Annotated in this window: 44 protein-coding genes (1 of these 44 running past the window's edge); 14 read left to right on the plus strand and 30 right to left on the minus strand. The window is 57.0% G+C overall.

Going from position 1 to position 57,671, the window contains the following annotated elements; translation table 11 throughout:
* The 7 genes from ACE1BR_RS13620 to ACE1BR_RS13650 form a co-directional block, all read right to left on the minus strand.
* The coding region (locus ACE1BR_RS13620) for a BatD family protein (protein ID WP_374871120.1) at positions 1-480 on the minus strand (480 nt) is incomplete at its 3' end.
* Positions 461-2,191, minus strand: a complete 1,731-nt coding sequence (locus ACE1BR_RS13625) for a VWA domain-containing protein (RefSeq protein WP_374871122.1) — start codon at positions 2,189-2,191, stop codon at positions 461-463. The genes ACE1BR_RS13625 and ACE1BR_RS13620, both read right to left, overlap by 20 nt.
* Entirely contained in the window at positions 2,184-3,224 is a 1,041-nt protein-coding gene (locus ACE1BR_RS13630; RefSeq protein ID WP_374871124.1) for a VWA domain-containing protein, read from the minus strand. The genes ACE1BR_RS13625 and ACE1BR_RS13630 overlap by 8 nt, the downstream gene beginning before the upstream one ends.
* A complete protein-coding gene (locus ACE1BR_RS13635; RefSeq protein WP_374871126.1) occupies positions 3,217-3,738 on the minus strand; it encodes a DUF4381 domain-containing protein in 522 nt (173 codons plus the stop codon). The genes ACE1BR_RS13630 and ACE1BR_RS13635 overlap by 8 nt, the downstream gene beginning before the upstream one ends.
* Entirely contained in the window at positions 3,735-4,724 is a 990-nt protein-coding gene (locus tag ACE1BR_RS13640) for a DUF58 domain-containing protein (RefSeq protein ID WP_374871128.1), read from the minus strand. The genes ACE1BR_RS13635 and ACE1BR_RS13640 overlap by 4 nt, the downstream gene beginning before the upstream one ends.
* Before the next feature lie 8 nt (positions 4,725-4,732).
* Positions 4,733-5,710, minus strand: coding sequence for an AAA family ATPase (locus tag ACE1BR_RS13645; RefSeq protein WP_374871130.1), 978 nt, complete (start codon positions 5,708-5,710; stop codon positions 4,733-4,735).
* A gap of 140 nt (positions 5,711-5,850) precedes the next feature.
* Positions 5,851-7,389, minus strand: coding sequence for an arylsulfatase (locus ACE1BR_RS13650; RefSeq protein WP_374871132.1), 1,539 nt, complete (start codon positions 7,387-7,389; stop codon positions 5,851-5,853).
* Positions 7,390-8,290: 901 nt separating this feature from the next.
* Between ACE1BR_RS13650 and ACE1BR_RS13655 the strand changes: the two genes are divergently transcribed.
* A complete protein-coding gene (locus ACE1BR_RS13655) occupies positions 8,291-8,770 on the plus strand; it encodes a nucleoside deaminase (RefSeq protein WP_374871134.1) in 480 nt (159 codons plus the stop codon).
* 141 nt (positions 8,771-8,911) lie between these two features.
* Positions 8,912-10,270, plus strand: a complete 1,359-nt coding sequence (locus ACE1BR_RS13660; protein WP_374871136.1) for a uracil-xanthine permease family protein — start codon at positions 8,912-8,914, stop codon at positions 10,268-10,270.
* A 354-nt stretch (positions 10,271-10,624) separates the two neighbouring features.
* On the opposite strand, the gene ACE1BR_RS13665 is transcribed toward ACE1BR_RS13660, so the two are convergent.
* Complete coding sequence (locus ACE1BR_RS13665) at positions 10,625-11,152, minus strand: hypothetical protein (protein ID WP_374871138.1); 528 nt, start codon at positions 11,150-11,152, stop codon at positions 10,625-10,627.
* 527 nt (positions 11,153-11,679) lie between these two features.
* Between ACE1BR_RS13665 and ACE1BR_RS13670 the strand changes: the two genes are divergently transcribed.
* The 5 genes from ACE1BR_RS13670 (at position 11,680) to rplY (ending at position 18,919) form a co-directional block, all read left to right on the plus strand.
* Complete coding sequence (locus ACE1BR_RS13670) at positions 11,680-12,957, plus strand: HD domain-containing phosphohydrolase (protein WP_374871140.1); 1,278 nt, start codon at positions 11,680-11,682, stop codon at positions 12,955-12,957.
* A 95-nt stretch (positions 12,958-13,052) separates the two neighbouring features.
* The gene (locus ACE1BR_RS13675) at positions 13,053-13,472 is read left to right on the plus strand and encodes a CBS domain-containing protein (RefSeq protein ID WP_374871727.1); all 420 of its coding nucleotides are present in this window, start codon (positions 13,053-13,055) and stop codon (positions 13,470-13,472) included.
* Positions 13,473-13,689: 217 nt separating this feature from the next.
* Positions 13,690-17,589 carry an ATP-dependent RNA helicase HrpA gene (hrpA, locus tag ACE1BR_RS13680; protein WP_374871142.1) on the plus strand — a complete coding sequence of 1,300 codons (3,900 nt, stop codon included), beginning with the start codon at positions 13,690-13,692 and terminating at the stop codon, positions 17,587-17,589.
* Between the two features lie 93 nt (positions 17,590-17,682).
* Positions 17,683-18,516: a hypothetical protein gene (locus tag ACE1BR_RS13685; RefSeq protein WP_374871144.1), complete on the plus strand. Its 834-nt coding sequence runs from the start codon at positions 17,683-17,685 to the stop codon at positions 18,514-18,516.
* Between the two features lie 115 nt (positions 18,517-18,631).
* Positions 18,632-18,919 carry a 50S ribosomal protein L25 gene (rplY, locus tag ACE1BR_RS13690; RefSeq protein WP_033136429.1) on the plus strand — a complete coding sequence of 96 codons (288 nt, stop codon included), beginning with the start codon at positions 18,632-18,634 and terminating at the stop codon, positions 18,917-18,919.
* A 107-nt stretch (positions 18,920-19,026) separates the two neighbouring features.
* On the opposite strand, the gene ACE1BR_RS13695 is transcribed toward rplY, so the two are convergent.
* Complete coding sequence (locus ACE1BR_RS13695) at positions 19,027-19,422, minus strand: MerR family DNA-binding transcriptional regulator (protein ID WP_374871146.1); 396 nt, start codon at positions 19,420-19,422, stop codon at positions 19,027-19,029.
* 122 nt (positions 19,423-19,544) lie between these two features.
* Here ACE1BR_RS13695 and ACE1BR_RS13700 point away from each other — a divergent pair, with 122 nt between their 5' ends.
* The gene (locus ACE1BR_RS13700) at positions 19,545-20,708 is read left to right on the plus strand and encodes a thiolase family protein (protein WP_374871148.1); all 1,164 of its coding nucleotides are present in this window, start codon (positions 19,545-19,547) and stop codon (positions 20,706-20,708) included.
* Here ACE1BR_RS13700 and ACE1BR_RS13705 read toward each other — a convergent pair.
* The 11 genes from ACE1BR_RS13705 to ACE1BR_RS13755 form a co-directional block, all read right to left on the minus strand.
* Positions 20,705-21,928 carry an EAL and HDOD domain-containing protein gene (locus ACE1BR_RS13705; protein WP_374871150.1) on the minus strand — a complete coding sequence of 408 codons (1,224 nt, stop codon included), beginning with the start codon at positions 21,926-21,928 and terminating at the stop codon, positions 20,705-20,707. The two genes, ACE1BR_RS13700 and ACE1BR_RS13705, sit on opposite strands and share 4 nt — an antisense overlap.
* A gap of 115 nt (positions 21,929-22,043) precedes the next feature.
* Positions 22,044-23,288 (minus strand): OmpP1/FadL family transporter, encoded by a 1,245-nt coding sequence (locus ACE1BR_RS13710; RefSeq protein ID WP_374871152.1) that lies wholly within the window; start codon positions 23,286-23,288, stop codon positions 22,044-22,046.
* 252 nt (positions 23,289-23,540) lie between these two features.
* The gene (locus tag ACE1BR_RS13715) at positions 23,541-24,812 is read right to left on the minus strand and encodes an outer membrane protein transport protein (RefSeq protein ID WP_374871154.1); all 1,272 of its coding nucleotides are present in this window, start codon (positions 24,810-24,812) and stop codon (positions 23,541-23,543) included.
* Positions 24,813-25,201: 389 nt separating this feature from the next.
* Positions 25,202-25,960, minus strand: a complete 759-nt coding sequence (locus tag ACE1BR_RS13720) for a DUF3379 domain-containing protein (protein WP_374871156.1) — start codon at positions 25,958-25,960, stop codon at positions 25,202-25,204.
* Positions 25,953-26,546, minus strand: coding sequence for a sigma-70 family RNA polymerase sigma factor (locus ACE1BR_RS13725; protein ID WP_374871158.1), 594 nt, complete (start codon positions 26,544-26,546; stop codon positions 25,953-25,955). Before ACE1BR_RS13725 ends, ACE1BR_RS13720 begins: the two co-directional genes overlap by 8 nt.
* A 29-nt stretch (positions 26,547-26,575) precedes the next feature.
* Positions 26,576-28,039, minus strand: coding sequence for a hypothetical protein (locus ACE1BR_RS13730; RefSeq protein ID WP_374871729.1), 1,464 nt, complete (start codon positions 28,037-28,039; stop codon positions 26,576-26,578).
* 26 nt (positions 28,040-28,065) lie between these two features.
* Positions 28,066-29,529, minus strand: a complete 1,464-nt coding sequence (locus ACE1BR_RS13735) for a VWA domain-containing protein (RefSeq protein WP_374871160.1) — start codon at positions 29,527-29,529, stop codon at positions 28,066-28,068.
* Positions 29,520-30,509, minus strand: a complete 990-nt coding sequence (locus ACE1BR_RS13740; protein ID WP_374871162.1) for a VWA domain-containing protein — start codon at positions 30,507-30,509, stop codon at positions 29,520-29,522. Before ACE1BR_RS13740 ends, ACE1BR_RS13735 begins: the two co-directional genes overlap by 10 nt.
* Positions 30,506-31,048, minus strand: coding sequence for a DUF4381 domain-containing protein (locus ACE1BR_RS13745; RefSeq protein ID WP_374871164.1), 543 nt, complete (start codon positions 31,046-31,048; stop codon positions 30,506-30,508). The genes ACE1BR_RS13740 and ACE1BR_RS13745 overlap by 4 nt, the downstream gene beginning before the upstream one ends.
* Entirely contained in the window at positions 31,033-31,935 is a 903-nt protein-coding gene (locus ACE1BR_RS13750) for a DUF58 domain-containing protein (protein WP_374871166.1), read from the minus strand. The genes ACE1BR_RS13745 and ACE1BR_RS13750 overlap by 16 nt, the downstream gene beginning before the upstream one ends.
* Complete coding sequence (locus ACE1BR_RS13755; protein ID WP_374871168.1) at positions 31,926-32,876, minus strand: AAA family ATPase; 951 nt, start codon at positions 32,874-32,876, stop codon at positions 31,926-31,928. The genes ACE1BR_RS13750 and ACE1BR_RS13755 overlap by 10 nt, the downstream gene beginning before the upstream one ends.
* Positions 32,877-33,070: 194 nt before the next feature.
* Here ACE1BR_RS13755 and fadI point away from each other — a divergent pair, with 194 nt between their 5' ends.
* Positions 33,071-34,381: an acetyl-CoA C-acyltransferase FadI gene (gene fadI / locus ACE1BR_RS13760; RefSeq protein ID WP_374871170.1), complete on the plus strand. Its 1,311-nt coding sequence runs from the start codon at positions 33,071-33,073 to the stop codon at positions 34,379-34,381.
* Positions 34,381-36,504: a fatty acid oxidation complex subunit alpha FadJ gene (gene fadJ, locus ACE1BR_RS13765; RefSeq protein ID WP_374871172.1), complete on the plus strand. Its 2,124-nt coding sequence runs from the start codon at positions 34,381-34,383 to the stop codon at positions 36,502-36,504. The genes fadI and fadJ overlap by 1 nt, the downstream gene beginning before the upstream one ends.
* Before the next feature lie 169 nt (positions 36,505-36,673).
* On the opposite strand, the gene ACE1BR_RS13770 is transcribed toward fadJ, so the two are convergent.
* The 4 genes from ACE1BR_RS13770 to ACE1BR_RS13785 all read right to left on the minus strand — a co-directional run bounded on the left by ACE1BR_RS13770 (position 36,674) and on the right by ACE1BR_RS13785 (position 43,929).
* On the minus strand, positions 36,674-38,194 hold the full coding sequence (locus tag ACE1BR_RS13770; RefSeq protein WP_374871174.1) for a SpoVR family protein: 1,521 nt from the start codon (positions 38,192-38,194) through the stop codon (positions 36,674-36,676).
* Between the two features lie 9 nt (positions 38,195-38,203).
* Positions 38,204-39,475, minus strand: coding sequence for a YeaH/YhbH family protein (locus ACE1BR_RS13775; RefSeq protein WP_374871176.1), 1,272 nt, complete (start codon positions 39,473-39,475; stop codon positions 38,204-38,206).
* A 23-nt stretch (positions 39,476-39,498) separates the two neighbouring features.
* The gene (locus ACE1BR_RS13780) at positions 39,499-41,421 is read right to left on the minus strand and encodes a PrkA family serine protein kinase (protein WP_374871178.1); all 1,923 of its coding nucleotides are present in this window, start codon (positions 41,419-41,421) and stop codon (positions 39,499-39,501) included.
* Positions 41,422-42,015: 594 nt separating this feature from the next.
* Complete coding sequence (locus ACE1BR_RS13785; RefSeq protein WP_374871180.1) at positions 42,016-43,929, minus strand: ATP-dependent DNA helicase RecQ; 1,914 nt, start codon at positions 43,927-43,929, stop codon at positions 42,016-42,018.
* A gap of 347 nt (positions 43,930-44,276) precedes the next feature.
* Here ACE1BR_RS13785 and sstT point away from each other — a divergent pair, with 347 nt between their 5' ends.
* Positions 44,277-45,527, plus strand: coding sequence for a serine/threonine transporter SstT (gene sstT / locus ACE1BR_RS13790; protein WP_374871182.1), 1,251 nt, complete (start codon positions 44,277-44,279; stop codon positions 45,525-45,527).
* A 423-nt stretch (positions 45,528-45,950) separates the two neighbouring features.
* Here the strand turns inward: sstT and ACE1BR_RS13795 are convergent, their stop codons facing one another.
* The 3 genes from ACE1BR_RS13795 to pabB all read right to left on the minus strand — a co-directional run bounded on the left by ACE1BR_RS13795 (position 45,951) and on the right by pabB (position 49,357).
* Positions 45,951-47,249 carry a serine/threonine transporter gene (locus tag ACE1BR_RS13795; RefSeq protein ID WP_374871184.1) on the minus strand — a complete coding sequence of 433 codons (1,299 nt, stop codon included), beginning with the start codon at positions 47,247-47,249 and terminating at the stop codon, positions 45,951-45,953.
* 215 nt (positions 47,250-47,464) lie between these two features.
* The gene (locus ACE1BR_RS13800; RefSeq protein WP_374871186.1) at positions 47,465-48,031 is read right to left on the minus strand and encodes a CoA pyrophosphatase; all 567 of its coding nucleotides are present in this window, start codon (positions 48,029-48,031) and stop codon (positions 47,465-47,467) included.
* A gap of 42 nt (positions 48,032-48,073) precedes the next feature.
* Positions 48,074-49,357, minus strand: a complete 1,284-nt coding sequence (gene pabB, locus ACE1BR_RS13805; RefSeq protein WP_374871731.1) for an aminodeoxychorismate synthase component I — start codon at positions 49,355-49,357, stop codon at positions 48,074-48,076.
* 294 nt (positions 49,358-49,651) lie between these two features.
* Between pabB and ACE1BR_RS13810 the strand changes: the two genes are divergently transcribed.
* Positions 49,652-51,178, plus strand: coding sequence for a fumarate hydratase (locus ACE1BR_RS13810; RefSeq protein WP_374871188.1), 1,527 nt, complete (start codon positions 49,652-49,654; stop codon positions 51,176-51,178).
* A 202-nt stretch (positions 51,179-51,380) separates the two neighbouring features.
* Here the strand turns inward: ACE1BR_RS13810 and ACE1BR_RS13815 are convergent, their stop codons facing one another.
* Positions 51,381-51,959 carry a PhnA domain-containing protein gene (locus tag ACE1BR_RS13815; protein ID WP_076495620.1) on the minus strand — a complete coding sequence of 193 codons (579 nt, stop codon included), beginning with the start codon at positions 51,957-51,959 and terminating at the stop codon, positions 51,381-51,383.
* A gap of 184 nt (positions 51,960-52,143) precedes the next feature.
* Here ACE1BR_RS13815 and ACE1BR_RS13820 point away from each other — a divergent pair, with 184 nt between their 5' ends.
* Together ACE1BR_RS13820 and ACE1BR_RS13825 are read left to right on the plus strand one after the other, a co-directional pair.
* Positions 52,144-53,364: a methyltransferase gene (locus ACE1BR_RS13820; protein ID WP_374871190.1), complete on the plus strand. Its 1,221-nt coding sequence runs from the start codon at positions 52,144-52,146 to the stop codon at positions 53,362-53,364.
* A 137-nt stretch (positions 53,365-53,501) separates the two neighbouring features.
* On the plus strand, positions 53,502-53,888 hold the full coding sequence (locus tag ACE1BR_RS13825) for a GFA family protein (RefSeq protein WP_374871192.1): 387 nt from the start codon (positions 53,502-53,504) through the stop codon (positions 53,886-53,888).
* Between the two features lie 231 nt (positions 53,889-54,119).
* Here ACE1BR_RS13825 and ACE1BR_RS13830 read toward each other — a convergent pair whose 3' ends face one another.
* Positions 54,120-54,578 carry a (2Fe-2S)-binding protein gene (locus ACE1BR_RS13830; protein WP_374871194.1) on the minus strand — a complete coding sequence of 153 codons (459 nt, stop codon included), beginning with the start codon at positions 54,576-54,578 and terminating at the stop codon, positions 54,120-54,122.
* 32 nt (positions 54,579-54,610) lie between these two features.
* Positions 54,611-57,671, minus strand: the 3' portion of a protein-coding gene (locus ACE1BR_RS13835) for a molybdopterin cofactor-binding domain-containing protein (RefSeq protein ID WP_374871196.1). 119 nt of this gene lie beyond the right edge of the window; the window shows 3,061 of its 3,180 coding nt (coding positions 120-3,180); the start codon falls outside the window, past its right edge; the stop codon is at positions 54,611-54,613.

A 57,671-nucleotide genomic window follows, 5' to 3' on the forward strand; every position in this document is an offset into this window, starting at 1 on the left:
GCGGCAAAACGCGTGGGGGCGGGTGGTGAGGGTGACTGGGCGGGAGCCACCTTCGGGGCGCGCCACCGTGGCCCTTACCGCGATGGCGGGGATCTCGAACTGGCCGGATTGCTGGGGATAGAGGGTCAGCTCCCAGCGCTGGTGCGACCAGGTCTCCCCGTTTTGCCGCTGGGTGAAGTTGGTGGCCAGCTCGCTGCGTTGTTTGACCATCACTCCCGGCAGTTCAAACTGGCCGATGCGGGTCCCTGCGGTAAACCAGCGGTTGGTGGCCAGCTCCAGATAGAGGGTGATCTGCTGGTTGACGGCATAGGGGCGGTTCTCCTCCCCTTGGTCTTTGAGCCAGCTTTTGAGGGTCACCTGAGTGGCTTCAGTGGCTTCGGCAGCCTGGGTCATCACGGGCGGCACTCCGACCCAGAGCAGGATGGCGGTTGCCACACATCTGCGCAGCCAGTGGCGGCGTTTAGGGGGCCGATTGCACATGGACGGGCTCCTGGTTGGTTGCATGATGAGGATGCACGGCTGTGCCAGCTTGCTGTGCTTGGAGCTGGAGGCGGAATTTGGCTTGCAGGAAGTCACCGGGGTCGGCTTCGACCCGGCGCAGCCACTTCTCGGCTTGCGCCGGATTGGCCAGGATCTGGTCGGCAGTCAGGGTCTCCCGCGCCATCAGTGCCGAGACCACGGTCTCTTCGGCCCCTTCGGCACTGCGTGGTTGGTCTTCCGGCAGCTCCCGCGAGTGATCCGGCCCGTCCGGCGTGCCGGTATGGCTCTGGCTGGTGCGATTGATCTCGTCGACGATGCCGCACATTACCCGATAGTTGTGGGCGGCTGATTGACGCACATTCAGATCATGCGCATCGGCAGCCAGCTGCCGGAACAGCCGACGGGCCGCCAGATACTCTCGCTGTCTGGCAAGGGCATTGCCTGCATAGAGCAGCCCCAGCTCGGAATCGGCTTGCAAGAAGGCAGACTGGGCCAGCGCAAACTCGGCGCCATAGTAGTAGGCGACCCCCTGGTAGAAGGGGTCTTCATAGCGTTTGGCCGCCTCCAGATAGTCACCCCGCTGGAAGTACCACTGCCCCTGCTGATCCGGGGTGAGCCAGAGATCGAGCCACTGCTGTTGCAGCGCTTTGACCCAGTGATGGGGGGGCGGCATGTCGGGCTCAGCGGAGGGCAGCGAAAGGGGGGTGGCCTGCACGGCTGCGCTTTGCAGCAGGCAGAGGCCGACGGCCATGATCATGCTCCACTGCACCAGCCACCCCTTGCGAAACCAGAGCAGCAGCAGGGCGACCACCGGAAAGAGCAGGTAGTAGCCCATGTCCTGCCAGGGCATCAGGGAGTCGCTGTGGATCTGAAAGTGGCGTGCAATCGCCCGGTTGATGCTCGCAACATCGTCATTATCCACCGTCATGGTGAGCAGGGTGGCATCGCTTTCGCTGGCCAGCCGCCGCAGTGAGGCGAGCGCCAGCGGGCGTTTGCCACTCAGTGCGGGATCGCCAGCGGCCAGGATCAGCAACTGATGGGATTGGCTGCGAAAGTAGTCGGCCAGTGGTGCAATGGCGGATGGCGTGATGCCATCGCTGATCAGCAAGACGGTGCTGCCTTGCTCATCGGCCAGCAGCTCGGTGAGCAGCGGGATCACCTGTTCGGTGTGTTTGCCCGCTTTGGGCATGATGTCGGGGGTGATGGCCGCGAGAAAAGGGGCGAACACGGCGCTGTCGCGAGTCAGCGGCATGGCGGTATGGGCTGAGCCCGCAAATACCACCAGTCCGCTACGCCCGCCGTCGCGGGTGGCCAGCAGGTCGCTGACCTTCTGTTTGGCCCGCGCCAGCCGGTTGGGGGCAATATCCTCTTCCAGCATGGAGTCGCTGTTATCCAGCAGGATCAGCAAAGCGCCCTGATCTTCACCAAAGGGGGAGGGCTCGCGGTTCCAGGTCGGGCCTGCGCAGATCAGAATAGCGAGTCCCATCAGCAGGGCCAGCACCTTGAGGGGCAGGTTCTTTTTCCATCCGGTTTCTCCCAGCGTCAAGGCCTTGCGCAGATGGGGTGGCAGTCGTTGCTGCCAGTTGCTGGCCTCATCCATGCGCCAGCGCAGCACCATGATGGCGGCAAGAGGCAGCAAGGCCAGCAGCCACCAGGGGCGCAGGAAGTGGGCATTCAGCCAGAGCTGTTGCCAGAACAGGGTATCAATCATGGGTTGTCTCGTGGCGTGCAGGGCGCAGGCGATAGCGCTTGAGGGTCAACAGGGAAAAGAGCGCGAGATAGAGGCCGACGCTGGCGGCGATCAGGTAGTGGTGCAGGCTCTCGCGGGTCTGAAAACGGGTACTTTCGTAGCGTTGTGGCTCCAGCTCCGCGATCAGCTGATAGGCCTGTGCCAGTGCTGCCTGATCGAGGGCTTGAAACAGCTGACCGCCGGTCAGGGTTGCCAGTTGTTGCAAGGTATCGAGATCGAGCGCCTGTTCGCCGACGGTCGCCGGATCGCCCATGGCAATGGTGTGCAGCCGCACCCCGTTGACCGCGGCCACCCGGGCCGCATCCCGTGGGCTGACAAAACTGCCGGTGTCGTTGCCGTCGGTGAGAATGATGGCGACTTTTTCCCGGGTACTCCTGCCGTGCTCTTCGGCGCGATCACTTTGGTTGAACACCTTGATGGCCAGGCCAATGGCATCCCCCAGATGGGTGCTCTGGCCTGCCATGGCAACGTCTGTCTCTTGCAGCAGGGTTTGCCAGGTGTCGAGATCGGCGGTAAAGGGGGCCTGGATAAATGCGGCATCCCCAAACAGGATGAGCCCGAGCCGATCGCCATGGCGTTGGGCGGCAAACCGGGTCAATACGGCTTTGGCCGCGTCGAGTCGACTGATCGGCTTGCCGGGGTCGGGGGAGAAGTCGGTTTCAGCCATCGAGCCGGAGAGATCCAGCACGATCATCACATCTCGCCCGAACCGCTCACGCACCTGGGGTGGGCCATAGATAGTCGGTTTGGCCAGCGCCAGCACTGCCAGCAACCAGACGATGATCAGCGCAATGCGCTGCCACCAGCTGGCGGTCAGCTGGGTCGCCCCCTCTCGCGGCGACTCGTCCAGCAGGCTGATCAGCAGGTCGAAAAATGGCACCTTGATGGCACTTTGCCGGGTGCGATAAGCCGGAATAAGGCGAAAAACCAGCAAAGGCAGAGGCAACAGCCACAAACAGTGAGGGTGAGCAAACTCGAAACCGGCATCAAGCATGACGAGCCTCCACCGCCAGCGTCGTGCTTGGACACGGGGCCTGATGATGTTGCAACCAGTCGCTGCACAGGGAGACAAGGCAGAGCTGATCACTAACACTCAGCACCACCTGATCACACACCAGCGACACCAGCCAGCGCTCTCCCAGTTCGGTGGCAAAGCGGGGCTGACGATCCGCCATGGCACTGTCGAGAGTCTGCAGCAACGCCAGGCCAAACAGGTTGGCACAGGGAGGTGAAAGGTGCTGCAACACCTCCTTGATGATACGAAACAGCGTCAGATTGGCTCCGGCGTCAGACCAGTTGATGGCCCGCAATGCCGCCAGTGCCTCGCGCCGGTAGCGCTGCTGCCACCAGATCTGCACCCTGTGATAGATCCAGAGCAGCACCAGCGATCCCAGAAGCAGCGCCAGCAGCAGCCAGCCTGCTGTCTGGGGTTGCCAACTGATGGCTTCAGGTACGGCCACATCGTGCAGGTCACGCAACATATAGGTGCCGGGCGGGGTGTGGTTCATCGGCGGTGTCCTCCCAATGCGGTGGTGAGATGAGCAAGGTGATGGCCACTGGTGTCGAGGGTGATAAGGGGCAACCCCTTGAGGGCCATCAAGCGCAGTAGTTGATCTTTTTTTAGCTGTTGCTGGTGGGCCAACCCCTGATCCAGCAAGGAGAGCTGATGGGGGGCGATATGGAGCTGATACTGACCATCTCCGACGACCCAGGGGGAAGTGGCCGCAGTCGAGAGTGTCGATTCGAGAGGGTCGGCGATGTGCAGGGCCAGCACATCGTTGTGCTGCTGCAAGTAACCGAGTCGGGTCAGTTCAGCCTCGGTCACCCCTGCCCAGTCGCTGAGCACGATCAGGGTGGCATTTTTCAGCTTGAGGCGTCCCAGCATGGCCAACAGTGGCGCCAGTCCGGTGGCATCGCTGTCGCGACTGGTGACCGAGAGGGCGTGATTGGCTGCGCAGAGCTGGCGCAGGTTGGCGAGCCAGTGGGTGCGGGAGCGTTGGCCTCGCAGCCACGCCACGCCGTTGCAGTGCATGATGGCAAGCCCGACCCGATCACTCTCCTTGAGCACTTGCCAGCCGAGCAGGGCGGCGGCCTCGGCAGCGACCACCGATTTCATCACCTCTACCGAAGAGAAGAACATGCTGCTGCGCTGATCAACGCAGAGGATCACGTGGCGATCTTTCTCTTCGCTGTAGCTGCGCACATGGGGACGACCGGTGCGCAGTGTCACTTTCCAGTCCAGGGTGCGAATGTCATCTCCCTGTTGGTAATGACGAAGCTCTTCGAAGTTGAGCCCCCGGCCACGAAAACGGGATTGATGGCGGCCAGACAGCACGCTGCCACTGTTGCGGTGCGGCAGCAGTGAGCATTGTCCAGCCCGTTGCTGCAGCCTGATCAGTTGCTGGTAATCGCAGTGGATACGGGGATCGGCGCTGGGACCATGGTGGTTAAGGTGCAAGGTGCGATGGTCCAACAGATGGTGGTTCAAGTTCATCTGCCGATTTACCCGATGGCGACATGGTCGAGCAGGGCCATCACCACCTGCTGATGATCCACCCCGTCTGCCAAAGCGTCATAGCTCAGGGTAACGCGGTGGCCCAACACGCTGGGCACCATGGCTCGCACATCATCGGGCCGCACGTGGTTGCGCCCTTGCAGCCAGGCGTAGGCGCGGGCGCACTTGTCCAGCGCGATGGAGGCGCGGGGGCTGGCACCAAGGGCGATCCAGCGTGGCAACTGGGTGGTCGCATAACGCTCGGGATGGCGGGTCGCCATCACCAGCGCCACTATGTAGTGCTCGACCAGGGGCGAGACGGTCATGGTCGAGAGCGCTGCGCGAGCTTGCAGGATCACATCGGGGGAGAGGGGGATAACCCTTTGGTCTTGCTGGCGCTGGCAGCACTCCTCCCCACGAACCAGACGGATGATGGCCAGTTCGGCTTCATCATCGGGGTAACAGACGGTGACCTTGAGGGTGAAGCGGTCCATCTGGGCCTCTGGCAGGGGGTAGGTGCCCTCCTGTTCGATCGGGTTCTGAGTGGCCAGCACCATAAAGAGCTCGGGCAGGCGATGACTGGTGTCACCGACAGTGACGGTCCCCTCCGCCATCGCTTCCAGCAGGGCAGCCTGCACCTTGGCGGGGGCGCGGTTTACTTCATCAGCCAGCACGATGCTGTTGAAGATGGGGCCGGGCTGGAAGCGAAGCTGGTGGGAGCCCTCATGTTCCTGATACAGCTCGGTGCCGGTCACATCGGACGGGAGCAGATCGGGGGTGAACTGAATGCGGCCGAAACTGGCATTGAGGGTTTCGGCCAGCGCCTTGACCGAACGGGTCTTGGCTGTTCCGGGTACCCCCTCAAGCAGTACATGACCATTGGTCAGCAGACCGATGACCAGGGCACGGATCACATGGGACTGGCCGATCACCTGTTGACCAACCTGTTCAATGAGTTGAGAGAGCTGTTGTTGCAAGGGGTTCATAGCAGTTTCCGCAGGTGACATGTTCGGGGCGATATGGCGGGCGATGAGGCCCGTGGTTTTCACTTTCCGCACGACTCGGTGGAGCTGTGCGGAAAGTGAAAACGCCCACCAATAAATTGATGGGCGTAGGTGTGCACACCTTATTTGCTGGTGGCGACTTTTTGTTTGAGCGCATCCAGCTCAGCCAGCTTGCCCTGCAGCATCAGGGTTTGGGCGCTGATGTTGGCCGGGTTCATCTGGAAGCTCTGCTGCATCGGGTACTGGGGCAGGGTATCGAAGAACTCCTTCAGGATCCCCTGTACCGGTACGAACAGCCACATGTTGTCCGCCATCCAGCGCAGGTACATGCCTGACTCGTGCGGTGCCTTCTCGAACGGATCGGCGCGCAGGTTGATGATTTGCGGCCAGTTCGGCGTGACGCGGACGGCATCGGAGATGTTGCCCTGCATGGTGGCGAAGTTCAGCTTGAAGTCATTCCAGCGCACGGCATTCAGCTCGCCGTTGGCAGTGAAATAGAGCATGGATTCGCGCGGTGCTTTATCACTCTTGCCCGAGAGATAAGGCATGAAGTTATAGCCGTCCAGATGCACTCGCCACTCTTTGCCGTTGGCCTTGTAGCCCTTGGCCAGCTTCTCTTTGACATCCGGTACACCAGCGGCCGCCAGCAGGGTTGGCATCCAGTCCTGGTGCGCCATCATGGCGTTGACCTTGCTGCCCGGCTTGATGACTCCCGGCCAGCGAACCAGCTGAGGTACGCGCATGCCACCTTCCCACGTGGTGCCTTTCTCGCCATGGAACGGGGTGGTGCCGCCATCGGGCCAGGTGGCTGTTTCTGCACCGTTATCGGTGGTGTAGATCACGATGGTGTTGTTGGCAACGCCCAGTTCATCCAGCTTGTTGAGCAGGATACCTACGTGGTCATCATGCTCCAGCATACCGTCGGCATAGATGCTGATGCCGGATTTGCCCTGATACTTCTCTTGCAGGCGGGTCCAGACGTGCATGCGGGTGGCATTGTGCCAGATGAAGAAGGGCTTTTTGGCCTTGACCGCTTTCTCCATAAACGCCAGCGAAGAGTCGAGGAACTCCTCGTCAGCATGCTCCATACGCTTGCGTGTCATGGGGCCGGTATCTTCGATCTTGCCGTCGGCAGAGGCTTTGATCACGCCGCGTGGGCCGAACTTCTTCTTGAACTCCGGATCTTTCGGGTAGTAGTAAGTTTCCGGCTCTTCTTCGGCATTCAAGTGGTAGAGGTTGCCAAAGAACTCATCGAAACCGTGCTTGGTCGGCAAGTGCTGGTCACGGTCACCCAGGTGGTTTTTACCGAACTGGGCAGTCATGTAACCCTGCTCCTTGAGCAGATCTCCCAGGGTCGGGGCCCAGTCAGGGATCCCTTGCGGGGAACCAGGCATGCCGATGGTGAGCAGACCGGTACGGAACGGCTCTTCGCCAGTAATAAAGGCGGCACGACCGGCGGTGCAGGATTGCTGGCCGTAGTGATCGGTAAAGATCGCACCTTCGCTGGCGATCCTGTCCAGGTTAGGGGTCTGGTAGCCCATCATGCCCTGGTTGTAGGCACTGATGTTCCAGTAGCCGACATCGTCACCCATAATCGCAAGAATGTTGGGTTTGGCGGCTGCGGTGGCACTACCAGCCGTGGCCATTAATGCAAGGCTCATTGCTATTTTGTTTAAATGAATGGCCATTATTGGCTTCACTCCTAATCTGATTTGAATCAAGTACAAAAAACGAGGATTAAACGTTGCTGAGGAGCGAGGAGCATTGCGCGGCAATTCTTTGATCACCTTGACCCGCAAATAACGGGATGATGTCAGTTCTGTGACATAACTCCCCGTTTCCATCAAACAGCTTGCAACAGCGTCACTTTATTGAGCCGTGCTAACCTTGTCGCCTTATAGCCAATATAACCTGAGGTTATCCGGTGCATTTTTATCCCGGCCCGTTCGGGGTGATTGAAAGCAGAGCACTGCAGAGGCGGGGCGCCAGAATCAACACAGTGCCGTGCGCATTGGCTCAGCCGCTGGTGTGTGATGTTGATAGGGTGATTGGGTTCACATATTCGAAAAAATTGGGTGTATTGGAAAAATGTCGCTATGGGGAGAGATGGGTGTGACTATTTTGTTGTCATCGCTAACGGCAGTTTATGTTGTGATGACCATCACCCGATGGTGAATTGCTTAATGTTCAGGATAGTGTTTCTCAGGTGATACCCAGGACTTTCAAATGGTGCCACCCTTTTTAATTAGATTGTAAATAGACCTAACAAGGTATTTCACTCCAATATTCACCAATCATATTTAGTTGGTAAATTATTTACACCTCAATCACTGAGTTATAACAATTATCATGTTTTTCTCAAATTGAGTCACCCTGCGGGTTGGGTAAACCACTATATGTTGATAGCAAAATCTGTGACAGGAGCACATTTATTATCGTCAGGCTATGGTAACAATAACGAATGATGTACATAGGCAGATTAGCTACGACGATATTAATGAAGCGTGTTTTAGTTGCCTTGAAAGTATATTTTACGATAACTAACAAAACGGAAAAGCCACCATGTATCAGAGTCATGAACATTATCTGAAGCGCGCAATTGTTATTTCCAGAGAGGCCCGCGCGGCAGGCAATACGCCATTCGGTGCTATCTTGGTCGATCAGTATGGAAATATTGTCTTGGAGCAAGGCAATATCGAAATTACGGCCAAACGCTGTACCGGTCATGCGGAGTGCACACTTGCTGATCGTGCCTCTCACGAATTTACCAAAGAATTTTTATGGAACTGCACGCTGTATACCACCGCAGAACCGTGCTCAATGTGCTCAGGGGCCATCTACTGGGCCAATATTGGCCGAGTGGTGTTTGCCATGACAGAGCGCCGCTTGCTGGCGTTAACCGGCAGCAATGAACAAAATCCAACTTTTGACTTGCCTTGTCGCGAAATTTTCGCCAAAGGACAAAAGGAGATTGAAGTGATCGGCCCGTTCCCCGATTTAGAAGCCGAGGCAGCAGAAGTGCACCGTGGTTATTGGAATTAAAGCGTAGCACCAGTTCCTGTTATTAATATCGTGCGGCGTTTCCATCCGTTATAGCAACTTGGTAACAGCGTTTTACCTCATGTAGTGGCGCAGATTGTGCCACTGCAATTTAGCTCGTGCAAACGAGGACGGAGAATTACCATGAGTAGCCACAGTGTCGCTCTGAACAATACCGATGAATTTGCCCCTTTCAATGAAAAAGTATCGAAGGGGCGTATGCTGATCTTGGGTTTTCAACACGTACTAACCATGATGCCAGTGTCGGTTTCTGTGCCGCTGATCTTGGGGAGTGCACTGGAGCTGGATACCCGTACTACCAGTTATCTGGTATCGGCCACCCTCTTTACTACGGGAATTACGGTGTTATTGCAGACCTTTGGTTTAGGTCGGCTGTTCGGATCGCGTTTGCCCTTGATGTTCGGCGCGTCATTTGCACCCTTGGGTATCATGATACTGTTGGGTAAACAGTACGGTTTACCAATGGTATTTGGTGCAGTGATCGGCTCGGCTGTTCTGATGGCTGTCATCTCCTGTTTCTTGCACAAGCTGCTGCGTTTTATGCCACCAGTTGTTAGCGGGTCATTCGTTACCTTTATTGGTATCAGCCTTGCTCCTGCTGCCTTTACTGATCTGGCTGGGGGGGCGGGGCATGCCGATTTTGGATCCCCCCGCAATTTCGCGCTTGGCTTGGTGGTGATGGCAATCATCCTGCTAATCAGTCGCTATGGGCGTGGGATTGTGAAATCCATTTCGTTGTTGATTGGTCTGCTTATCGGCTCTCTGATCAGTTGGCCGATGGGCTTGATTGATTTCACCCCACTGCAACAGGTACCGGTTATCGAAATAATCACTCCGTTTCATTTCGGCGCACCGCAGTTTGCTTTAGCCCCTATTTTGATGATGACAGTCTTCTGTTTCGTCAACTTGCTGCAATGCTTGGGAGGGGTATCTGTACTGGATGACATCAACGGTCTGGAGACCAGTCATCGTCTGCAAATTCGCATGATCCGAGCGCAGGTTCTGGGTCAAGCGATTGCTGGTTGCTTTAACTCCGGCGCCTCAACGGTATTTAAAGAGAATATCGGCCTGTTCAAGCTGTCTGGCTTACAAAGCCGTTCGTTGCTGCTTATGGCGGCGGTAATGATGATGCTGCTCAGTATTTTTCCGCAGATTTCGACCGCATTCACGTTAATCCCGAAACCCGTGCTTGGGGGGGCCATGGTAATACTGTTTGGGATTATCTTGGCCGCCGGGATCTCCATCCTTTCCAAGGTGGTCCATAAAGCGTCCAATTTCACCATAATCGGGACCAGCTTGTCGGCGGGAATTGGTGCAGAGTTTGCCAAAGGGGCATTCCAGCAGTTTCCGGAGTTGCTGTCGATGTTGCTCAGTAATGGACTATTCGTAGTCAGTTTCACTGCCATTGTACTCAACATTGTGCTTAATCGTGAAAGCACGCTGTTGGTAAAAAAGTCGATAACGCAAGAGCAACCGGCGTGATGAGAGAGCTTGAGCAAGGTGATGAGTGGACTGGTTGATAACACTGGTAACAGGGCGCTACATGTGGTTGCGTTCTGTTGCGGTAATCCATCACGCTTCATGAAACGTGCACGTAATCTTGGCCCGCGTGGGCACCGTATAAAGTGGGGCATGCTTGAGATAAAGCAGACATGAATGCGAAGAAGCCCAGTCAAAGACTGGGCTTGAGGCAGAGACGACAGCTTAATTTCGGTACAAAATCAGACGTTGTCTCACTTATACATGAGAGGAGTGCCAGCGCCTATAACAGCATTATCATGGCAACTCCTGTTCCTGAATACATCACCTCGTTATCGTCGTTTTGGAACGAGCCTGTTATTTCGTTGGTTTAACCGCAAGATCTTCAACCAATACGGCAAATTCAATAGTGGTGATCTTGCTGTTGCCTTTGTTTATAAATTCAATAATCCCCTTGCTTGCGGATTTGTTGTTGTTTGGTGGCAGCAAACCTTTAAAGGTAGATTGGGGATCACTTTGTCCGGTCATCCATATACTCACATTGCACCCTTTGCCCCATAGCATGAGGCTCTGGATACTCTCACCCCCCAGCACAAAGCTTGGTGGTGTGAAGGGATCAACTTGGGGAGGCAGCGCTGAGGAATAGAGGGCACGGCATGGTGCAGGAATGATGCTGCTTGCAGCGCGCGCATCAACAACAAACTTGCTGCCACTTACCCCGAGTGAAAAAGTGGTAGAGGGGGACACCCAATTCCCCGATGTATGAAAGGCAAAGGGGCTGGCTTGATTGAAGGCAAAATATTCGCTATCCAGTCTTGTTGTGGCCCCTTGTGCCATTGTCGCAACAAAAACACCCAATACACCAGTCAGTAATTTAAAACGCATAATCTCCTCCGATTTTATGTCTACACGGGTAGCTGTGAAAAATGGTGGTCGCACTTTAGGGTATTGCCGCGCTATCCGTCACGCCTTAGCTAACTATTTTTTCGTGAAAAATTGTAAGAATTAAATGCTTAACAATCTATTAGCGTTTAGATGTGCCAGTAAGCGACTTTTTTACTGTAAAGCAACGGCGTTACATTGATAATGTCTGTCTTTTCAGACGGTTATGTTCCTGTTGGAAAACAGTTGAGATGCACTATCAGCAGCGAACGGACAGGCATCATCGCAGGTAACGGTGGTGACTTGCATTAAGCCAAATGTGCTGCAGAGTGGGTTATTTTGATTGTTTTGGCGAAGTCTCATCCCATGTATGTGGTATCACAGTGGACTTTCGGGCCTTTTACTCGGTGTGGGCCATTATTTTTCAGCAGAGTGATGGCGTAAAAATGAGGGCTATTGACTAAATTGATAAGTAGTGAGGAGTAAAACGGCTCCTCTTGCACATAACAAAGCAGCATGGGACAGGGATCATGAACAGAGTGCAGGGAACCAGTTTGTTCTCGTTGCAGGTGGATCTTCGGCAGGTGGTGTATGCCCTGTCAGCGTCGCTGGATCTTGTGGGCATTGGTGATGTTGCCCACGGTAAACGAGTGGGAATTATGGCTGCTGAGTGCAGTCGCGTCTTGGGGATGGATGAGACCGAGCGTCGCCTGCTGTTTGAGTTGGGGGTGCTGCACGATATCGGTGTGTCATCCACTACGACCCATCACCATCTGGTCAGCGAGTTTGACTGGGAGTCTTCCCAACTTCACTGTGAGGTGGGGTATCAATTGCTCAAGGATTTTCGCTTGCTGGCTCCGCTTGCTCTCCCTATCCGCTATCACCATACCCATTGGCATCTCTTGCGTGAGATGACTGAGGTGGATCCCAAGGTGGCTCGCCAGGCAAATCTCATCTTTCTGGTCGATCGTTGTGACGCGCTGGCGGCTCCTTACTATGGCGATGGTTCACTGCTGATGCACACTGGTGACATTAGGCAGCGGCTGCAAGCGTGCAGCGGTGAATTTTTTGCTCCCGAACTGGTCGAGGCATTTCTTGCCACTTCTCGCTCGGAAGCGTTCTGGTTGCAACTGGAAGCTCGCGCTATCAATGACTACATGCTGGAGATGCAGCAGCAGCGGGAGCCCTGCATTACCACCAATGGTGAGCTGAAAGCGTTGGCCCGGATCTTCTCTGGTATCGTCGATGCCAAAAGTCCATTCACTATGACGCACTCACTTGGGGTAAGCCGGCTGTCACGCATACTGGCTGAACGGATGGGGGTTAGTGCCGTCCACTGCGATATGCTGGAGATTGCCGGGCTGTTACATGACTTGGGCAAACTCAGGGTGCCCGACGAAATTCTGGATAAACCCGGTAGTTTGACGCGAGAAGAGCGAGCCGTCATCAATACCCACAGCTTCGAGACCTACCAGATCCTGCGCCATATCGAGGGTTTTGAGGAGATTGCCTGCTGGGCTGCCTATCACCATGAAGAGCCGGATGGAGAGGGTTATCCATTCCATCTGCCAGCGTCGGCCATGGTACTGGAAGCACGGATCCTGCGGGTCGCCGATATTTTTCAGGCCATGGTGCAGAATCGACCTTACCGTCAGGGACTTCCCGCCAGTCAGGCGCTGGCGTTTATGCAGCAGTTGGCGGAACAGGGGCGGGTCGATCCTGCGGTGGTGTCAGTGCTGGCTGACCACTTGCCACAGATGATGCGAGCCGCTGTTCCCACCAGTGAAGAGGAATATTCATGCTGTTAATGCGTCGTCGGCCGCTCAACGCGCCGACTATGCTTGGAATAATCGGCATATGGATCGCCGATATCAGTGAGCAGGGCGACAGTGGGGAGAGCTACATGGAATCGCTAAAAGCCAAGGATTATATGCAAAGCAGGCCCATTACATTTAAAGCGGAGATGATGGTACAAGCGGCCGTTGAGAAATTTTTGAACAGTCATCAATTGGGTGGCCCGGTGGTTGATGACAAGGGACATTTGATCGGTTGGATATCTGAACAGGATTGCATTGCCGTAATGCTCAAGGAAGCGTACCACTGCGAACAGGTCGCACAGGTCAAGGATGTGATGCGCAAAGAGGTGCTGACGGTGGGGCCAGAGACCAGCATCCTGACTTTGGCTGAGATGATGATGGGGCAAAAGCCAAAGATCTATCCGGTGGTAGAGGAGGGAAGGTTGCTCGGGGTGATTAATCGTCACAACGTGATGCAGGCTATCCACGCCCAGATCACTACATGTTTTGTCCATAGCCACGGCTGAGTGTTACGCTCTGGTGTGTTGAGGCAGGCCAATGGCCTGCTTCGTTATTTTGGGGCGCGGCAGGGTCGCTAATCTGGTACTTTCTATGAAGCAAAGGGCCTCCTCGCATGTCCCGTCTCTTATGTTAAGGCTTGCACCTCTCCTCCTCGCTCTTTAGGATCACCCCAGCTATCGATATGGCCCCTACTGTTGGGCACTCTTTTAAGGAATTCGTACCTTGTCTCTCTCTATCGAGGCGCTGCGCCGCCGTCTCTCTGCCTGCATGAATCTCGACGCCCGCCGTCTCTCCAGTCGTCTGCACGGGGTCAAAAAGCTGCCTGAAGGTAAACAGGCAGCCGTGCTTGAGACCATTTCAGCTGACTTGATCGCCGCCGAACAGCGCTATCAGTCCCGTCTGGCTGGCGTGCCCAAGGTGACTTATCCGGACAACCTGCCGGTCAGCCAGAAGCAGGCGGAGATCGCCAAGGCGATCAGCGAGCATCAGGTGGTGATCATCGCTGGTGAAACCGGCTCGGGCAAAACCACCCAGATCCCCAAGATCTGTCTGGCACTCGGACGCGGGGTGAAGGGTTTTATCGGCCACACCCAGCCGCGCCGTCTTGCGGCTCGCACCGTGGCGGCCCGTATTGCCGAGGAGATGGAGTCCGAGCTCGGCCACTACGTGGGCTACAAGGTGCGCTTTACCGATCAGGTGAGCGAGCAGACCCACATCAAGCTGATGACCGACGGTATCCTGCTGGCCGAGATCCAGAACGACCGGATGCTCACCCAATACGACACCATCATCATTGATGAGGCCCACGAACGCAGCCTCAACATTGACTTCATTCTGGGCTATCTCAAGCAGTTGTTGCCAAGGCGCCCCGATCTCAAGGTGATCATCACCTCGGCTACTATCGACCCCCAGCGCTTCTCCCGCCATTTCAACAAGGCGCCGGTGATCGAGGTCTCCGGTCGCACCTATCCGGTGGAGGTGCGCTACCGTCCGCTCACCAGTGATAAAAGTGAAGGGCTTGAGGAGCGCGACGAGCTGCAGGGGATCTTCGATGCGGTGGAAGAGCTGGCCTGCGAGGGGCTTGGGGATATCCTCATCTTCATGAACGGCGAGCGGGAGATCCGCGATACCGCCGATGCCCTGCGCAAGCTCAACCTGCGCGATACCGAGGTGTTGCCGCTCTACGCCCGCCTCTCCAACGCCGAACAGAACAAGGTGTTCCAGCAACACGCCGGTCGGCGCATCGTGCTGGCCACCAACGTGGCGGAGACCTCGCTGACGGTGCCGGGCATTCGCTATGTCATCGATCCGGGTACTGCCCGCATCAGCCGCTACTCCTGGCGCACCAAGGTGCAGCGCTTGCCCATCGAGCCGGTCTCCCAAGCCAGCGCCAACCAGCGTAAAGGTCGCTGCGGCCGGGTGGCGGACGGTATCTGTATCCGTCTCTACTCGGAGGAAGACTTCAACGGCCGTCCGGCCTTCACCGACCCCGAGATCCTGCGCACCAACCTGGCCTCGGTCATCCTGCAGATGCTGGCGCTCGGCCTTGGCAACATGGAGGCGTTCCCCTTCGTCGAGCCGCCGGAGTCACGCCATATCAAGGACGGTCTGACCCTGTTGAAAGAGCTGGAGGCGGTCAAAGAGCTGCCTGGCACCCGGGATCATGAACCCAAGTTGCAATTGACCGAAACCGGTCGCCAGCTCTCGCGCATCCCCCTTGATCCCCGTCTAGCGAAGATGGTGATCAGTGCGGCGCAGACCGGTTGTCTGAGCGAGGTGATGGTGATCACCGCGGGCCTCAGTATTCAGGATCCCCGCGAGCGGCCCATGGAGAAAAAGCAGGCCGCCGATGAGCAGCACAGACGCTTTGAAGACAAGGATTCCGACTTCCTTGCGTTCGTTAATCTGTGGAACTACCTGAAAGATCAGCAGGATGCCCTTGGCAGCAACCCGTTCCGCCGCATGTGCCAGAAGGAGTTTCTCTCCTACCTGCGGGTGCGCGAGTGGCAGGATATTCACTTCCAGCTGCGCCAGACGGTGAAAGAGCTTGGTTTTAAAGCCAACCATGAACCGGCAGATTTCAAGACGGTGCACTGCGCCCTGTTGACCGGTCTCTTGAGCCACATCGGCAACAAGGATCTGGAAAAGCCGGAGTTTCTCGGTGCCCGCAACGGCCGTTTCCACCTGTTCCCTGCCTCGGGTCTGTTCAAGAAGCCGCCCAAGTGGGTGATGGCTGCAGAATTGGTGGAGACCTCGCGCCTCTACGCTCGCATCAACGCCAAGATTGAGCCGGAATGGGTGGAGCCGCTGGCGGGCCACCTCATCAAGCTGCACCACAGCGATCCCCACTGGTCGAAGAAAAATGGCGCCGTGATGGCCAAGGAGAAGGTGACCCTCTATGGCCTGACTCTGGTCAATGAGCGCACCATCAACTTCAGCCGCCTCGATCCGGCGCTGTGCCGCGAGCTGTTTATTCGCCGTGCGCTGGTGGAGGGGGATTTCGAGACCCGTCACCGTTTCTTTAGCGATAACCGCAAGCTCTTGGCCGAGGTGGAGGCGCTGGAGCACAAATCCCGGCGTCGCGACATTCTGGTGGATGACGAGGACTTGTTCCGCTTCTACGATGCCCGTTTGCCGGAGGATGTGATATCAAGCCGTCACTTCGACAAGTGGTGGAAGGAGGCGCAAAAGCAGGATCCCGAGCTGCTCAACTTCGAGAAAGAGATGTTGATGAAGGGGGATGCTGCCCACATCAGCGATCTCGACTACCCCAACTCCTGGCAGCAGGGGCGCCTCAAGCTCAAGTTGACCTACCAGTTCGAGCCGGGGGAGGCGGCGGATGGTGTGACCCTGCATATTCCGCTGCCGCTGCTCAATCAGGTGGAGGTGAAGGGGTTCGAGTGGCTGATCCCCGGGCTGCGCCATGAGCTGTTGGTGGCCCTTATCAAGTCGATGCCCAAGCCGATGCGCAAGAACTTCGTGCCAGCGCCGAACTACGCCGACGCGCTGCTTGCCAGCATCAACCCCGAACAGGGGCCGCTGTTGGACGAGATGGAGCGTCAGTTGCGCCGCATGACCGGCGTCACTGTCCCCCGCGAATCCTGGGACTGGGCTGCGGTGCCCGATCACCTGAAACTCACCTTCCGGGTGGTGGACGACAAACACAAGAAGGTGGCGGAAGGCAAGGATTTGGAGGCCTTGAAAGAGTTGCTGCGTGGCAAGGTGCAGGAGACCCTCTCACAGGTGGCAGACGATGATATCGAGCAGTCCGGCCTCACCCTGTGGAGCTTTGGCGAGCTGCCGCAGGAGTACAGTCAGAAGCGTGGCGGCTTCGAGGTGAAAGCCTATCCGGCGCTGGTGGATGAGAAAGATTCGGTCTCCATCCAGTTGGTGGAGAGCCCGGTGGTGCAGCAGCAACTGATGTGGGCCGGTCAGCGCCGACTGGTGCTGCTCAACGTACCATCCCCCATCAAGTATCTGCAGGAGAAGCTGCCCAATAAAGCCAAGCTGGGGCTCTACTTCAACCCGTTTGGCAAGGTGGCGGAGCTGATTGACGACTGTATCGCCTGTGGTTGCGACAAGCTGATTGAGCAGCATGGCGGGTTGGCTTGGGACGAGGCCGGTTTCGAGGCGCTCAAGGAGTTTGTCCGTGCCGAGCTCAACGATGCGGTGGTGGAGGTGGCCAAGCTGGTGGAAGCCGTGCTGACCCTCTCCCATGAGATCAAGAAACGGCTCAAGGGCAAGATGCAGCTCGACACCGCCTTTGCCATGTCGGATATCCAGTTGCAGCTCAGCAACCTTATTCACAAGGGCTTTGTTACCGAGACCGGCTGGCAGCGGCTGCCTGACCTGCTGCGTTATCTGCGTGCCATCGAGCGGCGTCTGGAGAAGCTGGCTATCGATCCCAACCGGGATCGGGTCTACATGCTCAAAGTGCAGAGCGTGGAGTCCGAGTACAAGGCGCTGCTCGCCAAGATCCCCAAATCCCAGCTGATCCCGGCTGAGGTGGCCAATATCCGCTGGATGATCGAGGAGCTGCGGGTGTCGTTCTTTGCCCAGAATCTGGGGACCCCCTATCCGGTCTCCGATAAACGGGTGCTTAACGCCATCGCCCAGTGCTAAGCTGCTATCTGTCTGTTTTAACTGCGTGATATAGAGTATGAGAAGGGGCCTCCTGATGGCGGGGCCCTGCAAACGGAAGTCAGGGAGGCAAGGATGCTGGGGATCTGGTTGAGTGTGGCGCAGGTGGTGATCAGCGGTTACCAGCCTATCGCAGAGCAAACCTGGGTGCAGTTGAACCCGGAGTATTACCCCTTGGCGCGTACGCCGCCCGCCATGTTTGTCGCATGGCACGGTAACCAGTTTCCGCCGCTCGCCCAGAAGCAGAAAAATGGTCGTTGGCAGATCCTTTTCCCTGCGCGGCTGGTACCTCCTTTTGATCTGTTTGAGGGAGAAGCCGAGCTCTCCAAAGCCTATCTGGCACGGCTGCGACGCATAGACGAGATGGCCTATGGCGTTGCCTCCGTTCAGGCGGTGGCTGCAGTGCAACTGCAGAGCAGCTCGCCAATGGAAGAAAATGAGCTGCTTGCCCCCTTTATTGCCGAGTTCAGTGCCCCGCATTCCCTGCCAGTTCAGCTGGCGGTAGCGCCTCGCTATGAAGCGGAGCCATTGTTGGCGATGCTGGGGAGCGTTGCTCGTGAAGCGGGAAGCAATGCTGATATCCTGCTGGCAGCTGGCTCTTCAACCGATAGCACCACGCTTACTCTATCGGCGCCAGCCGCAGGAGCTGGGCGCGAGGTGTGCCATCAGGTAGCGGCAGGCGAGACGCTCTGGCGCATTGCCAATCAGCTTTCCAGCACCATGGGGGCCGATACGTACAGTTATCTGCTGGCGCTGGTGGCTGAAAATCAGGCGCGACTTGGTCATAGCATTCGGGTCAAAACCGGGGATGGGCTCTACTGCCCCCGCGCCGAGACGCTGGCGCAGTTTGATGCGCTGAGTCCGGCCCAGCGGCAACAGCAATTTGCCCGTCTTGAGCAGGGCCGTTAAAGCGCGGGATGATCCTTGTATACGCTATTGGCCCATGGTAGTATTCGCGCTCGTTTTGCGAGGTGCTGACCGGTCGCAGTTAGCACCATAAATTCATCCAAAAGAGATACATACTATGTCTTTCGTATTCCAAGCTGAAGTCCGTTCTGACCTGGGGAAAGGTGCGAGCCGCCGCCTGCGTCAAGCTGACCAAGTTCCTGCCATCGTTTACGGTGCAGGCAAAGAAGCCCTGTCCATCACTGTTGACCACAAGAAAATGGTTCTGGCTCAAGAGAAGCCGGAATTCTATGAGTCCGTACTGACTCTGGTTATCAACGGTGAAGAAGTTAACGTAAAAGTGAAAGCTATCCAGCGTCACCCGGTACGTTACAAGCTGATCCACCTGGACTTCGTTCGCGTTTAATTGCGAACAGTCAGGTTGAAGAAAAGCCACTCTCAGGAGTGGCTTTTTGCTATCTGGCATCTTGTGAGCGGGCTGAAAGGGCTACCTGATCAGCCACAGCAAGCCGGTTATCCCAGCTGGCTAAGCGCCTGTTGGCAGCGCTGCTCGGCGGCATCCAGCTCCAGCAGCACCATTCTGATATCTTCCATCTGCTGTTGCAGTGTCTCGCGTTTCTCCGTCACCAGTGCCAGCATGGTTTGCAGCTGGGTACGGCTGCTCTTGTCAGCATCATAGAGATCAAACAATTCGCGGATCTCGGCGAGGCTGAAACCAAGGCGCTTGCCGCGCAAGGTTAATTTGAGACGAACTCGATCTTGCTTGCTGTAGATGCGGGTCTGGCCCTCTCGGGCGGGATTGATCAATCCCTGATCCTCATAAAAGCGGATACTGCGCGTCGTAATATCAAATTCCCGGGCCAGCTCACTAATGCTGTAGCGTCGGGCTTCATCCTTGTTTTTGTTCATACAGACTTCTTGGCGAACTAAATCCTGCTGGCACCTTACCTAAACGTAAACTGCACTGCAACTCTTGTTCCCGTGGCGCAGAAAACCTATGTTATGGCCATGTAACAAAGAGAGGTTGGCAAATGGATATTGCAATTGTGGCGGCAAAGCGGACCCCGATGGGGGCATTTCAGGGGGCATTGGCAGAGGTGACGGCACCTGAGTTAGGGGCCTGTGTCATTGAGGCTGCGTTGCAGCAAAGCGGTCTGCATCCGGACCAGGTCGACGAAGTATTGATGGGCAACGTGCTGTCAGCTGGCGTGGGGCAGGCTCCCGCCAGGCAGGCGATGTTGAAGGCGGGTTTGCCGCCATCCATACCTGCTACCACAGTCAACAAGGTATGTGGTTCCGGTATGAAGGCGGTGATGTTGGCAGCAGATTCCATCCGGCTTGGCGACAACAGGGTGGTGGTGGCTGGCGGCATGGAGAGCATGAGCCGCGCACCCTATCTGCTGGATAACGCCCGTAGCGGTTTTCGGTTGGGGCATCAGCGGGCATTGGATCACCTCTTTCTCGACGGGCTGCAGGATGCCTATGATGGCCAACTGATGGGGATACATGCCCAGCGTAGCGCTGATCAGGCCGGTTTGACCCGCGGAGCCATGGATGAGTTTGCCCTGGCATCGTTGCAGCGTTCCCGTGTTGCCCAGCAGGCGGACTATTTTACCTCGGAGCTGGCGCCTTGCTATCGCGACAGCCGGTTATTGCTGGCAGAGGATGAACAACCAGGTCGTGGGCGGCCGGAAAAGATACCGACGTTGAAACCGGCGTTTGGTAAAGACGGAACCATTACCGCAGCTAATGCTAGCTCCATCTCTGACGGAGCAGCAGCGCTGATATTGATGGATTGCGCCACGGCAGTGGCCCAAAAGATACCCGTCTTGGCACGGATTGTTGGTTATCAGAGTTACGCTGCATTGCCGGCCGAGTTTACCTCAGCGCCTATTGGGGCAATATCCAGGCTACTGGAGCGGCTTGGCTGGTCAGTGGATGGGGTGGATCTGTTCGAGATTAACGAGGCGTTTGCCATGGTAACTATGCTGGCCATGGCAGGATGTGGTATTCCCCATGACAAGGTCAATGTGCATGGTGGTGCCTGCGCGCTGGGGCATCCGCTCGGCGCGAGTGGCGCCCGTATCCTGGTCACTCTAATCTCTGCCTTGCGTCAGCGGGGCGGTAAACGAGGAGTCGCTTCCTTGTGTATCGGAGGGGGGGAGGCAACGGCTATTGCAGTGGAGATCGATTAGTCGCTAGCTTCCATTGCCTGCAATTGCTCGTTGACCCAGGTGGTCGCAGCCAGATAGAGGTGGCTGACTTTCTCCTCGCTCAAGCCAAGCTTGGCCGTTCTGGCTGTGACCCGCGACCAGTTGGCATTCTCGTAGTCTTCGCAAAACGCGAGGTAGAAGCCGAGATTGCCCTTGCGCTCAAGCAGTGCCAGCCGGATGGCATCGATCAGCGGAATGGTGCCGAGCAGCTTGTCCATCGGCTGCTCCATCAGCACATCCAGCAGGGAGAAGAGGCCGGTGATAAAAGCCTGTGGCGCCTGCTGGGTTGGAGCATGAGCATGGGCCAGCAGCTCGCAAAAACGGGCCCTGATCAGCGACATCTGATAGAGTTCGGCACTCTTGCCCTTGCCTGCGCTGGTGGCTGCCACCAGCGAGACAAAACGCTTTAGCTGGGTGTTGCCAAGGTAGATAGCCGCTTGGCGAAATGAGGAGATGGGGTTGGTGTGCCCCTTGAGATGGTTGACGTAGCGAAGCAGTTTGAGGGAGAGGGAGATATCCTGGCTCAGCAACTGCTCGATACGGTTGATGTCAGGCTCGGCCTGATTGACCACGTTAAGCAGTTGCATCACGACGACCTGGGCCGGTTCCATGGTCGCTTGTTTGACCATCTCGGGACGGCTAAAGAAAAAGCCCTGAAATAGCTGGATCCCCATCTGCTTGACCCGCTCGAACTCCGCCTTGTCTTCAACCTTTTCTGCCAGGTAGGTGAGGTTCATGCTCTGGTGGCGCTGAATAAACACTTTGATCTGCAGCAGGGGGGTGGCACGAAGATCAAACTTGATGATGTGGATAAAGGGGAGGAAGCGCTCCCAGTCTGGTGACATGGTGAAGTCATCGAGCGCCAGTGTATAGCCCATGGTGTGGAGCTGTTTGACTTTATCCAGCAGGGCATCGTCCGGTGCGGCATCCTCCAGAATTTCAATCACTACCTTCTCGGGAGGCAGGCACTCTGCCAATCCTTCCAGCAGCAGTGAGTGGGGGAAATTGATAAAGCAGGGACGGCCCCCCAATAGCTGGTCGATATTTTGTTGCAGAAACTGTTCGACCACCAGGCGTGAGGTTGCCTGTTGGGAGGAGATACTCGGAAAGACATTATTCAGGCTATCGCGAAAGAGCAGCTCATAAGCATGAGTGTTGAGATCTCTGTCGAGGATCGGCTGTCTTGCTACGTAGGAATACATGCCTTGCTCCAGTATGGGTACTGGGTTGATTTTATGGTGTTGTACAACACTATGCCAGTCTTGCCACTATTGAGTAAGGCAATAATTGGCATAGTGTTTTCTGTCGCTACAGGTTTTAGAAGAGGTAGCTCATTTGTGCGCCCGCCAGCCAGGCATTTCCTTCAGAGGTGCCCTGGAAGGTGGATGTTGTGATTGGATTACCGGGTTGAAGCTCCATCTTCTCGGTGACATCTACCTTTTTGCCATCGATCATGGCTAGCCCCAGATCAAGGGTCAGGTTGGGGCTGAACTGATAACCCATCCCAAGGCTGTACCAGAGTCGGTCGGCATCCGGGATAGAGATAGTGCGGCGATCAGCTGGCACCGGGCTGGCGTCATAGGCGACCCCGGAACGGAGTTGCCACTGGGGTGTCAGCTGATAGGTCATACCGATAGCATAGCGCCAGCTATCTTCCCAATGCTCATCCTTGATATGCATGCTGGGCAGGGTATCGAGCTCCGCTTCCAGTTGGACAAATTTGCTCCAGTTGGTCCAGTTCAGGCTGCCATGGATTGCCAGGTTGTCGGTTAACTGGTGAAAGGCGGCCAGTTCGGCAGTGGCTGGCAGTGGCAGGTTCAGACTACCAGTATCTTTTAGCTCTCTGCCGCTGGGTGTACCAATGATGGCGTCGCCGGATAATTTCAAATTGAGATCATGGCGATAAGATAAGCCGATCCGTGTTTGTCTGGATAGCTCCAGCAAGGTGCCCACATTCCAGCCCCATGTCCAGCCATCCCCTTGCAGATGTTTGGCGATCAGGTTGCGGGAAGGGAATGTGCCACCGACTTCCCCCTCACCCTGAATGGCGGAAATTCCGCCGCCCACTGACCACATCTCATTGATGCGATAAGCGAGAGCAGTGCCCAAGTCAATGGTCTTGATATCGGAGACATTGCCAAAATGACCTGCGCTGTAGTTATCCGGCATTTTGACGCCAAGGCCGTAGTAGGATGTGGCCGAGAAGCCCAAACGCCACTGTTCATTAAGCGGGATGATGAGATAGGCGTTGGGAACCCAGGCATCTGCTGCGATATCGTGCGCAGTGGCATCGGCGTGGGTCAGCAACCCAGAGGTTTGCCCTTCGATATTGACGTCAGGGCTGACATGAATGGCACCACCCGAGAGTGCCACCTTGTCGAAACGGGTCATGGCGGCCACGTTGCGTGAGAGAACGCTGGCATTGTCCGCGATAGCTGCTTCACCGGCAAAGGCTCGCCCCAAGCCAGTGGCGGACTGTTCAGCCAGCTGGAACCCGGCGGCATGGGCGTGACCCGAGATGACCAGCAGGGCGATGGCTGACGGTCTGATGATAGAGTGCATGGTAAAATCCTTGCTGTTACCCGAAGGTTCAATAGGTCATATGAATGGATGCGGGATTTTATATGGTATGACCAGTAAGGCAACGGCGAGGGGGCAGATTGGGATAAAACAAGATTTAATGCTGGGATAAAGCACTCTAATAGATTGATTAAAAAAGAAAAATAAACACGTGTGTGCTACAGCTGTGCGCTGAAACGCGTTTTATGAATAAAAAAAGAGCGCCTGGTGGCGCTCTTTTTAATCGTTCAGCAATCAGAACTTCATGTTGAACTGGGCTGATGCCAGGAAGGCGTTACCGTGGGAAGTGCCCTGCCAGCGGATGGGATCCGAGTGGCTGGTCAGACCTTCGTTGACATCCACCTTCTTACCATCCAGGTAAGCCATACCGAAGTCAACGCTCATATCGGTATTGATATGGTAGGTTGCACCGGCGCTGTACCAGATACGGTCAGAGTCTGGGATGCTCAGGCTGCGGTATTCAGCTTCGATCGGGGAGTTGTCGTATGCAAAGCCCATACGCGCTTCCCAAGACGGGTTGATATACCAGGTACCACCGATAGAGTAACGGGTGGAATCTTTAAATTTCTCGTCTTTCTGCAGCAGGGTAGCACCGGAACTTGAAGTCGCTTTCAGCTCTTGGAAGGCGCTCCAGTCGGTCCAGTTAACTGAGTAGTGAACAGCAAACTGCTGGTTCAGACGGTGGTAACCGGCGAACTCTGCTTGAGCAGGCAGATCCAGTTTCAGGTTGCCATCGATAGTTTTGCCTCCGAGTCCTCCCGGAATAGCAGTTCTTATGTCATTGCTGTAATCGCCATCAAAACTCATATCAACTTGAGAACGATATGTAAGGGCAAAGCGGTTATTTTGGTTAACTTCATAGAGGGTACCGATGTTCCAGCCAAAGCCCCAAGTATCGCCTTTCATATGTGAAAGACGGCTATCAGCACTCATACCAAGTTTGGTCCCAGCTAAGCCTGCATAGCGGTTCAGCTCTGCCTCTCCATATACGGCATTGATACCGGCGCCAACACTGAAGTGCTCATTGATGCGATAGGCAATGTTCGGGTTGATATTGAAGGTAACTAGCTCGGTGTCACCGGCAGCTGCACCGGCAGGGAAGTTCTTCGGATATTCGGTGGATAGACCGTAGTTGGAGAAGAGTCCGATACCCCAAGCCAGTTTATCGTTGATCGGCTGGATAAAGTAGGTTGCTGGTACAAATGCAGAAGGTGCAATCCCTGACTCGCTGGCAGGGTAAACACCAGCAACTTTACCTTCAACATCTACATCCGGCTTGATATAGGTGCCTGAGACAGAGAAGGTCATCTTGTCAAAAGTAGTCATGGCTGCCGGGTTGCGGGCCAGTACGGAGGCGTTGTCGGCGATAGCCGCTTCACCAGCATAGGCACGACCCAGACCGGAGGCTGAGTGCTCGTTCAACTGGAATGCCGCTGCATGGACTTGACCGGTGGCCAGTGCGATGGTGGCTGCGATCAGGCTCTTCTTAAACATAGTTGTCGTCATGGTATTCTCTCTTGTAGGCAGATTTTTTTGCCGATATTGGCCGCACGTTCAGTACAAACCTCGACAAAATCCGTTTTTATTTCAGCTTCTTCCCAATCAATTCTGGCGTGATTCTATGGATCTGGTAAGAGGTAAGAAATCAGACCAGTGACAGCAGAATACATAAAAGTGATCGATGTGTTAATCATTTGTTTTAACTCGCTGTTTAATTCACCATTTTCAGAGGCTAAAGGCGAATTGTTGAGCTGAATTACTGATCTCTGTCACAAAAATAATTTTGTCCATTTTTCGAAAAATTGAGGCAAATGAGCGACAAAGAGAGGTAAACGGGGATGGAACAGGCAGTGGCTTGCGGCCACTGCCTGTGATTCGGGACTGGTCTGGCTTTGTTAAATGGTCCAGTGCAGGCGTGACTGCAAGGCGTTCGCGACGGGAGCAAGCGGCTCCTTCATCTGGCCAATCAGTACCATATTGGCCCCTTGCAACTGGATTATTTCCCCTTGAAGGGTGCCATCCTCAAAACTTGGTTGCAGGGAGAGTGGCACATGCTTGGGAACCAGAAAGAGGGTCACGGGTCCCATCTTGCCCTGGATCACCATGTGCAATGCCGGCCCCTGATAGAAGGTGCAGTGGTTGACATAGGTCACCTTGAGGCCATCCATGCCGCTCAGGGTCGCGCCATATTTCGCCATCTTGGCGTTGATGCTTTGCAAATTGACCCGTTCATCGACACCCTCGATAAACGGCTCCTCGCCATAGACATGGGCCATCGCCACCTGGGCGAGGGAGAGTGTTTGCTCGGAACTGGCTGGCCAACTTATCCAGCGGGTGCTTACTCCAAGTAGAAAAGCGACGGATGCAGCCATGGCCACGGCCCGCCAATGGCTATTGGGCGAAGTGTTGCTTGCAACATGCCGTGTTTTCTCCTGCTTCACTTCTCTCTGTTGCAGGGCTTGTTTGAGCAGGATCCGCTCTGCCAGTCCTGACGGCGGCTCGACACTCATGGTATGCGCAATGCGTTGTTCGAGAGCTTTCATCTCATCGAGATAGCGTTGGTTGGCAGGATTGGCACAGGCAGCCTCGAGGAAGTCGGGTTGCTGATCGCCGGGCTGGATCATGGCACGACGGCGAAACTCCAGTTCATCCATGTCCATCTCCTTTTGATAATTTCTTCTGCGCCATCGCCTCTCTCAGCTGGTTGCGGGCGCGAAACAGTCTTGTCATCACAGTGTTCTTGTTGAGCCCGAGCAATTCGGCAATGTCGTCACCACTAAATCCGCCCAGCACCTGCAGTATCAGGGGCTCCCGATACTCTTCGGGCAGGCGGGCAATGTGACGATGCAGCCACTCGTTCTCCATCTCCTCTTCGCTGTGCCGCGCATCGGGCTGGGGTTGGGGATGGTTGTCCAGATCCACCAGATCGAACTGTTTGCGCTCGAAACGGCGGGCATTCTCACGCCGCAAAATGGTGATCAACCAGCCTTTGGCTGCCAGATCGTCTTGCAGGGTATCGATACTCTTCCAGGCTCGCAGGAAGGTCTCCTGCACCAGATCTTCTGCGACGTGCGGGTCCCTCACCAGCCAGTAGGCATAGCGATAGATATCTTTGTGCAGCGCATGAACCAGCGCTTCGAATTTGGTTTGTTTGTCAGCCATGGGGTCATAGACCGGCAAAGTGGCCGGATCATTTCCACTTTTATCAGGCTGACCCCGCTTTTTTTTAAAAAAGAGCAATAGGAGTGTCTCCTGTTGTGGAGGCTGCGTTAGCCCCGCAAGGGGAACCGGTGAGCAATCAGGGCAAGTAGCTGAGCGATGCCCGCTGTTTCCGCGTGGCAGAGCTCACAGGAGATTGTGTGCCATGGCACGACCGGCGCCAAGGGGGCAAAGCAGGCGCGATCCAGCTCAGCTTGCCAGCTTTGCAACGGCTCTGTATTGGACTTTTTAGCCCAATCGGATGGAGCGAAAAACGAGAGCCAATGGCGCAGGGCCAGGCGGCTTTGCTCGCTCTGATGGCTGGCAAGGGCTTGTTGCAGACGATAGAAGGCGAGCCAGCGCGGACTGTTACGCCTTATGCCTCGCAGCAGCAGCGCCAGCAATACCCACCAGATGCTCTCGTTGGTCAGAGACTGCGACTCGCCTGCATGTTGCCGGTTGGCTGGCTGGAAAACGAGCTTCGTAGCGGCCAGCTCTGCTTGCTCTATACGACCGCTCGCTGTATTGAACCAGGGCAGGGTGATTGCCGGTAGCAGATACTCTCCTGCCTCGCGGGCCAGCAGGGTTTGGCGCCACTCCCGCTCAAACAGCAATTTGCCCTCCCGATAACGCTCCTGCTGCTGCTCTCCATCCGGGTGAGCCTGCAGCCCGGCGGGGAGCTGCTGTGCCATAAGAGGGGCCAGTTGCACCTGACTGCTGTCGCCATTTTCGAGCGTGATGGTAATGACCCTGATCAGCGGTTCCCCTACGTTGCCTTTTGCCGTGGGCTCTATCCGCTGGGTCAGCTGCAAGCGACTGGCAACCGGCGTTGCGGGAGCTTGATCCACGCGCACCTGAAGGGGTGCTGCTCGGGCAGCAAGGCGCTGCAGTTGGCCTCCGTTTTGGGGCAATTGTCCCTGTAGCCGGGGGGAGTCGATAAGCCAGAGTCCCGCTGCCTTGGCCTGGATCAGCCAGCTGCGAGTCAATCTGCCGGGCAGCCCGCTCTGCACTGGGGGAAGCCACTCATCGCTGCCAAGGCGGCGAATGATGAAATGGGGCGAGTTGAGTTCACTGAGCCCGGGCTGCTGCATGGTGGTGGGGAGCCAGAGCGTGAGCCGATAGATCACTGGCTGACCGGGATAGAGGGGACCCTGATGATCAAGCTGGGCCTCCATCTCCAGTGCGGCTGGGGGAGGTGACGTCGGTAGAGTTGGTTGCGGATTGCGAGGGGTGAGCGTTAGCTCGGGTGTCCACTCGTTGCCAAGCTTGAGCGGAGCTATCGCCATGTCGGCAGGATCATCTGGCTGACTGGTCAGGTGCAACGGGATTTGCCAGCGAGTCAACTGCTGCACCGGGGTGGATACCCGGCTCATGGTAACCCTACCCACAGCAAACTGGCGCAGCAGCGGTGTGATCTCGAGTTCATTGCCTTGGCGAACCCCATCCGCCTCGATCACCAGCAACCAGTCAGCCGGGGTGGCGCCTGGCAGCAGCTCGGCCCTGGGTTGTGCCCAGCCGGGGAGGCTCAACATCATGAGCAGTAGCGAGCAGAACGTATGCTTCACCATGGCTCCTCTACCTTGATCAGCTCACGGCGCAACGCCTCTTTGCGCAGCCGCTGTTCCAGCAAAAGCACTGGCGGCGCAGGGGGCAGTGGCACTGTTTCGGCCGGTGTTTGTTCTGGCTTGCTGGATGCGCTGCTAGGCGTCGCCTCTGCAGGGGTTGCCGACTCACCGCCTTGCAGTAGCGAGAGGTTGTAGAGGGCATCCTCATGGTTTGGTTCAAGGGCTAGTGCGGCCAGATAGGCCTCTTTGGCTGCGGCCAGTTCTCCCAATTGGATCAGCGCATTGCCCCGGTTGTAGTGGGCGGTCGCGCTTGTTTCCTGCTCGTAGGCCGTGACGGCTTGCCGATAATCGCCAGCACGATACCAGGCGTTGCCGCGCCATATCGGGTTGCCGAATGTGCTGGCTGCCAGCCGGTACTCTCCCTTCAGATAGGCTTGCATCGCCTGCTCGTCTGGTGATGGCTGGATGGGGGAGGCTTGTGTCGGGGCAGGCGCCAGTAGTGACCAGCCGATGGTTATTGCAATGAGCAGTTGGGTTCCCACCCGGGCAAGCAGCGCCAGGGGCAGTAGCGGCAACAGCAGCCAGGGGCCGAGATCGCGCGGCGCCGGGGCGAGCGCCACCGTAGTGGTCGGCAGCGGAGCAAAACGGGGAGGCTCGCTACCCAGCCACTGCAGTTCGCCACCCAGCTTGCGCGCCAGGGTAGCCATGGCTTCGCTCTGTGGTGCGGCCAGTTGGGCTGGGGGGCGTGTGGCAAAACCCAGTTCATTGGCCGGAATGGGTGGCATGGCCGCAGGTTCTGCACTACTGGCAAGGAGAATATCGAGTCGTGGGCTATTGCTGTTGTGACAGAAAAGGCTCTCCTGGCAGGGCCACAGCGCGGCAATCGCATCCATCTGTTTGGTACTCAGGCTGTCGGTGATAAGCAGCAGGCGAGCCTGTTCACCGGAGGCAATCTGCTTCATGGCAAGGGCGATGGCTCGGGTTGGGTCACTGCCCTGTAACGGCATGATGTCGGGGCGCAGATCGGGCAGCAGCAGAGCGATGGCTTGATGATCCCGGGTGGGGGGCATGGCGAGATAGGCGTCGCCAGCGTAGAGAACGAGCGCAATTTGGGCGTTGTTGGCACTGCCAAGCAGTTGCTGGAGTTGCAGTCTGACCCGGGTGGCGCGGTCCGGTTTGAGATCGGTAGCCTGCATCGAGCGGGAGAGATCCAGGATCCAGATATCGAGCGGTGTGGCCGGTTGCGCTTGCCACTCACTGCGCAGGGCGGGGCCGCTGAGGGCCAGAATGATCGGCAGCGTCGCCAGCCAGAGCCAAGGGCGAGGCGGTTTGCTCTCTGGCAATAGGTAGGCGCGCATGGCCGGAGACAGCATGGGGGGCTGGCGACGCCGCCGCCATCCCTGCCAGAGCCAGGGGATGAGCGCCAGTAGCCAGAGCGGCCTGAGCAGGATCAGATCCATCGTTTCGTTCTCTGCAACAGGGGGCGGATAAATCGGTTATGTACCCCGCCATGGCCTGCTGGCAGTAGCAACAGCGCGCAGGCCAGCGCCAGCGGCCAGGGATAAAGCTCTGTCACCGGTTGATAGTGGGCGACTGGATGGGCGGTGGGTTCCAGCTGATTGATGGCCTCGTTGATCGCCTCCAGATCGTTTTGGCTACGGGCGCGAAAATAGCGCCCATTGCCAATCTGGGCCAGCTGCTTGAGCAGGGGCTCATCGAGCTCGCTGCTGGGGTCGTTCTGATCTGCGCCAGCGTCATTGAAAGGCTGCACAAAGGTATCGGGATCGGCTCCGACCCCCAGGGTGTAGATACGTATCCCCTGCGCTGCGGCGAGTTTGGCCTCTTGCTCCGGATCGGCAGTGCCTGCGGTATTGCGCCCATCGGTGACCAGCAGCAGCGCCGTCGGACGACCCCGCTCGGCATGCTGGCGTGCCAGCAGGATCGCCTCACCGAGGGCAGTGGTGCGGCCAACCAGATCAAAGTCGAGTTCGTCGCTCAATGTCAGCAGCGCCGGGATCTCCTGGGTCAGGGGCGAGAGCAGGTAAGCGTGATCGGCAAAGACGACCAGCGCGATCCGATCGCCAGCACGCTGGGCGATCAATCTCTTGATTTGCTGGCGAACGGCCGTCAGGCGCGCCAGCTGCTCGCCGCTGTCGAGCATATCCGGGGTGCGCATGCTATCGGAGAGATCGACCGCCAGCAGCAGGTCACGGCTCCCCTGATAGCGTACCACCGGCTCTTCCCACCATTGGGGACGGCAGAGTGCCGCAATCAGGGCGCACCAGATCAGTGCCGCTCGCCACAGCGACATGCCAGCATGGGCGCGCAGCAGGGGAAAGCTGGGGTGAGCAAGATAACCGTGGCGCAGGGACGGCAGGCCGAAGCGCACCAGCAAAGGCAGCACCAGAGCGAGCGCAAACCAGGGCCAGGCAAGAGTCATCGGTCTCTCCTTGCACGGGTTTTTTTCGCCAGTCGTGGCTTGTACAGAAAGCAGGTACGCCCCCAGCGGTAATAGCTCTGTTTGAGCTGTTCACTCTGTTCATGGTCGGGTGACTGATTGCCATACAGCCAACTGCTCCAGTGGTGGGCAAACTGGCTGAACTGGGTACTCCCCTGACGATCCAGAAACGCGAGCCACTCCTCTCCCTGCAACAGGCGAGACTCAGGCCAGCGATGCAGCGCCTCCTGGCGCAGGTTATCCTGGATGCGAGTGATGAGCAGCTGTGGATCGCCCTCCAGCTGCCTGCACCAGCGCCTGTATTGCTGTACTCGCATTGCCAGTCTGATGATCAGTACCAGTAGCAAAACGAGGATCAGGAGCCATAGCAGAGCCTGTAAACGAGGATCGATAAGCTGTTCGCCAATCTCGGGGCCTGGATGAATATCCCGTATCTTGTCCTTCAGCAGTGCGTTCAGGGGCGCGGTAATGGCCTCTGACGCCGGACTGCTGGCCAAGAGTGGAGCTATCCCTGATGACATAACCCCTCCTGCCACTGTTGTTGCAGTGTCCGGCCGTTATCGAGCAGATAGAGCCGCTGTACCAGCGGCAGCAGTTGTTGCCTGCCCAGTTGCAGTTGCTGCTCGGCCGCCTGCTGGTAGCGATGGGCAAAACCGCGGTGCTGGCCATCGAGCCACCCCTGATAGGGGGTTGAGGCCCGTTTGATGGCTACCGGTAGCAAGCCGTTAGGTGGCAACTCGGTCTCCAGCGGATCACGGATCTGCCAGTAGTGAATATCGTGGCGCAGCGCAAGTTGCTGCAGCCGCTGACAGAGCGCTGGTTCGCAGGGGCGGTGATCGGTAATGATGGTCAATTTGGCACCGTGGGGGAGTGTGAATCGCCCGAGGGTGTCGGCCAGAGTCTGGGAAAGCGGCTGGCGGGCCAGCCCCTGCCGGTAGTGATGGCAAAGGAATTCAAGCAGCGGCAGCACGTTGCCCCGCTGGCTCTGGCGATGGGGGTCAACCCCATGGCAAATCAGGGTGTTTTGCTGTTTCTCGTGTCGCCAGATAAGGGCGGCCGCCAGCTCGCAGCCAAGGCGAGCCTTGAGCTGTATGGTGGAGCCGAAATACATAGCGGGGGAGAGATCGAGCAGCAGCCAGTGCGCCTGATCCTGCTCTTCACGATAGAGGCGGGTATATGGACGTCCAAGGCGTGCCGTCACCCGCCAGTCGATATGGCGCACTTCGTCGCCCGCCTGATAGGCGCGCAGCTCGCGAAAGGTGAGCCCGGGGATACGACCCGGTTTGCCACGCTCGGTGCTGCTTCTGCCAGCGCGGGGGGGCATCTTTGCCTTGGCCCAGTAGCGGATCTTGAGCAGCTGTGGCAACGACAGGGCGATATCGGGATGCAGGCCCGGCGCTAGGGACATGGCACCTGATCCAGCAGCTGGGCGATCAGGGTGTCGTTATCCAGATTGTCGGCCAGCGCCTGATAGCTTGGGATAAGGCGATGGCGCAGCACCGGATAGGCTTGCAGCTGGATATCTTCTGGCAGCACGAAATCCCGTCCCGCCAGCCAGGCGCGGGCGCGGGCTGTACGGGCTAGAGCCAGCGTGGCTCTAGGACTTGCCCCCACCGAGATCTGCGGCTCAAGGTCAGGGTAGAGGCCGCTACCTGGGCGGGTGGCGCAGACCAGCTCCACCAGATAGTGCTCCAGTCGGCTTTGCATGGTGACCGCCAGCACTTCGCTGCGAGCTCCTTGCAAGGCGGCCTGACTCAGGGTCACCGGTGCTGCGCCAAGCTGTTCGCCACTGGCATTGAGCTGCAAGATGGCGAGCTCCATGGCCGGGCTCGGATAATCGACTATCAGCTTGAGTAAGAAACGGTCGAGCTGTGCTTCCGGCAGGGGATAGGTTCCCTCCTGCTCGATGGGGTTCTGGGTGGCGGCCACCATAAAGAGCGGCGGCAGCCGCCAGCTCTTTTTGCCAACGGTGATCTGGTGTTCGGCCATCGCTTCCAGCAGCGCCGATTGCACCTTGGCCGGTGCCCGGTTGATCTCGTCCGCCAGCACCAGATGGTTGAACAGGGGGCCGGGTTGAAACACGAAGCTGGCATCCTGCGGGTGAAACACCTCGCTGCCGGTCAGATCTGCGGGCAGCAGGTCGGGGGTGAACTGGATGCGAGCGAAGCGCCCCTCGACAGCACCAGCGAGTGCCTTGACGGCGCGGGTTTTGGCAAGGCCGGGAGCCCCCTCGATTAATACATGTCCTTCACATAACAGGGCGATCAACAGCCCTTCAATGAGCTCATCCTGTCCCAGAATTTGACTGGCAAGATAGCCCCTCAGTTGTTTGAACTCTGCCGCTGCCATGCGATAAACCCGTTGTTTTTATGGAAGTTGATCTTTTTATACTCCAGATGTGCCACAAGGGCGAGTGAAGGGCGCCAGCCTTGCTGAATTTAGTTTCAATCAGCTGTATGAAACTTGTGATTGGATTGTTAAGATGTGGCGAAATGAGGTCAGACCTCTCCCTTTTAGTCTTCTCGTTTAACCAAGGAGCCAGGATGAAAGAGCCACTGAAACTGACGACTCGCCAGGGCGAACGGATCGCCGTCGTGGCGGGTCTGCGAACCCCTTTTGCCAAGCAGGCGACCGCCTATCATGGCGTTCCTGCGGTGGATCTCGGCAAGCTGGTGGTGAGCGAGCTGCTCGCCCGCACCGATCTCGATCCCAAACTTATCGACCAGCTGGTGTTTGGCCAGGTGGTTCAGATGCCGGAAGCCCCCAACATCGCTCGTGAAATCGTGCTTGGCACCGGTATGAGCGTCAATACCGATGCCTATAGCGTCTCTCGTGCCTGCGCTACCAGTTTTCAGGCGGTGGCCAATGTCACCGAATCCATCATGGCTGGTACGGTAGATATCGCCATCGCCGGTGGCGCCGACTCCTCCTCCGTGCTGCCCATCGGGGTGAGCAAGAAGCTGGCCCGTGCTCTGGTGGATCTCAACAAGGCGCGCAATCTGCAGCAGCGCTTCAATATTCTGCGCCAGCTACGGGTCAAGGATCTGCTGCCGGTGCCGCCCGCTGTGGCCGAGTATTCGACTGGCCTCTCCATGGGGCAGACCGCTGAGCAGATGGCCAAGAGCCACCAGATCAGCCGCGAGGCGCAAGATGCGCTGGCGCACCGCTCCCATACCCTGGCCGCACAAGCCTGGGCCGAGGGCAAGCTGAGCGGCGAGGTATTCACCGCCCACGTACCGCCCTACAAGTCTCCGCTGGAGCGGGACAACAATATCCGTGAAAGTTCCGATCTGGCGAGCTATGCCAAGCTCAAGCCGGTGTTTGACCGGGTACATGGCACCGTGACTGCCGCCAATGCTACCCCGCTTACCGATGGCGCTGCCGCCGTGTTGCTGATGCGGGAAGGGCGGGCGAAAGAGCTGGGCCTGGAACCGCTCGGCTATATCCGCAGCTTCGCATTCTCGGCTATCGATGTGTGGCAAGACATGCTGATGGGTCCCTCCTATGCCTCGCCACTGGCGCTGGACAGAGCTGGTATCACGCTCAGCGATCTCACCCTGATCGACATGCACGAAGCCTTTGCCGCCCAGACCCTGGCCAACCTCAAGATGTTTGCAAGTAAAGAGTTTGCCCGTGACAAGCTGGGCCGCGATCAGGCCATCGGCGAGGTGGATATGGATAAGTTCAACGTCCTCGGTGGCTCGCTGGCCTTTGGCCACCCCTTTGCCGCGACCGGTGCGCGGATGATCACCCAGACACTGCATGAACTGCGTCGTCGCGGTGGGGGATTTGGGCTCAACACCGCCTGTGCGGCGGGTGGGCTTGGCGTGGCCATGGTGCTGGAGGTTGAATGATGAGCGCGAATACTTTTTCTCTGGAGATCCGAAAGGACGGCATCGGCATTTTGACCATGGATGTGCCGGGCGAGAGCATGAATACCCTGAAAGCCGCCTTTGTGGAGGAGATCCGCACCGTGCTGGCCGAGGTAAAACGCAACAAGGATTTGATCGGTCTGGTGATCACCTCCGGCAAGAAGGACTCCTTCATCGCCGGGGCTGACATCACCATGCTGGCCGCTTGCCGCAGTGCTCAGGATGCCGAGACGCTGTCGCGGGAAGGGCAGGTTATCTTTGCCGAGATCGAGGGGCTGACCATTCCGGTGATCGCCGCTATTCACGGTCCTTGCCTCGGCGGCGGGCTGGAGCTGGCATTGGCATGCCATGGCCGAGTGGTAACCGATCATGGCAAAACCGTGCTTGGTCTGCCCGAGGTGCAACTTGGCTTGCTGCCGGGTTCCGGTGGTACCCAGCGTTTGCCGCGCCTCATCGGGGTGGCCAAGGCGCTGGATCTGATGCTGACCGGCAAGCAGGTGCGGGCCAAGCAGGCCAAAAAATTGGGGCTGGTGGACGATGTGGTGCCGCTCTCCATCCTGCTGGATGCCGCAATCAAGCTGGCCAAGAAGGGGAAGCCCCGTCACGAGTTGAAGCGGGATCTGCAGGGCAAGCTGCTGGAGACCAACAAGCTTGGCCGCAAGGTGCTGTTTGATCAGGCGCGCAAAGGGGTGATGAGCAAAACACGGGGTAACTATCCTGCGCCTGAGCGGATCCTGGATGTGGTGCGCATCGGTGTAGAGGAGGGGATGCAGGCCGGCCTGGCCGCCGAGTCCCGCCACTTCGGCGAGCTGGTGATGACAGCTGAGTCTGCCGCTCTGCGCTCGATCTTCTTTGCCACCACTGAAATGAAGAAAGAGGTCACCTATCAGGGGGCTGAGCCGCGCAAGGTGGGTCACGCAGCCGTGCTGGGTGGTGGTCTGATGGGTGGCGGTATCGCCTTCGTTACCGCCACCAAGGCGGGCATACCGGTACGGATCAAGGATGTGGCAAGCACCGGTATTGGCAATGCCATGCGCTATAGCTACGACATCCTGGCCAAGAAACTCAAGCGCCGTCATATCCTGCGCAGCGAGCTTGAAAAGCAGATGAGCCTGCTGACTGGTACCCTCGACTACTCCGGCTTCCACCGCGTTGACATGGTGGTGGAGGCGGTGTTTGAAGATCTCAATCTCAAACACCAGATGGTCAAGGATGTGCAGCGTGAGTGCGGTGAACACACGGTGTTTGCCTCCAATACCTCGTCACTGCCCATCAACCAGATCGCAGCGGAGGCGGCACATCCGGAGCGGGTCGTGGGGCTGCACTACTTCAGTCCGGTCGACAAGATGCCGCTGGCAGAGATCATCCCCCATGCCGGTACCAGTGCCGAAACCGTGGCTACTACTCTGGCCTTTGCCCGGGCTCAGGGCAAGACCCCGATCGTGGTGAAAGACGAAGCTGGTTTTTACGTCAACCGCATTCTGGCTCCCTACATGAACGAAGCGGCGCGTCTGGTGCTGGAAGGGGAGCCGGTAGAGGTGCTGGATAGCGCACTGCTCGATTTCGGTTTCCCGGTTGGCCCCATCACCCTGCTCGACGAAGTGGGCATCGATGTGGGCGCCAAGATCTCGCCCATCCTCGAGAAAGAGCTGGGTGGCGAGCAGTTCCAGGCACCCAAGGCGTTCGACAAGCTGCTGCAAAACGATCGCAAGGGGCGCAAGAACGGCAAGGGCTTCTACCTCTATGGTAAGGCTGCCAAAGGCAAGAAAAAGGTGGATGAGAGCGTCTACGATGTGCTGGGGATCAAGCCTTCTCCCAAGCTTGCCAAACAGGAGATTGCCGAGCGTTGCGTGCTGCTGATGCTCAACGAAGCGGCCATGACTCTCGACAGCGGTGTGGTTGCATCGGCCCGAGACGGAGATATCGGTGCCATCTTCGGCATCGGTTTCCCGCCCTTCCTTGGCGGTCCATTCCGCTACATGGATAAGCTCGGGATCGATCATCTGGTTGGTCGTCTGGAGTATTACCAGAAACGTCACGGTGAGCGTTTCGCCCCCTGTGCCCGTCTCAAGGCGATGGCCGCGGAGCAGCAGACTTTCTACTGATAATCGTTGCAGATTGACCGCAAGGCAAAGAGGCTCGCACACCATGCGGGCCTCTTTCTATGGGGGATTTGTCCGAGTTGTACGGCTTGGGCTGAGATGATACTGGCAGAGGCGAAAGCCGATAAAAAACGGCCCACCGAAGTGGGCCGTCGAGGTATCACATCACGCGTCAGATCCCCGGCTTGCGTTCCGGGCAGCGACCGATGATATCGGGTGGCAGATCTCCGTTGTCCTGCTCCAGCACCACATCGAATCCCCACAGCTGATGGAGGTGTTTGAGCACCTCGTGGCGCGAATCACCAAGGGGAATACGGTTGTGTGGCACATAGCGCAAGGTTAGGGAGCGATCCCCTTTTACCGCTACGTTGTAGACCTGAATGTTGGGCTCCAGATTGCTCAGGTTGTACTGGGCCGACAGGGTATTGCGCACCTGACGATAGCCTTCGTCATTGTGGATGGCGGAGACCTTGATGTAGTTTTTCAGGTCGTCGTCATCAATGGCGAACAGCTTCATGTCGCGCATCACCTTGGGACTCAGGAACTGGCTGATAAAGCTCTCGTCCTTGAAGTTCTGCATGGCAAAATGCAGGGTTTCAACCCAGTTGCTGCCCGCATAATCGGGGAACCACTGTCTGTCCTCCTCGGTCGGGTTTTCGCAGATGCGGCGCAGGTCGGTAAACATGGCAAACCCCAGAGCATAGGGGTTTATCCCCGAGAAATAGCGACTGTTGTAGGCCGGTTGATAGACCACATTGGTGTGACTGTGCAGCACCTCCATCATGAAGCGATCGCTTAGCTTGCCCTCGTCATAGAGGTGATTGAGGATGGTGTAGTGCCAGAAGGTAGCCCACCCCTCGTTCATCACCTGGGTCTGCTTTTGCGGATAGAAGTATTGGCTGATCTTGCGCACGATACGCACTATCTCGCGCTGCCAGGGTTCCAGCAGGGGCGCATTCTTTTCTATGAAGTAGAGAATGTTCTCCTGAGGTTCGGCAGGGTAGCGCCTGTCCTCCACTCCGGCCGCTTTATGCTGCTTGGGCAGGGTGCGCCACAGCTCGTTGACTTGGGTTTGCAGATAGTCTTCGCGCGCCTTCTGGCGCCGTTTCTCCTCCGCCATCGAGATCTTCTGCGGCCGTTTATAACGATCCACCCCGTAGTTCATCAGGGCATGGCAGGAGTCGAGCAGCTGTTCTACCGCCTCGATGCCGTGCTTCTCTTCACATTCGGTGATGTATTTTTTGGCAAACAGCAGGTAGTCGATGATGGAGGAGGCATCGGTCCACGCCTTGAACAGGTAGTTGTTCTTGAAGAAGGAGTTATGGCCGTAGCAGGCGTGGGCCATTACCAGTGCCTGCATCGGCATGGTGTTCTCCTCCATCAGGTAGGCGATGCAGGGATCCGAGTTGATGACGATCTCGTAGGCCAACCCCATCTGGCCACGCTTGTAGTTACGCTCGGTGTGGATGAAACGCTTGCCGAACGACCAGTGTTGATAGCCGATGGGCATACCGACGCTGGAGTAGGCATCCATCATCTGCTCGGCGGTGATCACCTCGATCTGGTTGGGGTAGGTGTCCAGCTTGTAGAAACGAGCGACCCGGGCGATCTCCTGATGATAGGTCTCCAGCAGATCGAAGTTCCAGTCTGGTCCATCATCCAGTGGCGCTACATGTTTTTCAGTTTCGATCATGTGACCTCCTCACGCCGCTTGTTTCTTGAACAGCTCGCGGAACACCGGATAGATATCCTCGACCTTGCGAATGTGCTCCATCGCAAAGTGGGGGAACTGGCTGGCTACCGACTCATATTCGTGCCACAGAGTCTGATGGGCACGGGTAGTTATCTCGATGTAGGAGTAGTAGCGCACCCTGGGCATGATGTCTCGCGCTAGGATCTCCCGGCATTGTGGTGAGTCATCTGCCCAGTTGTCGCCATCCGATGCCTGCGCTGCATAGATGTTCCACTGGTTGGCCGGATAGCGTTCGTTAATGATGTCGTTCATCATCTTGAGCGCACTGGAGACGATGGTACCGCCAGTCTCCTGGGAGTAGAAAAACTCGTGTTCGTCCACCTCCTTGGCCTGGGTGTGATGGCGGATATAGACCACTTCGACGTTTTTGTAGCTTCGACTCAGGAACAGATAGAGCAGGATATAAAAACGCTTGGCCATCTCCTTGGTGGCCTGGTCCATGGAGCCAGAGACGTCCATCAGGCAGAACATCACCGCCTGGCTGGAGGGGACGGGTCGCTTGACGAAGTTGTTGAACTTGAGATCGAAGGTGTCGATAAACGGCACCGCGTCGATCCGCCTTTTCAGCTCCCTGATCTCCTTCTCGAGCAGGGCTATTTCGGCAAAATGTTCGTTGGGATCCGTGGCCAGCAAGGCCAGCCGATCTTCCAGTTCATGTAGCTGGCGCTTTTTGCCTGCCTGCAGCGCCATGCGTCGTGCCAGCGAATTTTGCAGCGAACGCACCACGTTGATGTTGGCGGGCACCCCGTTAGAGGTGTAGCCCGCCCGATAGGTTTTCATCTCCATCAGCTGGTTGAGCTGGGTTTTCTGGAGCCGCGGTAGCTCCAGATCTTCAAACAGCAGGTCGAGATACTCATCCTTGGAGATCTGGAACACGAAATCATCGGCTCCTTCACCCTGATTGGATGCCTGTCCCTCGCCGGAACCTTGCCCACCGCCCCCTCCTTTGGGGCGGTCAATCTTGTCGCCAGAGACGAATTGATCGTTGCCGGGATGCACCATATCCCGTTTACCGCCGTGCCCCTGATGGAAATGGGGTTCGCCGATATCCTTGGTCGGGATGCTGATGCTCTCGCCCTTGTCTACGTCCTGAATGCTGCGCTTGGAGACAGCATCCGAGACCGCTTGTTTTATCTGCTTCTTGTAGCGGCGGATGAAGCGCTGCCGATTGACAGCGCTTTTGTTTTTGCCGTTGAGCCTGCGGTCGATAAAATGCGCCATAACTCCCCCTTGAACCGTCAGGGTCAGGATGACTTGCGTACCCTGAGATACCATTCGGAGAGCAGTCGCACCTGTTTACGGGTGTAGCCTTTCTCCATCATCCGTTCGACAAAGTTATCGTGCTTCTTCTGCTCCTCTGCCGAGGTTTTGCTGTTGAAGGAGATAACCGGCAGCAGCTCTTCCGTGTTGGAGAACATCTTCTTCTCGATCACGGTGCGCAGCTTCTCGTAACTGGTCCAGTTGGGGTTACGGCCTGCATTGTTGGCCCGGGCCCGCAGCACGAAGTTGACGATTTCGTTACGGAAATCTTTCGGGTTGCTGATCCCGGCGGGTTTCTCAATTTTCTCCAGCTCGCTGTTGAGCGACGCGCGATCAAACAGCTGGCCGGTTTCGGGGTCACGGTACTCCTGATCCTGGATCCAGAAGTCGGCGTAGGTGACGTAGCGATCGAAGATGTTCTGGCCGTACTCGGAGTAGGACTCGAGATAGGCGGTCTGGATCTCCTTGCCGATGAACTCCACATAGCGCGGGGTCAGATAGCCCTTGATGAACTCAAGGTAGCGATCATGCAGCTCTTGCGGGAATTGCTCGCGCTCGATCTGTTGCTCCAGTACATAGAAGAGGTGCACCGGGTTGGCTGCCACTTCCGCGTGGTCGAAGTTGAAGACGCGGGAGAGGATCTTGAACGCAAAGCGGGTAGAGAGACCATTCATCCCTTCGTCTACGCCTGCGTAGTCGCGATACTCCTGGTAGCTTTTCGCCTTCGGATCGGTGTCTTTGAGGCTCTCGCCGTCATAGACCCGCATCTTGGAGTAGATACTGGAGTTTTCCGGCTCTTTCAGGCGTGACAGCACCGAGAACTGGCCGAGCAGCTCGAGGGTGCCCGGGGCACATTTGGCCTCGGTCAGCTCACTGTTGACCAACAGCTTCTCGTAGATCTTCACCTCTTCCGAAACGCGCAGGCAGTAAGGCACCTTGACGATGTAAACACGGTCGAGGAAAGCCTCGTTGTTCTTGTTGTTACGGAATTGCTGCCACTCTGATTCGTTGGAGTGGGCCAGCAGAATGCCGTCGAAGGGGAGGGCAGAGAGCCCCTCGGTGCCGTTGTAGTTCCCTTCCTGGGTTGCAGTCAGCAGTGGGTGCAATACCTTGATGGGCGCCTTGAACATCTCGACGAACTCCATCATCCCCTGGTTCGCCTTGCACAGTGCTCCCGAGTAGGAGTAGGCATCGGCATCATCCTGGGCGAAGTGCTCCAGCATGCGAATATCGACCTTGCCGACCAGAGAGGAGATGTCCTGGTTGTTGTCATCGCCCGGTTCGGTCTTGGCGATGGCAATCTGATCGAGGATCGACGGGTTGACCTTCTCAACCTTGAACTTGCTGATGTCGCCACCAAACTCGTGCAGTCGCTTGGCCGCCCAGGGTGACATGATGGGACGCAGGTAGCGGCGCGGGATGCCGTACTCTTTTTCCAGGATCTCCCCATCCTCTTCGATATCGAACAGGCAGAAGGGGTGATCGTTGACTGGTGAACCCTTGATGCGATAGATGGGTACCTTCTGCATCAGGGATTTGAGCTTCTCTGCCAGCGAGGATTTACCACCGCCAACGGGGCCCAGCAGATAGAGGATCTGTTTCTTCTCCTCCAGTCCCTGTGCGGAGTGCTTGAGGTAGGAGACGATCTGCTCGATCGCCTCTTCCATCCCGTAGAAATCCTTGAACGCGGGATAGCGTGCCACGACACGGTTTGAGAAAAGTCGGCTCAGTCTGGGGTTGGCAGAGGTGTCTACCATCTCAGGTTCACCGATGGCGGTCAGCAGACGTTCGGCAGCAGATGCGTAGCAGGATTTGTCCTGTTTGCACATGTCCAGAAACTCCTGGATGGTGTACTCCTCTTCCCTTGCCTTTTCGTATCGCTGTTGGTAGTGCTCGAAGATGCCCATAACTTTGCCCTCGTTATAGTCGCTTACCCTGAAAAAGTGGATGGCTGCTTTTGTGTTGTTCGCTGTTAAAGCCTAGTCAACAGCCTTCAGTAATCCATCACGGTCCATTGGTTAAATTCTGAAGAAACCTGCCCGATCCTTGTGCGGGGAGGGTCAGTCCGCAACACCGCTATGTTACTGACTGTTAAATTATTTTTGCCACGATAGTGAGGTAAATGTCAAAGACATAAAAAATAAATGTTTAAGAAAAACAGGAAACATGATGCAAAAGAGGGCGTGTGTCGGGCGAAAGGCTATCGTGCTGCGGGTCAGCGAGATGATGGATACAAATGGTATTACGTGGACGTCAACGTAAATGGTCTTGTTTGGATTTTTTGCTCTAATTTTTACATTGACGCTACATTTGTGGTGTCCTAGATTGGCGATGTGTGAGCGGCAAGACGCTTTAGCAAGAGAGTTGACTGTTGCTTCACCAAGCTCTGTTTAAGCACGTTTCCGTTGGCTTGACCCTCGCAATCGCGAGGGTCTTCTTTTTTCTGCGTCTGTAGAGGTGAATTTCTACTGGCGGGTATGGATGCCATCAGTGGTTACAGTTCAAGGATAGGCTTGCTGCACAGCTGCCAGGACGCAGGCAAACGGGTGAGTGGCTAGTTGGCCAGCACCCGGCAGTGATTTGGCCTTGACCCGGCTGGTAAGCGGCGTGGCGATACCGCATAGAAAACGGGCCAGTACCCGGGCATCTACTGAGCCGGTTTTGGCAATGAGCGGATCGCACCAGATTCGGATACCCGCCTCGTTTGGCATGGTCAGCTGGGGAAGGGGAGGCAGTTGCGCCACCTCACCGCGGCAAACCGAGCAGTGGCCGCAGTGAACCGGCGCCGCCTCATCGGCGAAATAGCGGGCGAGGCGGTGGCTCAGGCACTTATGAGAGGTGAAAAAGTCGAGCATGGCTTGCAAGCGTGCCAGTTCGCTCTGTTCTTTTTGCAAAAATAGCGCGTGCAGGGCACTTGCTTCCTGCTCGCTATCCCATCCCTGGCGGGTGATCCGGTAGACTTCGGTCATCTGCTTGCTTTCCAGCTCGATCCAGCCCTGTTGCTGCAGGTAGTCAAGCGCCGCAACGGCCCGCTGCCGTTCCCCCTGATAGCCCTGCCAGAGAGCGTCAAAGTCCATGGTGCACCAGCTGCGGGCTTGTGGGGCGCAGGCGAACAGTTGCTCCAGAAACTGGCGACGATCCGGATTGAAACGGTTCAGTATTTCGTTTTTATCCAGTACAAATTTGAAGCGATAGTCGGCGTAGTAGCTGTAGGCCGGAGTGATGATGCCCGCCATCTCCAGATAGACCAGCAGGGTTTTAAGGGGCAACTGGCGAATGTTGGTGTCGTTGGCGAGGCGCAACAGGGTGAATTCCCACTCGCTCCCGCTCTGTCCGATGATGGCAAGCAGTTGAAGGATGGCACTCAAATCCGGCGTATCGCCGTAGACGAAGTTCTCCAGTACCGGCAGCTGGCTCTGGTTGGCCAGCACGATACAGCGGGATGGTTGGCCATCTCGTCCGGCGCGCCCAATCTCCTGGCTGTAGTTTTCAATGGATTTGGGCAGGTCATAGTGGATCACCCGCCGGATATCGGCCTTGTCGATCCCCATACCAAAGGCGATGGTGGTGGCGATGCAATCCACCTTGCCGGTCATGAAGTCGTGCTGGATCTGGCTGCGCAGTACAGAGTCGAGTCCGGCATGATAGGCGCGGGCGTTGATCCCCTGTCGTATTAGCTGCTCTGCGCAGGTTTCGGCGGTGTGCTGCAAGGTGACATAGACGATGGTGGGGGCCGTCGGATCTTGGGCCAGTGCCTGAAAGAGCCAGCCATCCCGCGCGTCGGGAGCCAGTGGCATGACCGCCAGATCCAGATTGGGGCGATAGAAACCGGTGACCACGACCCCTTCAGGTTCAATGCCAAATTTGGCCTGCATATCGTGGATGACTGCCGGGGTTGCGGTAGCGGTCAGCAGCAACACCTGCGGGATCTTCAGCTCATGGCGGTAGCGCGGCAGTTTGAGATAGTCGGGACGAAAGTTGTGGCCCCACTCCGAGATGCAGTGCGCCTCATCCACCACCAGCAGTGACAGGGGAACCTGCTGGATAAAGCGGCGAAAGCGCTCGTTCTTGAGCCGCTCCACCGAAATCATCAGGATCTTGAGTTTGCCATCCAGCGCCTGCTGCATCACCAGGCGGCTCTCCTCCGGACTCTGGCTCGAGTCGAGGGTGGCGGCGCTTATCCCCTTGCTTTTGAGGAAAGCGAGCTGATCGTGCATCAGCGCCAGCAGCGGTGAGATAACCAGCGTCAGATGGGGTAAGGCGAGGGCGGGTAGTTGATAACAGAGGGACTTGCCGGAGCCGGTGGGAAAGATCGCGGCGGCACTCTGGCCAGCCAGCACCCGGCTGATGACGGCATCCTGTCCGGGTCTGAGTTCGGCGAAACCAAAATATTGGTTGAGCAGGGATGGGATCATGGCAAGGCTCCGCAGCAAATGGGGGATGATAGCACAGCCCCCTCCATCCCGGATGGTGGCCGATGGTGAAAGCAGATAGTGGCTGTAAAATGTACAAAAAACGTCAGTTACGTCACGGTTAAAATTTTGTTGCGGTTTTCTGTGGTGAAAACGGGATATTTTTTGGTGGGTCTCTGGAAAAAAAAGATGGCGAATGGGATATTCCATGTCGCAATCCGGTTACGGCAGGATCGGCCCGACAGAAGGCTGGCCGTCGTCATCACATTCAGCGCGATTGATCGCGCCCGAATGAGAGGTTGCAGACAGGACTCATGATTCATGCACTGCGGTGCCTAGGGACATTTTTGATGACACAACAACACCCCCTCCTTCGGCTGGTCAATAGCACCAGTCTGGTCAGCCAGATCATGGTTGGTCTGGTATTCGGTATCTTGCTGGCACTGTTTGCGCCCGAGTGGGCCAAAACGGCAGGTCTGCTCGGCAGCCTGTTTGTCGGCGCCTTGAAAGCGGTGGCGCCATTACTGGTATTCGTACTGGTGATGGCTGCGATCCTCGGTCACAAGCAGGGTCAAAAGACCAACATGCGACCGATCCTGCTGCTCTACCTGTTTGGCACCTTCTCTGCGGCGGTGGTCGCGGTGGTTGCCAGCTTCCTGTTCCCTTCCAACTTGCATCTGGTTGCCAATACGGCAGAGATCACCCCGCCGGGTGGTATCACCGAAGTGTTGCAGACCCTGCTGTTCAACGTGGTGACCAATCCGGTCAAGGCGCTACTGGATGCCAACTATATCGGGATCCTCGCCTGGGCTATTGGCTTGGGGCTGGCAATGCGCCATGCCAATGAGAGTACCAAGGCACTGATCACCGATCTCTCCCATGGGGTCTCCACCATCGTGAAGGCGGTGATCCGCTGTGCCCCGCTCGGGATTCTGGGTCTGGTCGCCTCTACCCTGGCCGAAACCGGCTTTGACGCCTTGTTTGGCTATGCCCAACTGCTGGTGGTGTTGATCGGCTGCATGCTGTTTATCGCCTTCGTGGTCAATCCGCTGATCGTGTTCTGGAAGATCAAGCGTAATCCCTATCCGTTGGTGCTGACCTGCCTCAAAGAGAGCGGTGTGACCGCCTTCTTTACCCGCAGCTCTGCCGCCAACATTCCGGTCAATATGGCGCTGTGTGAAAAACTGCGTCTGCCGGAAGATACTTATGCCGTCTCCATTCCGTTGGGGGCCACCATCAACATGGCTGGTGCAGCCATCACCATTACCGTGCTCTCCATGGCGGCGGTACATACCCTGGGGATGGATGTGGATCTGGCAACGGCCGTACTGCTCTCGGTGGTTGCCACCATCAGTGCCTGTGGTGCATCCGGTGTGGCCGGTGGCTCCTTGCTGTTGATTCCGCTGGCGTGCAGTCTGTTTGGTATCAGCAACGATATCGCCATGCAGGTCGTTGCGGTCGGCTTTATCATCGGTGTGTTGCAGGATTCTGCCGAGACGGCTCTCAATAGTTCGACCGATGTGCTGTTCACCGCGGCAGCCTGTATGGCGGAGGATGAAACCTTGCATCACGTGGCACCGATGCCAAGCCGCGAAGCCTGATCCCGCTACGGCGAGTATCGAAATATGCTGGCGCCCTCTTCGGAGGGCGCTTTTTATTGGCGGTTTTGGGGCGCTGTTATACCCGCGCTAGTCCTTCAGTGGCACAGATGCTTAATCCTTGATGCTTTGTTGGCTGCGATCTTTTGCCGCCAGCATTCAGCAGCTGTGGTTTGCTGTGAGGAGTCTGTGCCGCTTGCCGTGACACCTCAGAGGGTCGGGGAGGGGTAAACACAACCAAGGCCACAGGATGGGGGATAGAGGGGCATCAACCGTATCAGGTCATGAAACATGAGTCTGGTGAGCCTGGACATTCAGCGTGTTGAGCGGTGAGTTCAGGGTGATAGCAGACGGGCAGGTGACCGAGATAAAAAAAGCCAGCCGAATGTTCGGCTGGCTTATTGCTATCAGAGAGAGGGGGAGTGATTAACCGATCAGCTGATAGAGGATGGCGGAGATAGCAATCAGGCCCATCACGGTCACGAAGGCATTGCTGATGTGGCCCTGATATTTCGCCATGGCCGGAACACGCTTGATGGCGTACATCGGCATGATGAACAAGATTGTCGCGATGATCGGGCCGCCCAGCGATTCAATCATGCCCAGGATGGAGGGGTTGGCAATGGCCGTGCCCCACAGGGTCAGGATGAAGAAGGCGATGATAAACATCTCGACTTTCTTGGCGTTCGGCTCTTTACCGGACTTGCGCATGTTCTGCACGATCATCCCTTTCAGACCTTCGCGAGCCCCCAGATAGTGACCGAAGAAGGAAGATACGATGGCCACGAACGCTACCAGCGGGCCGAAGTAGGAGATGATGGGGCTCGCATGCTGGTTGGCCAGGTAGGAGAGCACAGCGATGTTCTGGGCTTTGGCTTCAGCCAGTTGCGCCGGTGTCAGGCTCATCACGCAGGAGAAGACGAAGAACATCACGAAACCCAGCAGTACCATAGCGGTACGCTTGAGGATGGCATCGGCTTTTTCGACAGCGTGTTCACCGTGATCACGGCGCTGGGCCAGTGAGAAGCTGGAGATGGCAGGGCTGTGGTTGAAGGAGAAGACCAGCACAGGAATCGTCAGCCACAGGGTGGTGGCGAAATCCTTGGCAGACGGTACTTGCGCCAGCGCAGCACCGGTCCAGTCCGGGATCAGATAGAGGGAGATACCGGCCAGAATGACGATGAGCGGGTAGACCAGGAACTCGGTCACTTTCAGCATCAGCTTTTCACCCGCCAGCATTACCGACATCATGCCCATGATCAGCACGATGGAGAGCAGCCAGCGTGGCGGGGCAACCATCTGCAACTGGTTGACCATAAAGCTCTCGACGGTATTGGTGATACCTACACCGTAGATCAGCACGATGGGGTAGATAGCGAAGAAGTAGAGCAGGGTGATCAATTTACCTGCACCCACGCCGAAGTGCTCTTCCACCACTTCGGTGATATCGGCGTTGGGTTTTTTGGAGGAGAGGACGAAACGGGCCAGGCCACGGTGTGCCAGATAGGTCATGGGACCGACCAGCAGAGCCATCACCACCAGCGGCCAGAAACCACCCATACCCGCGTTGATCGGCAGGAACAGGATCCCTGCACCAACGGCGGTACCGAACAGACTGATGACCCAGGTAGAGTCACGTTTTTCCCAACGAGCAGCTTGAGCAGAGCGGGTTCCTTGCTCTTTTGACGACGCAACTCCCTGCGTGCCAGTGACAGTATTAGACATTTATCTCACCCCGAATGTGTGGTTCTTATTGAGTCGGCGCAAGGATACGGTTTTTTTAATCAAAAATGTTGATCAAATTCATCTTTATGGAGTAAAAAACCGCGCTTTCTTATGGAAACGTGATCAAAACAGTAAAAATTCAATTTTTGTTTACCATTTAGCGCGTTAGTTTAATGTTAATGATTAAATTTGCCGGGTCGTAAGTGAGCTAATTGTTATGAAGAGAGGTGCCGGGCAAGTTGGCAGATCATGCTAGCCGTGGCACCCCAGATAAATTGTTGTTGCCAGGGGATCCAGTAGACAGTGTGCTGTTTCCCCCCTCTGGCAAGGGTTAGTGGGATGTGATTGCGCCGATCAAGCAGATGGGTCAATGGTACTTCGAACGCATGATCCACCTCATCCTGACTCAGGATGAGCGGGTAGTTGCCATCGAGCAGCCCCAGCACCGGCAGCACGTCGAATTGTGACACCGTGTTGAGCGGGTTGAGAGTACCGATCACCTCAATCATGCGCGCCGGAATGCCAAGCTCCTCCTCGGTTTCTCGCAGGGCTGTCGCAATCAGGGTCTCATCGCCAGGATCCTGGCGTCCGCCAGGAAAACTGATCTGTCCCGCATGGTGGCGCAGTCGGGCACTGCGACGGGTCAGCAGCACGGTGAGTTCCGCTTCTCGCATGACGACCGGGATCAATACCGCCGCCGGACTGAGCCCGCCAATAGCGAGGCGATGGGCCGGAGCGGGTTGCTGCAACTGGAAGCGGGTCAGCAGTTCGTGGCGATCCATGACGCGAGTTATCTCCTTCTTCGGTGCGAGGGGCTGTCGGGATCACTGCGCCGAGAGCAGCGGCAGGATGCGGGCGACCTTGTCATAGGTCTCCTGATATTCGCTGTCGGCATCGGAGTCGGCGATGATGCCGCCACCGGCCCAGCAGTGCAGGCGACCCGCCTCGGCGATCAGGGTACGAATACAGATGCTGGTGTCCATCCGGCCATGTTGGCTGAGATAACCGATGCTGCCGCAATAGGCGTTGCGTCGCTGAGGCTCCAACTCCTCAATGATAGCCATCGCGCGGATCTTGGGTGCTCCGGTAATGGAACCGCCCGGGAAGCAGGCGCGCAGCAGATCAACCCCTTGCCAGCGTGCATCCAGCTCACCGTGAATGGTGGAGACCAGATGGTGCACCGCCGGAAACGACTCCACCACAAACAGATGGGGCACGCTGACCGAGCCTGGCCGGCTGACCCGGCCGATGTCGTTGCGCAGCAGATCAACGATCATCAGATTCTCTGATCTGTCTTTGTCGGCCCAGGCCAATTCCAGCGCTACTTGCTGATCGGTTGCCAGATCAGGATGGCGAGGACGAGTGCCTTTAATTGGCTTGGTCTCGATATGGCGGTCATCGAGCAGCAAAAACCGCTCGGGAGAGAGACTCAATATCGCGCTATCTGGCAAGCGGACAAAGGCGGAGAAGGGGGCTTTATTGGCGGCAGCCAGCACACAGTAAGCCTGCCACTCATCGCCTTGGTATGGCGCGCTGAAACGCTGGGTCAAGTTGATCTGGTAGCAATCCCCGGCAGCAAGGTAGGCCTGAATACGGGCAAACTTCTCGCCATACTCCATGCGACTCATATTGCTCTGCCAGGGCCCCTGCAAGCTGAAGGTGGCGGTCGGCTTTGCCACCTGCTGTGCCAGCCAGCCAAGTCGTCTGGCAAGACCCGCTGCGTCACCCCAGTGCACCAGTTGCCAGGCTCCGGTCGCCACACTGCGCAGCAGGGCCCAGTCGTAGATCCCTACGGCCATATCGGGCACCGCAATATCGGCGGTCGCCTGTACGGGAAGACGTTCGAAGCGGCGGCCCAGATCATAGCCAAACAGGCCGAGGGCGCCGCCGATAAAGGGGAGGCGGGTTGCTCCCGGATCCTGCGCCCCCAGCAACTGTTGCTGGGTGCGCGCGAGCAGAGTGAGGGGGTCTTCGCTGTGTTCGCTGATATCAGTGCCGATGCGCAGGGTTGTCCGCTCGCCGCGGGTCTCGAGGGTCGCCAGCGGATCGGCAGTGATGATATCAAAGCCATTATCGGCCCCAAGCGGTCCTGCTGACTCCAGCAACATGGCCCAGGGTTGATGTTGCAGCACAGCGAACTGCGCGTGCAGAAGGGGAGTCTGTTCTAGATGATGAATATGCAGTTTTGGCGTCATTTTTTGTTACACAGGCAACAGTTTAGTCCCTGGACCCTAGTCGGTGCAGGTGGGCAAGCGTATCATAGGTGTCGGTGACTAAAGAAAAAACTGCTGTGTCGTTCGTTTTTTGCCGGTTGACAGTTTTTGGCTTGCACGGCTGCACAGCCCATCATATGGAAGCCCTTACCCTGCCGTTTGGTCGGGAAAAGGACCAGTGAGGATGATATGAGCATTATAAAAAAACAGGATTTCATCGATTCTATCGCAGATGCCCTCCAGTACATCTCCTATTACCACCCGTTGGATTTCGTTCAGGCAGCCAAAGCGGCTTATGACCGCGAGGCTAACCCGGCCGCCAAAGATGCGCTGGCCCAGATCCTGATCAACTCTCGCATGTCCGCCGAAGGCCACCGTCCGCTCTGCCAGGACACAGGTATCGTGACCTGTTTCGTCAAGATTGGTATGCAGGTTCAGTGGGACAGCGACATGACGGTGCAGGAGATGGTGGATGAAGGCACCCGTCGTGCTTACACCAATCCGGACAACCCGCTGCGCGCTTCCGTGCTGGCCGATCCGGCCGGTAGTCGCAAGAACACCAAAGATAACGCCCCGGCGGTCGTCCATATCGACATGATCCCCGGCAACAAGGTGGAAGTGAGCATCGCGGCCAAAGGCGGCGGCTCCGAGAACAAATCCAAGATGGTGATGCTCAATCCCTCTGACGATATCGTCGAGTGGGTGCTGAAAACCGTGCCGACCATGGGTGCTGGGTGGTGCCCGCCAGGCATGTTGGGCATCGGCATCGGTGGTACTGCCGAGAAAGCGGCAGTGCTGGCCAAAGAGGCGCTGATGGAGCACATCGACATTCAGGAGCTGATCGCCCGTGGTCCCGAGACCACCGAAGAGAAGCTGCGGGTCGAACTCTACGACAAGGTCAACAAGCTGGGGATCGGTGCCCAGGGTCTGGGTGGTCTGACTACCGTGCTGGATGTGAAGGTCAAATCCGCCCCCACTCACGCTGCCTCCAAGCCGGTAGTGATGATCCCCAACTGCGCTGCGACCCGTCACGTTCACTTTGAACTGGATGGCTCAGGCCCCGCCGAGCTGGCTCCGCCGAAACTGAGCGACTGGCCGGAGATCACCCGTGAAGCGGGTGGCAACGTGCGCCGTGTCAACGTTGATGGCATCACCAAGGCCGAGCTGGCCAGCTGGAAGAGCGGCGATACCGTGCTGCTGTCGGGCAAGATCCTCACCGGTCGCGATGCCGCCCACAAGCGCATCGCCGACATGCTGAAAAATGGCGAAGGGCTGCCGGAAGGGGTCGATTTCACCAACCGCTTCATCTACTACGTGGGTCCGGTCGATGCGGTGCGTGACGAAGTGGTCGGCCCGGCAGGTCCCACCACCTCCACCCGGATGGACAAGTTCACCGATATGATGCTGGGTGAAACCGGCCTTATCGGCATGATCGGCAAATCCGAGCGTGGCCCGAAAACCGTCGAGAGCATCAAGCAGCACAAGGCGGTCTATCTGATGGCGGTGGGCGGCGCAGCTTATCTGGTGGCGAAAGCCATCAAGAAGGCCCGTGTGGTCGCCTTTGCTGATCTCGGCATGGAGGCGATCTACGAGTTTGAAGTGGAAGATATGCCGGTGACCGTTGCGGTCGATTCCGAAGGCAACAATATCCACGAAACCGGCCCGGCCTACTGGTCTGCCAAAATTGCAGAGCTGGACGGCAAACTCTCCTCCTGAGTGACCGTTCCCTCTGCCGGTTAACGGCGTCGGCCAGGTAAACAAGGCGCGTCCATCCGGACGCGCCTTTTTGCTGATCAGTTGTTGGCCGATGGTTGGTTTAGCTTGGCCTTTCGTGGCAAGCAGGCATAAAAAAGGATGGCGTCACGCCATCCTTTTTCGTTGTGCTCATGCTGCTGCCAGCAGAGCGGTCGCGCCTGGCTTAGGCCTTTTTCAAGTAGGCGGCAACCAGTACGATCTGCACGCCGTTGACCTTGCCTTCGATATGGAGCGGGTTGTTGGTCAGACGGATGCCTTTGACTAGGGTGCCACGCTTGGCGGTGAAACCGGCGCCTTTCACGTCCAGATCCTTGATCAGAGTGACGGAGTCGCCCTCTTGCAGCACGGCGCCGTTGGAGTCAACGGTCGGTGTGCTGTCGTCATCTTCATCAGCCACACCGGCCTCGGCCCACGCCTTGGCTTCGTCTTCCATGTACATCATGTCCAGCAGATCCTGAGCCCACACCTCACCCTTGCCGGAGAGTGCTTTCAGCTGGCGCCATGCCATCACCTGCACTGCAGGCACCTGGCTCCACATGCTGTCGCTCAGGCAACGCCAGTGGTTGACCACCAAGGTATCCGGTTGTTCCAGCTGACCACGGCAGGTGTCACAGATGGCAACGCTGTGATCATCGTCGCTGGCGGGGGAGTGAGGCACCACGAAGGCGGTCAGCGCCTGCTCGGCGCTGCACAGTTCACACTTGGCGCCCGCGCGCGCTTGCAGAATGGCGTTGATGGTCATGTTGTTGGTCCCATAGCTAGTGGTAAAGCGACCCGCGTTGGCGGGGCGCGTGAAAGAGGGGGCGGAATATAGCATAAAACCCCGTACTTTGTCAGGTCTGCCCTTGGTCACCGGGTTGGCGGTGTTGTCGTGCGGTGCTTATTGCTAGGTATTGAAGGGTGCAATTTGAAGTGGGATCGCTAGAATGAGCCTCTTTTTTGACTGCAAGGCAGGGGCATTCGTGCTGGCTCAACGTTTTCAACAACTGGATCGACTGCTCACCCGCTACCGACGCTGGTGGCAATATCAGCCATATCATCATCTGACCATGGCCTTTGCCGATGAGGCGCCCGATCTGGCGGTGCAGCTCAATGGGCTGACTCTGACCCAGTTGGCGGAGCTCGATGCGGATATGGATGCGCTCAGTAGCCTGCTCGCGCCCTGGATTGCCAAGGGGGCCGAGTTGCAGCAACTTAGCCAGCTTGCCCCATTTACCCCGGATCCTATCACCTGCAGCAAGGAGATGGCGCTGCATATGCCGGGGCGCAAGCAGGCCCAGATTGAGTCGTTTGCCGCCTGTCTGCCTGCCCATCAGGGCCCCTATCTGGAGTGGTGTGCCGGCAAGGGCCACCTCGGGCGGCTGGTGTCGCTCCATCGACAGGCCCCCATCTTGAGTCTTGAGCTGCAAGGGCAGCTCTGCGACGAAGGGCGGCTGCTGGCCGAGCGGGATGGTGCCAATATGACCTTTACCTGCGCCGATGCTTTTGCGCCCGAGTCGGTGGCGCTGATTGCCCCCGAACATCACGCCATGGCTCTTCATGCCTGCGGCGAGCTGCACACCCATCTGCTGGAGCGAGTGGCCGAGCGCAGTGCCAGCGGCGTGACCATTTCTCCCTGTTGTTATCACCTGATCCGTACCAGCCACTATCGCCCGCTGTCGGCAGCGGCCAACGCCAGCGAGCTGGTGTTGAGCAAGGCGGATCTCAAGCTGCCACTGCAGGAGACGGTGACCGGCGGTGCGCGGATCGCCCGTCTGCGGGAGCAGGAAGTGGTGTGGCGGCTCGGGTTTGACTGCCTGCAGCGGCAGGTGCGTGGGGGGGATGAGTATCTGCCGGTGCCCAATATGCAAAAAAGTTTGCTGACCGGCACGTTCGAGGCATTCTGCGGCTGGGCGGCAGAGCGCAAGGGCATTACCTTGCCTGCCGCGCTCGACTATCCCGCCTTTTTGGCACAAGGGGAGCGCCGCTTTGGCGATGTCGCCCGGATGGAGCTGGTGCGTCACCTGTTTCGCCGTCCCCTCGAGATCTGGCTGGCGCTGGATCGAGCGCTATTCCTGCAAGAGCAGGGTTATCGGGTCGAAGTGGGGGAGTTCTGTGCCAAACCCATGACCCCGCGCAATATCCTGATCCGCGCCGTGCGCAAGTAATCTTCCGGCTTGCAGTGTGGCGCACGTTTTAGCTGCTCAATGGCGATGTCATTGAGGTGTGCCGCATACGGATACCACCTTGTGCTGAAGTACGGTAAGGTTAACCCCCTGTACCAGCTCAATATAAGGAGAAGGTCATGAGAGGCGGTTGTCATTGCGGGGCCATTCGATATGAGGTGCTGGCAGTACCTTTTGCGGCTGATTTTTGCCACTGCCGGGATTGCCAGCAAACCACGGGCGCTCCTGTGGCTGCCTGGATGGATTTTCGGGTGGAACAGGTGCAATGGTTGCGTGGCACGCCGACGGAATATGCCTCGTCAGATGTCATCCGGCGTGGGTTTTGCGCAACGTGCGGCTCGACCCTCAGTTATCGCAGCACCCAATATCCTGATTATCTGACCCTAGCCATCGCATCCCTCGATAACCCCGCGGCGGTTGCACCTACCTATCACATCTATACCGATAGCCAGCTGCCCTGGCTGCGGCTCTCGGACGAGCATCCCCGCTATCCCAAAGGGAAGTAAGCCCCGTGAAGTAAGCCCCGTATAGTTAAGATGCGTGGATTGCTCCTGCCCATCATTTGAGTGATGACCAGAAAGAGAGTCAATCATGGGTTAGTGCGGTGAATTTGGGGAAAAAATGAGGCCCCGTTTCAGGGGCCTGCCAGTTTAAAGAGTCAGCACTTAATTTGTGATGAAGGTGCGCCTCACCAGCGCGCACCCTCCTTGGCAGAACACGGGTAACACACTCGGAGTTTACGATTTAAGTGCGTAGTGAATGGAATCCATGATCGGCTGATAGCCGGTGCAACGGCAGATATTGCCCTCCAGTGCATCTTTAATCTGTTCATCGGTCGGATGCGGCTCTTTCTCCAGCAGTGCCGTGGTGCTGACCAATACTCCCGGCGTGCAGAAACCACACTGCACGCCGCCTTGTTCGACGAAGGCCTTCTGCAGTTTTTGGGCCACGGGATTATCATTTAGCCCCTCAAGGGTCGTTATTTCCGCATCGTGGCACTGCTCTGCCAGTACCAGACAAGAGCAAACCGCATCACCGTTCATAATGACCGTGCAGGCCCCACACTCGCCAACTGCACAGCCCTCTTTGGTGGCAGTCAGGTGCAGCTGGTCGCGCACCAGATCCAGCAGTCGCATGTTGCCCTTCACTCTGGTTTCAACCAGTTGACCGTTTACCTTTATTTTAATTGTGCTCATCATGCCTCCCTCAATGGGTTATCCCGCCCGATTTATAATGATTGACCGAATGTCTGCTGCGCCCGGGTCATCATGTCACGGAACATATTGACAAAAACCGGCTGCTTATAGGCTGCAGACCAGCGCGTGCCGATGGCGTCATATATCTGCGCATCCAGCACCTTGCAGGCACGCTCGATCGCCTCTTTATTCAGTGGATGTCCCAGCAGACAATGTTCAACATCCGTCAGGCGCTGAGGCTTGCTGAACAAGGCGCCATCGACCAGACGGCAATAATTCACCTTGCCTTCTCCATCACATTCCAGCAGGGCGGTCAGGCTCTGACGGGTAATGTTCAGAGCATTGCGCCGACCAAGCTGGTGATAGAAAGCCTTCGCATGAGGCTGTTGTGGCGGTGGCAGAATCACGCGGGTTAACAACTCGTCTGGTTGACGTTGCGTTTTGTAGCCCGAGAGCAAAAATTCAGCCAGCGGCATGATCCGCGTTCCCTTGTGTGAGCGCAGCTCAATGCGGGCATCGTAAATGATGGATGGCGGGATCGAATCACCACAGGGGGCCGCGTTCACGATATTGCCGCCAATGGTGGCGCGGTTGCGGATCTGGTGCGATCCGACGGTGTGACAGGCCTGAACCAGCAGCGGATACCGCTCACGGATCAACGGATGCTCGGTAATACGGTTGAAAGTAACTGCCGCTCCGATATTGATTTCATGAGTCTGCACATCTTCAAATATCGTCATTAACTCGGGCAGGCTGGAGATATCCACCAACTTCATTGGCCGGGTTTGTATCCTTCCCTGCACGATAACATCCGTTCCGCCAGCAATGGCCGATACGCCATCCGCAGCAATCAAGGTTAATGCGTCCTCCAGATCCCTGGGTCTGGTCACGGCGATATCTGTCAGACGCAGAACCTGTTTCTTGTTGGCGGCCTCAAGCATCATCTCGCTCTGCCGGGCCGGTTTTTTCAGGTTGTAGCCGAGAATGACCTGTTCCAGCGTCAATGGCAGTTTATAAAAGCGCGTTGCCATGGCGAAACTCACCGCATTGTTAATGGCTGCGGCCGCCAGCTCGGTCGCGGGTTCACCAATACCTTTTGCGCCAAATGGTCCGGCAATATCCGGGTTCTCTACGCCAATGACCGTGATGGGCGGGATATCCTTGATGGTTGGCAGCAGATAGCTATCGAAGTTCTCCGATTTAACTTTGCCGTGCTCAATATTGAAATCTTCCAGCAGCGCATAACCAAAGCCTTGCGCGACGCCACCGCTGACCTGACCTTCAAAACCGACGGGATTGAGGACTTGCCCGACATCGTGAGCGGCAGTGACATGCAACAGATCGGTTTTTCCCGTGCTGATATTGACCCGCACTTCAGCGACCTGACAGCCGTACACCCAGGTGAAATAGGGGTTGCCGCACCCTTTTTCTTCATCCCACTGGATGGGGGGAGGGACAAACCAGCCATATTCATTCAGGCTGACACTGGCCCACTTGGTCTTGTTCACCGCTTGTTTGAAATCAATGCGCCGGTTTTCATCATGCTTGTTGATGATAAATCCATCTTGCCAGCGGGTATCGGCAAGGACCCTGGTGCCAATGCTGTCACCAATTATGCCGAGAATACGCTGTTTAATCTTCGCTGCTGCATCCAGAATGGCGCCGCCACCCACTATGGTGCCTCGGGTCGCCGCTGTTGAGCCGCCGTCACCGATCACTGATGTAGGGGGTTCGAAAAAGTGGATATCAGCCATCCCGATCCCGAACGCTTCTGCAGCAATCAGGGACATAGTAGTTTGCAGTCCTTGGCCATTTTCCGAAACGGACGTCGAGATATTTACGCTACCGTCTTCGTTGACCTGAATGAGTGCTGTTGAGGTATCTACACCCTCTGCACCGATAGAGCAGCCGCGATAACTTAATGCCAGGCCAATACCATAGCGATACTCGCCACCCTTCTGATTAAGGGCATGGTAATGCTCGCGTTTGGCCATAAACTCGGCGCTGGTTGTTGCTTTGTTGAGAACCTCAAGGGCAGAAACGGTGTGGTTGTCAAATACCTGGCCGGTAATTGAGGTGTCGCCTTGACGCAGTGCGTTAATCTCGCGGATGGTCACTGGCGACATATTCATATAATCGGCGATTTCATCCATAAATGATTCGTTGGCATAAACCACTTGGGGGGAGCCGAAGCCGCGCATCGCGGAGGTGTAACTGTTGTTGGTATAAATCGCTTTGACATCGATGTGTACATTCGGAATGTTGTATGGCCCCGCGGCCTGCACCGAAGAGCGCCAGGTCACAAAAGGTGATGATGCGGCATAGCCGCCACTGTCCGCCAAGATATCAATCTTCATCGCGAGGATATGGCCATCCTCGTCCAGTCCGGCTTTATATTTCATTTTGTAAGGGTGGCGCTTACAGCTTTCGATAATCGACTGTTCGCGGTTGTAGGCAAATTTAATCGGTCGGCCAGTGAGCTGAGTCATCAGTGCTGAGCGGCATGCCAGGTGGTCGATAATGTCATCTTTGCCACCAAAGGAGCCGCCCATCACGGCACGCTTGATATTGATGTGGCTTTGCGGGCAGCCCATGAAAGTTGCGACAAAACTCCGTACCCGATGCGGGTTTTGTATCGAACCAGATATAACAAGGCTGCCATCAGTGGGGTCTAACCAGCTAAGTACCACTTCAGGTTCAATATAGGCGTGTTCCTGAAAGCCAACTTCATACTCGCGTTCGATGATATGACTGGCGTTCGCAAACCCGTTGTCGACATCGCCTTTAAGTGTGTGGTGATGGGCCGCAATGTTATCGTTTCGGTCCGGGTGGATCTTCCTTGCATCCGGGGCCATGGCCATTTCAATATCCGTGAGCGGTGTATAGGGCGTATAGCGGACATGAATTTTATCAGCAGCCTCACACGCTGCCTCGTAACTGGTGGCAGCAACAACTGCGATAACATCGCCGTGGAATACCACTTCATCTTTTACTATCGGCAGATAATCTTTGACGATAATTCCGACCACTGGCGTACCCGGTACATCTTGCCAAGTCGCGATTTTTACTACGCCATCAACCGCCAATGCTTCG

The organism is Aeromonas sp. MdU4, from assembly GCF_041929505.1.
GTDB lineage: Bacteria > Pseudomonadota > Gammaproteobacteria > Enterobacterales > Aeromonadaceae > Aeromonas.

Coding starts and splice junctions, on each gene's coding strand:
- ACE1BR_RS13695 (WP_374871146.1), bottom strand. CDS start 19,422: ATGAACAAAAACAAGGATGAAGCCCGACGCTACAGCATTAGTGAGCTG.
- ACE1BR_RS13740 (WP_374871162.1), bottom strand. CDS start 30,509: ATGACTCTTGCCTGGCCCTGGTTTGCGCTCGCTCTGGTGCTGCCTTTG.
- ACE1BR_RS13675 (WP_374871727.1), top strand. CDS start 13,053: ATGGAATCGCTAAAAGCCAAGGATTATATGCAAAGCAGGCCCATTACA.
- ACE1BR_RS13830 (WP_374871194.1), bottom strand. CDS start 54,578: ATGAGCACAATTAAAATAAAGGTAAACGGTCAACTGGTTGAAACCAGA.
- ACE1BR_RS13665 (WP_374871138.1), bottom strand. CDS start 11,152: ATGCGTTTTAAATTACTGACTGGTGTATTGGGTGTTTTTGTTGCGACA.
- ACE1BR_RS13655 (WP_374871134.1), top strand. CDS start 8,291: ATGTATCAGAGTCATGAACATTATCTGAAGCGCGCAATTGTTATTTCC.
- ACE1BR_RS13670 (WP_374871140.1), top strand. CDS start 11,680: ATGAACAGAGTGCAGGGAACCAGTTTGTTCTCGTTGCAGGTGGATCTT.
- ACE1BR_RS13650 (WP_374871132.1), bottom strand. CDS start 7,389: ATGAGCCTTGCATTAATGGCCACGGCTGGTAGTGCCACCGCAGCCGCC.
- ACE1BR_RS13625 (WP_374871122.1), bottom strand. CDS start 2,191: ATGATTGATACCCTGTTCTGGCAACAGCTCTGGCTGAATGCCCACTTC.
- ACE1BR_RS13715 (WP_374871154.1), bottom strand. CDS start 24,812: ATGACGACAACTATGTTTAAGAAGAGCCTGATCGCAGCCACCATCGCA.
- ACE1BR_RS13780 (WP_374871178.1), bottom strand. CDS start 41,421: ATGGGCATCTTCGAGCACTACCAACAGCGATACGAAAAGGCAAGGGAA.
- ACE1BR_RS13815 (WP_076495620.1), bottom strand. CDS start 51,959: ATGACCATCAACGCCATTCTGCAAGCGCGCGCGGGCGCCAAGTGTGAA.
- ACE1BR_RS13710 (WP_374871152.1), bottom strand. CDS start 23,288: ATGCACTCTATCATCAGACCGTCAGCCATCGCCCTGCTGGTCATCTCG.
- fadI (WP_374871170.1), top strand. CDS start 33,071: ATGAAAGAGCCACTGAAACTGACGACTCGCCAGGGCGAACGGATCGCC.
- ACE1BR_RS13635 (WP_374871126.1), bottom strand. CDS start 3,738: ATGAACCACACCCCGCCCGGCACCTATATGTTGCGTGACCTGCACGAT.
- pabB (WP_374871731.1), bottom strand. CDS start 49,357: ATGTTGCTGGAGTCAGCAGGACCGCTTGGGGCCGATAATGGCTTTGAT.
- fadJ (WP_374871172.1), top strand. CDS start 34,381: ATGAGCGCGAATACTTTTTCTCTGGAGATCCGAAAGGACGGCATCGGC.
- ACE1BR_RS13735 (WP_374871160.1), bottom strand. CDS start 29,529: ATGGATCTGATCCTGCTCAGGCCGCTCTGGCTACTGGCGCTCATCCCC.
- ACE1BR_RS13795 (WP_374871184.1), bottom strand. CDS start 47,249: ATGTCTAATACTGTCACTGGCACGCAGGGAGTTGCGTCGTCAAAAGAG.
- ACE1BR_RS13730 (WP_374871729.1), bottom strand. CDS start 28,039: ATGATGTTGAGCCTCCCCGGCTGGGCACAACCCAGGGCCGAGCTGCTG.
- ACE1BR_RS13750 (WP_374871166.1), bottom strand. CDS start 31,935: ATGTCCCTAGCGCCGGGCCTGCATCCCGATATCGCCCTGTCGTTGCCA.
- ACE1BR_RS13745 (WP_374871164.1), bottom strand. CDS start 31,048: ATGTCATCAGGGATAGCTCCACTCTTGGCCAGCAGTCCGGCGTCAGAG.
- sstT (WP_374871182.1), top strand. CDS start 44,277: ATGACACAACAACACCCCCTCCTTCGGCTGGTCAATAGCACCAGTCTG.
- ACE1BR_RS13640 (WP_374871128.1), bottom strand. CDS start 4,724: ATGAACTTGAACCACCATCTGTTGGACCATCGCACCTTGCACCTTAAC.
- ACE1BR_RS13770 (WP_374871174.1), bottom strand. CDS start 38,194: ATGATCGAAACTGAAAAACATGTAGCGCCACTGGATGATGGACCAGAC.
- ACE1BR_RS13685 (WP_374871144.1), top strand. CDS start 17,683: ATGCTGGGGATCTGGTTGAGTGTGGCGCAGGTGGTGATCAGCGGTTAC.
- rplY (WP_033136429.1), top strand. CDS start 18,632: ATGTCTTTCGTATTCCAAGCTGAAGTCCGTTCTGACCTGGGGAAAGGT.
- ACE1BR_RS13720 (WP_374871156.1), bottom strand. CDS start 25,960: ATGGATGAACTGGAGTTTCGCCGTCGTGCCATGATCCAGCCCGGCGAT.
- ACE1BR_RS13825 (WP_374871192.1), top strand. CDS start 53,502: ATGAGAGGCGGTTGTCATTGCGGGGCCATTCGATATGAGGTGCTGGCA.
- ACE1BR_RS13700 (WP_374871148.1), top strand. CDS start 19,545: ATGGATATTGCAATTGTGGCGGCAAAGCGGACCCCGATGGGGGCATTT.
- ACE1BR_RS13785 (WP_374871180.1), bottom strand. CDS start 43,929: ATGATCCCATCCCTGCTCAACCAATATTTTGGTTTCGCCGAACTCAGA.
- ACE1BR_RS13810 (WP_374871188.1), top strand. CDS start 49,652: ATGAGCATTATAAAAAAACAGGATTTCATCGATTCTATCGCAGATGCC.
- ACE1BR_RS13775 (WP_374871176.1), bottom strand. CDS start 39,475: ATGGCGCATTTTATCGACCGCAGGCTCAACGGCAAAAACAAAAGCGCT.
- ACE1BR_RS13820 (WP_374871190.1), top strand. CDS start 52,144: ATGAGCCTCTTTTTTGACTGCAAGGCAGGGGCATTCGTGCTGGCTCAA.
- ACE1BR_RS13800 (WP_374871186.1), bottom strand. CDS start 48,031: ATGGATCGCCACGAACTGCTGACCCGCTTCCAGTTGCAGCAACCCGCT.
- ACE1BR_RS13705 (WP_374871150.1), bottom strand. CDS start 21,928: ATGTATTCCTACGTAGCAAGACAGCCGATCCTCGACAGAGATCTCAAC.
- ACE1BR_RS13660 (WP_374871136.1), top strand. CDS start 8,912: ATGAGTAGCCACAGTGTCGCTCTGAACAATACCGATGAATTTGCCCCT.
- ACE1BR_RS13755 (WP_374871168.1), bottom strand. CDS start 32,876: ATGGCAGCGGCAGAGTTCAAACAACTGAGGGGCTATCTTGCCAGTCAA.
- ACE1BR_RS13630 (WP_374871124.1), bottom strand. CDS start 3,224: ATGCTTGATGCCGGTTTCGAGTTTGCTCACCCTCACTGTTTGTGGCTG.
- ACE1BR_RS13645 (WP_374871130.1), bottom strand. CDS start 5,710: ATGAACCCCTTGCAACAACAGCTCTCTCAACTCATTGAACAGGTTGGT.